Here is a 57,671-nt window from a genome sequence, read left to right as displayed (position 1 = left end):
GCCTGCACTTCATTTTTCTCAACTCATTTATTTTTATTATATTACAATTACTCTACTGCGTTTATAATGAGTGCACAACACATTCACATCCTCTATATCGATGATGAAATACATAACCTGAATGCATTCAAGGCATCTTTCAGGAGGATCTATACGGTGCAAACGGCCGAGTCTGCGGAAGATGCGTACAAATTGCTGGAGGAGCATGCATTTCACATCATCATTTCGGACCAACGGATGCCGAAAATGACAGGGATAGAGTTTTTTGAATCCATCCTGGGTAAATACCCCGAGCCCATCCGGATACTCCTGACCGGGTATGCGGACATAAACGCGGTAATTGACGCCATCAACAAAGGCCAGGTATACAAATATTTTTCCAAGCCCTGGAACGATGAAGAGCTGCGCCATAATATTGAAAAGGCTTACGAAGTATACGCCCTGCGCAAGGAGAACCGGGAGCTGACGGAAAAGCTACTGGACGTGAACGAGAAGCTGGAATTTTTGCTGCGGCAGAAGCTGATCTCGTAACTGGCTGAATGCAAGATATTTGCCGGCTGAAGGTAGCTTCAGCCGGTTTTTTTATGGCTGGGGAGTGCAAAGCATGGCGCAGGCTGCCGCGTTGCCTTTACAGGCGAGGGTGAATTGGCCGGAAAAACGGGCCATACCATGTGCCAGCTTTATGCCGCCGCTGGCGGCCCCCCTTCCGGAACACGCCCATATACACCGCCCCCGTCTTCAGAATGCCTGCCCATAGCCCCCCTGCCGCTGAAGTGAGTGACACAACGGCGGCTGACCATTGTTCTACCGCCCGCCCCCCTCATCAATTTTCTGCCTTAATTCACCGGCAGTCTTCCATTTTCCTTTAAATTGCGTCCATTGTGAACGTTTAATAGCTCAATCATGCAAGTTTGGAAAGATTACCAGGCACAGCATAAAGACCGTTTTCTGAACGAATTGCTGGACCTGTTGAGGATCCCCTCCGTGAGTGCGGACTCCCGGCACAACGATGATACGAAGCGCTGCGCGGAAGCCGTAAAACAAAGGCTGGTGGAAGCAGGTGCCGAAAATGTGGAGGTTTGCCCCACCGCCGGCCACCCCATTGTGTATGGCGACAAAATTATTGATCCCTCCCTGCCTACTGTGCTGGTCTACGGCCACTATGACGTGCAGCCGCCGGACCCGCTTGACCTCTGGACCAGCCCCCCGTTCGAGCCCGTGATCAAAGACGGTAAAATATATGCCCGTGGCTCCGCTGACGACAAAGGGCAGTTCTACATGCATGTGAAGGCCTTCGAGACCATGATCAAAACCAATACCCTGCCCTGCAACATCAAATTCATGATAGAAGGGGAGGAAGAAGTGGGCTCCAACAACCTCGGCATTTTCCTGAACGATAATAAAGAACGCCTGAAAGCAGACGTGGTACTGATCTCGGACACCTCCATGATCAGTATGGACACGCCCTCCATAGACACCGGCCTCCGCGGCCTGGCCTATATGGAAGTAGCCGTAACCGGCCCCAACCGGGACCTCCACTCCGGCGTATACGGCGGCGCCGTGGCCAACCCGGCTACCATTCTGGCTAAAATGATCGCCTCCCTTCACGATGAGAACAACCACATTACCATTCCCGGTTTTTATGACGGCGTGCAGGAACTGAGCGCTGCCGAGCGGGAAAACCTGAACAAGGCCCCGTTTGATGAAGCGGAATACAAAACGGACCTGGGCGTAGACGAGCTGTGGGGCGAAAAAGGGTACACTACCATTGAAAGAACAGGCATACGCCCCACGCTGGAAGTGAACGGCATCTGGGGCGGCTACACCGGGGAAGGCGCCAAAACCGTGCTGCCTGCCAAAGCCTTTGCCAAAATTTCCATGCGGCTGGTGCCCAACCAGGACTGGGTTAAAATATCAGACCTGTTCAAAGCGCACTTTGAGAAAATTGCGCCCAAATCCGTAAAGGTAACAGTAACCGCGCACCACGGCGGCTCACCTTATGTAACGCCTACGGATCATGTGGCGTTCAAAGCCGCCAGCAAAGCCATTTCCGCTACATTCGGCAAAGATCCCATTCCCGTACGCGGGGGCGGCAGCATTCCCATTGTGGCGCTCTTTGAGAAAGTGCTGGGCCTGAAAACCGTGCTGATGGGCTTTGGACTGGACAGCGACAACCTGCACTCTCCCAATGAAAAATATGAGCTGGTGAACTTTTACAAGGGTATTGAGACCATCCCCTACTTTCACCAGTATTTTGCTGAAATGAGCCGCAAATAAGGTTCCTGGTCCTATAAACAAAACGGGTGTACCGGTTATTCCGGCACACCCGTTTTTTATTGGCAGGTATTTTTATTCTTTGATGGCCGCAATGCCGGGCAGCGCTTTGCCTTCAAAATATTCCAGCATGGCGCCGCCGCCGGTAGATACATAGCTCACCTTGTCTGCCAGCCCGAACTGGTTCACCGCCGCCACAGAGTCACCACCGCCTACAAGGGAGAAAGCGCCGCCGGCCGTTGCTTTCACAATGGCTTCGGCCACCGCTTTGGTACCGCCCTGGAAAGCGGGCATTTCAAATACGCCCATAGGCCCGTTCCAGAGAATGGTTTTGGAAGCGGCAATCACCTCGCTGAACTTTGCAATGGATTTTTTGCCAATGTCAAGCCCCATCCAGCCGGCTGGGATATTATCATTGCTCACTTCCTGCGTGTTGGCATCTGCCGCAAATTTATCTGCCGCAATGGAATCTTCGGGAATGAGCAGCTGCACGCCGAGGGATTTGGCCTTGGCCAGCAGCTCCAGCGCCAGTTCAAGCTTGTCGTTCTCCACCAGGGAATTACCCACCTCTTTGCCCTGCGCCTTGAGGAAGGTGTAGGCCATGCCGCCGCCAATGATAATATTGTTGGCTTTGTTCATGAGGTTCTCTATGATGAGGATCTTGTCACTCACCTTGGCCCCGCCCAGGATGGCGGTGAAAGGTTGCTCCGCGCTATGGAGCACTTTTTCCGCGCTGAGGGTTTCTGCTTCCATCAGCAGGCCGAACATTCTTTTATCTGCGGGGAAAAACGCCGCTATTACCGCGGTGGAAGCGTGGGCGCGGTGCGCGGTGCCGAAGGCGTCATTCACATACACATCTCCCAGTTTGGCCAGCTTTTCCGCAAAGGCCTTGTCCCCTTTCTCTTCTTCTTTATGAAAACGCAGGTTCTCCAGCAGCAGCACTTCTCCCATTTGCAGGTTGGCGGCGGCTGTTTCCGCGGGCTCGCCCACACAGTCTTCCGCAAACTTCACGGTAGCGCCGCCCAGCAGGTTAACCAGGTGGTATACCAGGTGTTTGAGGGAATATTTGTTGGTGGGCCCTTCTTTAGGGCGGCCCAGGTGGCTCATGAGAATAACGGCGCCGCCGTCTGCCAGTATTTTTTTGATGGTGGGCACAGCCGCCTGCATGCGGGTATCGTCCGTGATCTCGAACTTGTCGTTAAGAGGAACGTTGAAATCCACACGGATAAGGGCTTTCTGGCCTTTGAAGTTATGGTCTGAGAACTTGCTCATTGATGATTATTTAGGAATTGTAAGAAAAAACCCTCCGGAGCGCGCTGTCTGATCAGCGTTTCACGGAGGGTTGGCAATATCTGTAGATCCGCTTATTTGCTGATCAGACCTGCAAAATGTTTAACGGTACGTACCAGCTGGGATACGTAGCTCATTTCGTTATCGTACCAGGACACGGTTTTCACCATCTGGAGGTCACCCTGGGTCATCACCTTGGTTTGAGTGGCGTCAAACAGGGAGCCGTAGTTGATGCCGATGATGTCTGAGCTTACAATTTCGTCTTCAGTATAACCGAAAGACTCGTTGGAAGCGGCTTTCATGGCTGCGTTCACCTCTTCAACAGTTACTTTCTTGCTGAGGATGGTGGTCAGCTCGGTGAGGGAGCCGGTGATGGTGGGTACGCGTTGGGCGTTACCGTCCAGCTTGCCTTTCAGCTCGGGCAGTACCAGGCCAATGGCTTTGGCGGCGCCGGTGCTGTTGGGCACAATGTTGGCGGCAGCGGCGCGGGCGCGGCGCAGGTCACCTTTGGGATGCGGCGCATCCAGGGTGTTCTGGTCGTTGGTGTAAGCGTGAATGGTGGTCATCAGGCCGGTTACGATGCCGAATTTTTCGTTCAGCACCTGGGCCATGGGAGCCAGGCAGTTGGTGGTGCAGGAAGCGCAGGAAATAACGGTTTCGCTGCCGTCCAGGATGTTGTGGTTTACGTTGTATACCACGGTTTTCAGGTCACCGGTGGCGGGGGCCGAGATCACCACGCGCTTGGCGCCGGCGGTGATGTGGGCTTCTGCCTTGGTTTTGTCAGTAAAGAACCCGGTACATTCAATTACCACGTCAATGTCGTGGTTCTTCCAGGGAATCTGGGTAGGGTCTTTCTGGGCATATATTTTCACCTCCTCACCGTTTACGGAGATGGAGTTGTCACTGTGCGTCACTTCCTGTCCAAATCTACCTTGTGCGGAGTCATATTTCAGCAGATGCGCTAAAACGGCGGGGCTTGTAAGGTCATTGATAGCCACAACGTCAATACCGGGCATATTATAAATCTGGCGGTATACCAGGCGGCCGATACGCCCGAAGCCGTTAATACCAATTTTGAGAGTCGTTCCCATTTTACACTGTAGTTTGTAGATGAAAAAATCGAAAGGCGAAAATACATGCTCTGCCGGTATTAATCAACAGATATTTAGGTTAAGTAAATTTTTTTTGGAAATTGTGAAATGGGTTATACCTTTGCAATCCCAAATGAGGGAATGCCGCGTTGGTCAATCGGCTAAGACGCCTCCCTTTCACGGAGGAATGACGGGTTCGACTCCCGTACGCGGTACGAAGAAAAAAAGCCATTAACATATGTTAGTGGCTTTTTTATGAAATTTTCATTTCTATTGCGAAGAGAGATTCTCAGTATTGAGACCGCATATAGGATTCATATTCGTTCCTTAATTCGTTCTCATACTCTCTTTTCATCTCAAGATAGTAATCAGTTGCTAGATCTTTTAGATGATAAAGCCAATCTGTTAGCCAATCAAAACAATTTATAATTTTCTCCATAGTACTATAGAAATTGCCAAGATCTAAATTACTTATTGAAGAATTTGGATTTTTATCGGAATTCACCGGGTATCTGAACCCATCCGATTTAGGGTCCAAAGCATGAAATTCCAGTATCAATCTTTTCAAATCCTGTAAAGTTATTTTTTCATCCTTTTGAAATGTCTGAACTTCTTTTAATAATACTTCATAAGTCTCCCATAGTTGCTTTAAATTGTGACCACCAGGGAATTCTGGTGATTTATCTTGGATAATTCTAATACAAATGATTAGCTCCTTTAATCTTAATTCAATAAATTGGCGGCATATAAACACCAATGGATAAACCAGCGTATTAGCATTCCACGCAGACCCATCAAGGCATTCAAACAACTTGACTGCGGCCTCTTTGTAACCTTCAGAATAAATAAAAAAATTATCTAGTCCTGATCTTACTATTGCATTATGCTGATAATCTGAATTAAATTCTCTAAAAAGAGTATCTGACGGAATTGGAAACTCCCTATCTTTCATATTGTTCTAATTTATAACTCAATTATTTAAAATGACCTCCAAGGTGACAAGAAGAACACTGCGAGAATAAGCAAGTAGCTTACTAATCTTTTTCTTCGCTCTCCTCTACGGCAAATTCAAGGAAAATAATATTAAAGAACACGTAAACTGTTCTAAAAATTGTAATCATAATAACAAATACTCCTATTGAAATAGTAAGCAAAAAAATATAATATGGAATTAAAAAATAAGGAATCCATACCAAGTACATCAATAGTAATCCTAGAATTAATTCAATAACTGCATACTTGAAAACGCTTACTATTTTTTTATAATTCCGGCTTGTTAATAATAATTCCAAACCATTTTTAGCTTCAGATATATCTCTAATTTTTAAACTAGATTTAACCGTCACGATAACAGTTAAGGCTGTGATTATAAACCCAGCAAAAGACACCATAGTAGAAATAATATTTGAAAAAATATTATCAAAATATCCTGAAGCACAAGTCAATCCTAGAAAATTCCTTTTTAAGAAAAAACCGACAACCAAAAGTATACAGAATATAAAATCGTAAACTAATGGTCTGTCAAAATAATTATCTAGCAATTTTACATAAAATTTCATATCCTATTTCTTGAAATTGAATTTAACATTTTCTCAAAAACATCGTTAGAAATTAAAGTCCTAGATTTAATTCTTCGTTCAACTTCAAGTTCGTCTTTAGCCTTATCAACAAGTAAATCAAAAGCTCGCAGCTTATCCTGTTTCTCTGAATCTTGAGCAATCACTTCTAGTTTATCAAAAATATCGTCCTCTTTTTTATTCTTAATTAAGTAATCAATAAATTTAGATACAATACCCCTAGATTGTTTTGCGCTGTTGATGGTAGGAGATCCCTTAGCCTCATAATAATCGTACTTAAATTCCATTGTAACATACTCTTGCTTAAATTCATCCACTGCTTTCTTAAACATCGAAGCAATGCCAATATCTACAGAATTAATTGCATCAACATTTTCACTTTTTACTTTTATTAAAATTTTGGAGATCTCTCCCATTCTACTTTTAAATTTACTTAGATTATCTCTACAAATATGAGCATAGGTAATTTTAGAGGTAATATTTAAATGCGAACCTAACTGATTTAGATAAAAAACTAAGTCAAGCAACTTTGCTCCAAACTGATTATGTTCAATACATATTCGCACTTTATTACTTTTATTCCTATTGTTTTCCTTAATGATAAAATGAGTCGTTTCCACGATGCCTTCTTCCTCAAGCGCATTAATATCTCTAGTAAGATCAGTAGAAGTATTCATCAATTCAGGAAATAAGTCCTTTCGAACACTTAAAAGTTTACCCTTTACAATTTTTTCACCTCCTGAGGGTAGAAAAACAATTTCATTTATAAAAAGTGCATGTTGATCTAAATGTTGATACCGGAGCTTATCCTTGTTCTTTACAAGCATTACTATCTTACTCAATAATTCTTGAAAAACAGTATCATATTTTGAGGATAAATTGAAGTCTTTCCTAACAGTTGCAAATAACTCATAAAAATAAACTTTGCGGGTCACGGTGGGATTTGCCTTCGCCATATTTAAATTATTTTGGTGAATTAATAAGAATATAAAATCCGTCTTACACTATTGGATATTAGGTGCTGGGGCCTTAAGTGAATCTAAATAAAATCAAAACATGCCGTATAACACGCTTGTGTTATACAGCATGTTAATACATATAAGTAAAAAATGATTCATTAAATGTGATGCAGTCTAGTAAAATTCAGTTAGACAATTTCCCATTTCAGACCGATTTAAGATATTGTCAGGGTATCAAACATAAATAGGCTTAGCAGCCATCAATTTAAGGAATTTTAAAAATCAGCCCGGCAACTCGCAAATAGATATTAAATCTATCAGTATGAGGTTAGATAATTGCCCCGCTTCGGGTACCAAATGTGTAACAAAGAGACAATCATCGATTGTCTCTTTGTTATTTACTACTACTCCTGATTATTCAATCTGCTGATGTACCAACCACTCTGAATAAGCAGGTAACTGCGTACCCAGGTAGTAAGGGAGATTCATAAGTATATAAGGCTTTTTACCAGGAGTTATTGCTTTTTCGACAGAAAAGCTTCCCCCATAGATCCTGATTGCAAAGGGATGGTCAGCAGCTTCAATAAATTGATGAAGAGACCGAAGTGACCCTGTACTTCCCGATTTAATTTCTACAGGAATTAAAAATTCCCTACAAACCAATACTAAATCGACCTCTGCATTGGACTGTAATTTCTGTCTTACCCAGAAATGCGGTTGATTGGGAGATACGTTTTGAAGTGATATAAATTCCTGTGTTATTAAATGCGGGATCACTGCACCTTTATATGTATTGCTTAAGTCATCTATGCCTAACATCTGCGCCTGAATAGATAAGGCATAATTTACAAGCCCCGTATCCAATATTTGAAACCGTGGCGACTTTTTCAGGTCTGCTCTGGGGGGGGGCTGTAAATCCGTTGTAGGATAAATTAAGCGAATAACTTTTGCATCTTCTAATGTTCTGAATGCTTCCCCAACTTCCCGGGATTTATAAGCAGAATTTCCAAAACCCTGAAACTTGACACGCTCATCCAGATATAACGGAGCCGTATCCATGATATGTTTAATGATTTTCCTTTCCGTATCATTAGTGGCATACTTTTCCACATCATTTTTGTAAGTACCCCATATGCTTTCATAAATTCTTGTTAGATCAGCAAGGTTACTTTTTTCAATATCGGTTTTAATAATTTCAGGCATCCCCCCAATTATAGCATACCTGTGGAACAGATCCATAAGAATTTGATGAGCAGCTGGTCTTACTGGAATTGTTTTAAGTTGCTGAAGAATGGATGCTCTTCCTGCAGCTAATAAATATTCTTCAAAATTCATTGGATAGAGGTATAAAAACTCAACCCTTCCAACAGGAAAGCTCTTGACCTTTTGAATAGCAAATTCTAAAAGTGATCCCGCACTAATGATATGTAAAGACGGTATTTCCTCATAAAAAAAACGTAACAATTGAATAGCTTGAGGACTTTCCTGAATTTCATCAATAAACAATAAGGTATTGTCAATCTCTGACAAAGGAATATTATAGGCTAAAAAAAGCGCTTCACTGATTGTCTTTACATCATTATAATCCTCAAAATATCTCCTATCGCCCGCCTTTTCAAGATTTAATATTATAAAATTTTTGTATTCTATTGAGAAATCCTTCACTAGAGTCGTTTTACCCACCTGTCTTGCTCCTCTGATAATCAGCGGCTTACGTGCAGCACTATTTCTCCACGCATGAAGACATGTTTCAATTTTTCTTTTAAAAACCATAGAAATGTCATAAAATCAGTCCAAATTTACGAATAAATTGTAATAAAATAAAATCATTTTGTTGCCATTTATGTAATATAATAAGGGTTGCAATCAACAAACAAGTGTTCCAACAAACTCCCTATCACGGTACCAGGAAAAAGGGCTCTTCATTGAAGGGCCCTTTTCTTTGATCACAGCTTTTTCCCCGTCAAACCTTCTACGCAATTCCGGGCATGCCAGCCCTTCCGTTTCTCCTTCAGGCACAGGCGGTCGATTTGCAGAAAAAACTTATATGATAATAAAAACAGCATTGGCAGCGGACAAAGCCGGCGCCATTGGCGTATGAATTTCTTGTCATTAAAAAAGGGAAAGCTCGTTGTTCTGACGAGCTTTCCCTTTTTTGTATCAACCGGCTGCCGTGCCAGGCTGATTATCGATCAAAAATCGGATAACCATACACCCTGCTATTTATTCCTGATGGCAGCAGCCACTTCTATCGGCAAGTCTGATTCCAGGATATCCGCCCCTTCGGCAAAAATAGCGCGATAGCCGCCGGCACGTTCTTTTTTGTCCGTTAATTTGTCTGTTGTGGGCGCTGCGGAGATCATGCACATAACGCCTTTGCTGTGCAGTAACTTTAAAAGTTCCTTGTTCTCCGGAGTGAATTTCGGACCAATATAGGCGATCATATTTTTCCATGGGATGCCCGCGGCTTCATACGCATCAAAAGCCTTTTTAGAAAGGATATGCACCGAGAATATGATTTCCGGGTCCTGGTCCAGGTAGAACCGCGCCTGCTCCGGACTGTGAATGGTGAGCATCACCAGCGGGTTTCCACTCTCTTTGATGATCTTATAAATGATCTCATAGGCTACGCCCTTGTTGTCCAGGTTGAGCACGGTTTTACCCTTGCTCCATTTGATAGCGTCCATCAGTGTGGGAATCCTGAAATCCGTTACATTTCCTTCCGGGTCTTTTAAACGCAATTGCTGCAATTCGGCAAAGGTGTGATCAGCCACTTTTCCTTTACCGGTGGTTGTCCTGTCCAGGGTTGCATCATGCATCAGCACTACTACGCTATCTTTGGTCATACGGGGATCAACCTCATAGAAAGCATTTGTGTATTTCAGGGTATTCTCAAATGTTTCGATGGAGTTCTCCGGAAAACCCTTTATCATGCCACCTCTGTGACCACTGACGATCCGCGGGTTCTTTCCTTTATAATGAAAAAAAGCCTGCGCCTGTTTTAAGGTTTTCATTTTATATGTCCGTAACGCAGAAGTTTGAGCCGACAGGCTTCCAATTGTCGATATTCCAATAAGACAACCTACAACAAGAAATCGTTTCATTCGTTTAATTTTTCTTTTCTAAATGCTATTGATGTTCAGTTTTTCCGCATCATAATGTTGTTGACATCAGGTCCAGGATAAATGTATACACTTATTCACACAGAACAATGGGCTATTATTCGATACAAGGGGCCCGCGGCAGCTGGAATGCGGATGCGTTTTAGTTGCCCAGATAGTTCCTCAATTCCCCGTTGTACTCCGCATAGTTCCAACGCACCATATCCGCTTTTCCATCACCAGTGATATCGGTGAAAAAAAGATCGGTGTTGGCACTTTGACTTGTACCTCTCAGCGAGTAGATCGGGCCTTTAAACCCTGCATCTGAATAGTATATTTTGGGTTTGCCCAAATAAGCGCTGTGCCTCCAGTATATTTTATCCGCCTTTCCGTCGCCGTTCACATCGGCAAAATGGAATACCGTAGAAGCTACTCCGCTGGAGGCGCCAGCATCACTAAATGTTGGAGAAGCGGTAAAAGTGCCATCTCCGTCTGAAAGGTAGACCATTACCTTCCCGGAGTTAAGCGAGGGGTGCCACAAGGCCTTGTCTGCCTTATTATCACCATTTATATCCGCATACCAGAACTGGGTACCGGCCGTGGTGCTTGAGCCGGTTGATCCGGATACCACCGTGGAACTAAAGCTACCGCCGGATGTAGCCAGGTAAACACGGGTATGGCCAGCATCAAAGGTAGCGTTCCAGTATATCTTGTCAGCTTTTCCATCGCCGTTCACATCGGCAAACCTGAATATCGTTGCGCTGTTCCCACTGGTGCCTTCGGGGTTGTTGATGGCGGTTGAGCTGAAATTTCCGTTGGAAGTAGCCAGGAATACCTTGGTACGGCCAGCGTTCTGGGTGGGGTCCCAGACAATTTCATCATCCTTTCCATCACCATCTACATCGGCGTAATAATATTTGGTACTGGTCAGCGTAGATGCACCGGCAGTATGGGGAACCACCGTTGTAGCAAATGTACCGTTGCCATTGGACAAATATACGCGTGGTTTACCGCCATCGAAGGTTGCGTTCCAGTAGATCTTGTCTTTTTTACCGTCTCCGTTGATATCTCCAAAAGAATACACCGTGTTGGCATTGCCGCTAATGCCCACGTTGTCCGTAACGGCGGCCCCGAAAATTGCAGGCATGTAAGTAGCCATAATGGGCCAGTGATCTGAAGCCCAGTCACCATTAAAACTGGTCTTGATAATGGTGGGGCCGGTAAAGGCCATGTCCCGGGTACTTGTCATCCAGTCTGGTTTCGAAACGCCGATGCTATCCCAACGATGGTACGTTTCACCTTCTTCATTCAATGCATCCACTACGCCCAGGCCGTCCTTCAAGATGCCGATGGGAGCGCTGCCGGCCATGGCATTGAAGTCGCCAAATACGATCTCCGGTAAGTTTTCTGTATTGTACTGCTGAACAGTGGCCACCAGTGCGGTGGCATTAATGATCCTGTCAGGTTCAGAATTGTATCTCCAGTGACTGTTGCTAAGAAAGTACTTTTTGGAGGTCACATTGTCCTGCAGTACTACCCAGGAGGAGGTAGTGAGCGTGGAGCTGGCCCCCAGCTGAACGGTTCCGCTGTCGCGCAGGGTGAAGCGGTCTGTTTTAAAGAAAATAGTTTTTGGCTGGTAGTCAATGGCCCATCTTTCGAAATAATCGTCATACCCCAAAGCCGCCATTTCCGACCTGAACATGGGCTGGAACGCATCGCCCGAAAATTCCTGCACGCCAAAAATATCCGGCGAGTTGGCTGAAATGATCTGGACCATCAGCGGGAGGCGCTGAAAGATGGTCAGCGGGTCTGCCGTACCATTTTGTTTGATGTTGAAAGACATGACCTTAAAAGGATTGTGATCTTCCAGCGTCAATGGCGCGTTAACAGTTGCGAGAGTGCCTGGGGGGCTGTTTTTTTCGCCCCGGTCCGCTAGCGGGTCCTTTACGCATCCTGCAAGGAAAAATACCAGGGCCATGCCCAGGAGTGGCTTTTTAAGCGTTAAGTTTGTTTTGTTCATTTTGATGTAGTTAATGTAATTAAGTGTGTGTTTTTATAATACGAAAACCTAATCCATTACATGAGATACTTCCAGCCAAACCCACTGAAATTCATGTCACATCACATATTCAAAAAGGTGTCAAGACAATTAAAAAACATGTTCTTATAACCATACTCCCGGTATCATTCTTTCATTTTAATAACAGTCACCGCAAAAGGCTTTACGAGGAAGGTGCTGGTCGTAAGTGCAGCATGGGCTATAGGGTTATCTCCGGTATGCACATCTACAGTTTGTAATGTTGCACCTTCCATGGCGGGAAGCTGAAGGCTGATCTCTTTGTTGGTCTTATTAATGAGCAGCAATTTTTTGCCGCTTGCAGTGATAAATCCCTGGGCCGCCACATCAGGGTGATGCGAGCTGGCGGGAACGAGTTTATCGCCAGGCCCGAAGTTATCTTTGAGCAACTTCAGTATCCAATACCTTGCATTGGGTTTTCCTGTTTTCCAGTTGACCATCGTTACATCCGGGAACTGGGTAGGATAACCTACCAGCTGTGATTCGTGAGCGGCATCAATACCAATTTTGCTCAACTCTACAAAAAGATAGGCAAACATGGCGCCTGACAGGTTCCAGTATTCAGCAGGGATCACCCCTTTATAATCCCTGTTCTCCAGGATGGTGCCGATCTCATTGATGTGGGTAAAGGTATTCGGCGCCAGGCGTTTGCGGATATTTTCGATGTAGCGTACACGGTCGAGGAAACCATTGGCCTGGTCAAAAAAAGAGTACTGGTAGCTATCTATCCGCTGGTCTAAAGAAGCCGGCCGCCCATAGAAATGATAGGAAATACCATCCAGGGGAACACCTGGTTGATGGTTGGCCGGGTTGAGGAAATACTCGAACCACTGCGGGTCGGTTTCCAGGGCCACAGAGATGCCGATAAATTTTGTTTCGGGTGATATCTTTTTCAGGGCCAGAACAACCGCATCGTAAATTTTTGTATACAACTGGGGAGACAGCTGGTGTTCCAGGTCAGGCTCGTTCAGCACTTCCCAGTAAGGGAATTTATAGTGGTGCCCGGACTTGTGAAATTTACCCAGCTCATCGGTAAACCCGCCTTTAGTATACCAGCTGAATACCCTTACAAAATAATCCGCTACTTCTTTCCCTGTAGAATCGCGCAGTTCCTTCCCCAGCTTGTAACTCCAGAACGGCAGATCGGGGTCGGCAGGATGTTGCACCGGCTCCGCCGTTTTGAACATCCATACCGGTATGGTGCTGAAATTAATCACAGGAGGGTGCCCTTTGGTGGCCTCCATAAAATCGACAAGGGCAGGATCTGCATACTGAAAATCCCAGAAGGTTTCCGTAGCTGTTGGCGCCTTCAATTCCGCAACGGCCGCTTGGGGATAGGGATACCAGGGTACGTAACGCACATAATCAGCCCCCAGGTTTTTTAAAGCCTCAAAAGAAGCTTTATGTATCGGGGAATTTGCACGCAACATAGGGTTGTATACCACCTGCAGCGTAGGTATGGTTTTGGAAACCGTAAGAACATTGTTCCAGTTAACGGTGACGCTTTTCTGCTGTGCGGCAAGCTTTTTAAAAGGCATAACTACCATGGCAAAACAGCAAGCCATTCCTAGTCTTCTATATATTTTATGCATATCTGGTCAGTGAGAAGGGGGCATAACACGATGCCCCCTTATATTAATAATCTCCGTTTAATTACTATATCCCGGGTTTTGTGTCAGGTCGGGATTTAATCCACGCTCAGACTGCGGGATCGGAAGCAGGAACTTATATGCCTGAATATTGAACGCAGTAGGTGATAACAAAGGATAGGTTGCTTTTGCCTTAATTGCATAGGCCTCCATAATGGCGAGGCCTTTCGGGTCCCGCTGCAGATCATTAAACCGTTTGTTTTCAAAGGCCAGCTCTACCCTTCTTTCATGAAAGATAATATCTCTCAATGCCTCTTTATCGGTTTCTGTAATGTCACCAAGCCCGGCCCTCTTGCGAACGGCATTTAAAGGAGTCAAAGGTGATTTGCCCTGTTCATTCAGCGCTTCTGCCAGTAGCAGCAATGCTTCCGCATACCGATAGATAGGCCAGTTGGAGCTGGAGCTGCCTGCTATGATGAATGGAAGGTCCAGGTATTTTTTAATGTAAGGCTGACCAACTTTCCCGGGGGCAGGCACATAATTCAATACGCTTTTGTTCGCAGACAATGTCATCACGTAACTGTCATCATAAGTACCTTCCGCAACAGCAATAGAAGCATCAAGGCGTTTGTCGCCAGGTTCATAAGCGTCGATCAGGTCCTGTACAGGTTTATTCCAACCGCCGGAACTAACTGTATTGCTCGATGGCGCTCCGGTGATCAGCGTGGTATTGGCTGTTTTGGGAAGAAAAGCCTGCGGGAACGAATTAGGTTGATTGCCGTTGCCTGCTATTGTCTGATATTGTGCCTCAAACAGCGATTCTTCTTTGTTTTTATTGGCCGGTTTGAATGCATCGGCATACTCGGCAGTCAGTTTATATCCCATGGCCGGCAGTGTATTTAACAGTGTTTCTGCCTCCGGATATCTTTTTAAAGTGACATATACATCTGCCAGCAATACCGTTGCAGAGCCTTTGGTGGCCTCTCCCGTTTGCGGGAACTTGGCAGGCGGCTGCAATTTTGCGATAGCATCCTGACAGTCTGCAATGATCTGCGCATACACCTCTTCAACACTTGCACGCGGCAAAAAGGCCTCTTCCGCCTTGGTTACCTCGATGAGGTGCAGCGGCACTCCGCCAAAGAGGCGGACCAGCTTGTAATAATTCAGTGCTCTGATAAACTTGGCTTGTCCCTCAGCCTTTGCCTTACCAGCCTCTGTGGCTTTTTTCGCATCAGGGATCCGCCCGATAAGGATATTTGCCCTGGATATGCAGGTATAGCTGTGAAAATAAATGGAGTTGATATAGTCATTGGTGCTCTCATTGTTCCAGTCTGCTCCGCTTTCCCGGAATACGTTTGCCGATCCGCGGTTATTGGGAGAAGGTTGGTAATGGGTATTATCGGCGTGCATCTCCGATGCAAAAAAATCGTTCCAGAGAACATCGCGCAGGGGAACATAAGCCGCTATGGCAGCCGATTGCAACTGCTCATCAGTCTGATAAAAATTTGCTGGCGGCAAGGAGCCTTCCGGTAATAATGAAATATAATCGTCTTTACAGGCTGTTATTGTCAATGCAAGAACAGCAACTAGCATATATATCTTTTTCATGTTGGTATTATTTAAACGTAGAAGAAAAGCCTATGGAGAATGTTCTTGGAACGGGGTAGGCATTTTCATCCACACCAAGGCCTGTTGCTGCATCTCCGCCGGACAAAGAAATTTCAGGATTGTAGCCAGAATAACCTGTAATGATAAATGCCTGCTGAACCGATGCATATACCCTGAGATTGCTCAGCATCCGGTTATTTTTAAGATTGAACTTGTAGCCCAGTGCAATGTTCTTTGCAGTAAGATAGGTGCCATCCTCTATCCACTGCGAGTTTACGGAGCGGCCAAGTGCGGTGGTGTTGACTAAAGTACGCGGATACACCCCGGAACCGGGATTCTCCGGAGAGCGCCAGCGGTCTGCTACGGCGGCTAACGGCACCCTCGAACCGTCCATATTGGTCAGGTAGGCCCATTTGCTGGCAGCCAGGATATCTCCACCCACCTGTCCGGCCATTGTTATGCTCAGATCAAAATTTTTATAACTGAAGTTATTGGTAAGGCCAAAAGTAAAATCTGGTGTAGGATCACCAATGAATGTCCTGTCGTTTACGTCATCAATCTTGCCATCTCCATTGATATCTTTCATTTTCAGCGTACCTACAGCAGAATAGGTAGAGCCGGACGCATATTTAGCTGACTTGGCCAGGTCTTCCTCATCTTTGTATAAACCCTGGTGTACAAACCCATAAAATTCTCCAAGACGGCGACCTATCTGGTTCCTGTAGTAATCAGATAAGATCCCGGTATTCCTGCGGATATAGCCGGGGTCTACCAGGTTCTTTATCAGGTTCCTTTCGAAGGAGACGTTGACATTTGTTGTCCACTTCAGGCTACCGGTTGTATTCACTGTAGTGGCCGATAATTCATGCCCCCAGAATTCGAACTGACCGATGTTAAACTGAATGTTGGCAAATCCGGAGGCCCTTGGCAAAGCCCTGACCTGTATCAGCCCGTCAGACATTTTACGGTAATAGCCATAGGTGAACGAGATCCTGTTATCCAATAGTTCTACGTCTATTCCCAGATCCAGTTGCTTGTTCCTTTCCCAGGCCAGCTCGGTATTTCCTAGTGTTCCGATGGTTTGCCCCTGTACCAGCGCCCCGTTAAGCAGGTAGTTGTATTTGCTCAGTGATGATATAGCGGTAAAGTTGCCAAAGTCATTATTGCCTGTGATACCATAACTGGCCCGCAGTTTCAGAAAATTAACCGCTTTGAGGCTTTCCATAAATGACTCCTCGCTTACGATCCAGCCTGCCGATACCGCCGGGAACCATCCGTATTTGCGGTCAGAACCAAATCTTGACGAACCGTCTCGCCTAACCGAGCCCTGCAGCAGGTATTTTCTTTTGTAACTATAGTTTAACCGCCCGATCTCAGACAACATGGAGTGTTGCGTCATATTGCTGGTGGCAGAAGTGATCTCTGAAGCAGCGCTTATATAACGGACATCGTCAGAAGGAAAACCTGTTGCACTGATGGAATTATTTTCCTCCTTGAATTTCTGTACGGCATAACCTACCAGCGCCTCCAGGTGGTGATCTTCCATCAGGGTTTTCTGATAGTTCACAAAGGCCTCTCCGGTATAGGAATAATTATCTACCGATGAGCTGATGGCGGTAGACCTGACAGACAGGTTGGGGGATGTATTTAAGGCCACCTGCGGCAGATACTGGTTACGTGTTTCAGCACCCTTGTCAATACCGAGGTTCACTTTCAGCACCAGTCCCGGTACCAACGTATAATTCGCATAGGCATTACCAAGGATGCGGGTGGTCTTATAATCGTCCTGGCTTTCTTTTACCCGGGCCAGCGGGTTTACGTAGGAAGTCATGCCTGGTGAAAAAGCGCCGATCCGGTAGCTTCCGTCTTCATTATAAGGGCCGAGGATCGGGCTGGATTCCAGGATCTTTGCGTAATACCCTTCTATACCGTCTGACGGAAGCCGGTTATTGTGGTCCATACGGTAACTCGGCGCCAGGTTGAAACCTACCTTCAGTTTATTATCGGCCAACGTCATATCGTGGTTCAACCGGAGTGAAATAAGTTTGGAACCAGTATTAATGACCACCCCTTCCTGTTCCTGATACCCTGCTATTACTGCAGACGATGACTTTTCCCTGGCCGAGAGCAGGCTCAGGCTGTAACTTTGGATGGGCGCTGTTTGTGTCAGGAGGTCATGCCAGTCGGTACCTTTCCCGTAACGGGTCACATCACCCTGGTACTCGGCAGGAATCGAGGCAGGATTGAAGTTTTCGTATTTTACTTTATCCTCAAAGCGCTCCTGCATGAACCTGGCCCACTCGGTGCCATTCATGGTCTTCGGTATACGGTTTTGCATCAGCTTCTGCCAGCCATAATTGGCGTTGAAGTCAATTTTACTGGTGCCGGCCTTTGCGTGCTTTGTCGTGATCAGTATTACCCCGTTGGCTGCCCGTGAACCATACAATGAAGTTGCCGAGGCATCTTTCAGGATTGTAAATGATTCGATCTCATCCGGGTTAATGTTGTTAATACTTCCTGTGATCGGCATACCGTCAATCACGAACAAGGGCTGATAACCGGTAGCCAGTGAGGCGGCGCCACGGATACGGAACGAAATCCCCCTGCCTGGCTGGCCGCTGCTCTGCATTATATTCACGCCGGCAACCTTGCCCTGCAGCTGCTGCCCGAACTGCATAACGGGCATATCTTCCAGGGATTTTGCGTCTACAGTTGCCACAGAACCTGTAATGTCCCTGCGCGATTGTTTACCGTAACTGACCACCACTTCATCCATCTGTGTAACCCCGGTCATACTAAAATTGACCGTCAAAGGCTCACCGGCTACCACCGTCACGTTCTTCTCTATACTCTGAAAGCCAACGTAAGATGCTTTCAGTTTGTAAGAACCTGGCGCGATGTTAAAAGAGTAGTTGCCATTTGCATCGGTCTGGGCGCCGATGGTTGTACCAAAAACAACAACGGTAGCTCCTATCAAAGGCCCCGTTTCATCGGTTATTTTCCCTTTGATGACACCGGCCTTTTCTTGCGAAAACGCAAAATTTGTGAGTAAAAGGAGTGCCAAAACCAGACCACATAGTTTATAACTATGCCGTGTTTTGTAAAAGTGTTTTTTCATAATTGTGTGGTTCTTTTGTTTAAAAATACTCTAAGCAACAAAAAAACCATCCTGTGTCATCCTGTTTTGAAACCATTTGAAACTTAATTTAATTGATTTTAAACGTTTTATATGGTAAAAATTGAATAAAAAGCAATAAAATTAAAGATTATTTAATATTGATTTTGCCGGAAATCCCTGAAAATCAGCTTTTGTGATACAGCTGGATGGCGTTTTTTAAAGCTAAACGATTGAAAGAAAATTTACATATCAGATACTGCGGAGATACCGCAGTGCGTGGTGGTAGCAAGAAGGGTAACCCGGACAACACTTTTCTGCAGCCGGTCAACAGCAACCGGTTTCCCGTTGAACTGCGCCCTGTAGTTGTACGCCGGGTTCATCCCCACCAGTATGGCGCATTTATGCGGAAGGGCGGACGGACGATATTCTGGCAGAAATGTTGTGCAGTATCCCACAAAACAACGAGATGGCAAATATCCAACAACCATGGTGGCAAACAGGCATTATTTACCAGGTATACCCCCGCTCTTTCCAGGATAGTAACGGAGATGGCATCGGAGATCTGAAAGGCATGCTGCAACGCCTGGATTACCTGCAATGGCTGGGCATTGACGCCATCTGGTTGTCTCCCGTGTTTCCATCCCCCATGGCCGATTTCGGGTACGACGTCAGCAATTACACAGACATCCATCCTATCTTCGGCAACCTGGCAGACCTGGAGGAATTGCTGCAAGCGGTGCATGAACGCGGCATGAAACTGTTGCTGGACCTGGTGCCCAACCACACATCAGACCAGCATCCCTGGTTCCTGGAGTCCCGCTCCAGCCGGAACAATCCCAAACGCAACTGGTACATCTGGCAAGACGCGCCGCCAGACGGTTCCCTGCCCAACAACTGGCTAAGCGCATTTGGCGGCAGTGCCTGGGAATGGGACGAGCAAACGCAACAATATTATTATCACGCCTTTCTTAAAGAACAACCGGACCTCAACTGGCGAAACCCTGAGGTGCAGGAGGCCATGTTCAATGTAATGCGCTTCTGGCTTGATAAAGGAGTAGACGGCTTCAGGGTGGACGTGCTCTGGTTCATTTTTAAAGATGAACAGCTGCGCAACAACCCGCCCAACCCGGACTATGCGCCGCATATGCCCACGTACGACCAGTTGCTGCCTGTCTATTCTACTGACCGCCCGGAGGTGCAGGAAATAACACGTAAAATGCGCAGCGTGCTGGAAGAGTATGAAGGGCACCGCGTATTGATCGCAGAAGTGTACCTGCCTATCAAGGAATTAATGGTCTATTATGGCGCGGACAACAAGGGTGCGCATCTTCCTTTCAACTTCCACCTGCTCTCATTACCCTGGGATGCCATACAGATAGCCACTACCATCAACCAGTACGAAGGCGCACTGCCTGCACAGAGTTGGCCCAACTGGGTGCTCAGCAACCATGACAGGCCGCGGATTGCCAGCCGTGTTGGCCTTCAGCAGGCCAGGGTGGCGGCCATGCTGCTGCTTACCCTGCGCGGCACGCCTACTATTTATTATGGAGATGAAATAGGTATGCGCGATGTGGCCATCCCGCTATCCGAAATACAAGACCCCCAGGGATTGAACATGCCGGACAAGAACCTTAGCAGAGACCCCGCGCGCACGCCTATGCAGTGGGACACCGGTAAAAATGCAGGCTTCACGGAAGGCCGGCCATGGTTACGGCTGGACAAAACGTTTGCCCGCGTGAACGTTCAATCTCAACTGCACGGCCCTCATTCCATGCTGAACCTCTACCGGCGCCTGATACAACTGAGGCGGCGGGAGCCGGCGCTCGTTTCCGGCAACTATGAACCTGTATATGCAGACAGCCAGGTGCTGGCCTTTGTGAGGCGCAGTGAAAGCCATCCTTCATTTTTAGTAGTGCTTAACCTCACGCATAGGCCCGGGTATTTCCGGCCAGACAATTTTTCTTACAGCGGCACGGTCGAAATAGCTACCGCTCCGGAAATGGAAGGCAGCCCCGTCAGCAACAATATCAGCGTAGATGGTGACGAAGGTTTGCTGATCAGGCTGAACGCGCCCGCGTAACATGTTATCCGCCCCTGGCCTGGGCAATCATGGCGGTAAAGAACTGGTTGATGCCTTCCGCGGCATACCCCAGCAGCCGGGAGTTATCTCCCAGGTCTGAAGACACGATTTGTGTTTTTTCCCTGATCTGTGTCATACAATAAGTGTTGATGGCCTGCTGCATGGGCAGCGTGATGTATTGCCTGGCCTCCGCAATTTTGCCGCTCAGGATGACCAGTTCAGGATTGAATAGCTGTATGAGGATGGAAATGCCTTTCCCCAGGTTGGTGCCGATGTTAGACAAGAGCTGGATAGAATATTGGTCTCCCTTGTTGGCCGCTTTGATGATCATTTCCGTTTCAATACGGTATACTTCTTTGTTGGAGAGCTCGTTGATAATAGAGTTCTGCCCGGATAGAATACCCTGGCGCGCCATCTTTGAAAGGGTCATGCCGGAAGCCACCGTTTCCAGGCACCCGTGTTTACCGCAATAACATAATTCCCCGTTCTCTGCAAAAGGGATGTGGCCCATTTCTCCCGAAAAGCCCGAGTTGCCCTGCTGTACCTTCCCATCCATAATAATACCGAGGCCTATCCCCCAATCCATCAGGATCACCAGCACATTCTTTTTTCCCACTCCGTGGCCAAAACGTAATTCCGCCAGTGCGGAGCCTTTCACATCGTTCTGGATCACCACCGGCATGCCCAGCTTTTCTTCAAAAGCAGCCTGCAGGCTCATGCCTTCACTTTCATCCAGCAGGTAACTGTAATTTTCACCAAGCGAGGGATCAATCAGGCCCGGCATGCCAATGCTGCAACCGATCAGATGATCACGATTGATGTTGGCGGAGGCGATCAGTTGTTCAACATGCACAAGCAAGGCATCGAAAAAAGCGCTGCGGTTGCGGGACAGCGTTACATGCACGGTTTTCATCGGCGTCATGAAATTATTGTTATTGTCCACGATCACCATGTTCGTTTTGAACAACTCAATGTCAATGCAAAGCATGAACACTACGTGCTTGCGCAAACGAAAAAGATCAGGCCGCCTGCCGCCAATAGATTCTCCAACTCCTTTTTTCTCAACAATGCGCAGGCGCGTCATTTCCGCCAGCAACTTTACTGCCGTGGGCGTACTGATATCCAGCGTTTCACAAAGCATGGCCACGGAAGCAGGGCCGCAGGTATACAGGTGTTGCAGCAGCCGGTACTTCAGCTGCAACTGCTTTTTGCTGGCATTTTTGTGAAAAGAAAACAGCTCCCGATTTAGCAGATTTATGTTCACTTCGTCATAAATTTTACTATTTGCACCTAGACTTTATATAAAAAATCACAGAAGTTTTTCCGATTGTGCAAAAAGTGGAAAAACTTTACGGTTTAGAGAAAATAGTCCGCATATTTGAAACGCATACAAGAAATTATGGAAGAATTCGCGGTGGAAAGTTAAATAGAATTACGCAATTTTTCGCTTTTATCAAATTAATAATCAAAACAATATATATTATTGTTTCAATTATGTATCATATGCGTTTTCAGTAAGTACCAACAACATCAGCCAGGCATTATGTAGAGAAAAAAATCGGGACTCCCTCACTCCAGTTACATTTTGTTTTCATGAATAAACCTGCGCCGGCCTGCCGGAAAAGCAGGCATGGTGTACTATGCCTTTTATTCAAAATCTGAGGCCGGAAGACTAGAACCTTCAATCAACCTAAATATGAAGTACTTTATCCTGTTATCGTCGCTATTGCTATGCCTGTTGCAGGCATCAGCCCAGCAAAAAACAATTACCGGAAGGGTGGCCGACAGCACTGGCGCCCCTATTCCCGGCGCCACCGTACTGGTGAAGGGCACCAACATAGGCACGGCCTCCGGGCCTGATGGCGCCTATGAGATCAAGGTGCCGAACGACAATGCCATCCTCATCGTTACTTCCATCGGTTTTCAAGACCGGGAAGTGAGCGTGAAGGGCCAGTCCGTTATTAATGTGAGGCTTCTCCAGGGGTCCAGGGACCTCAGCGGAGTGGTGGTAATGGGTTTCTCCACGGTAGAACGCCGCCACGTGGCATCTTCCGTTGCACAAATGGACATGAAGCAGGCCAAAACCCGCCCCATTGCCAAGCTGCAGGAAGCCTTCTCCGGCACTATTCCCGGCGTAACGATGCAACAGGGCTCCAACCTGCCTGGTAGCGTGCCCGGTACTATTTCCATCCGCGGCATCAGCACGCTGCAAAACGCTGACCCGCTGGTGATCGTAGACGGTATGGAAATGTCGCTCACAGACGTAGACCCTAACCAGATCAAAAGCATTACCGTTCTGAAAGACGCCGCCTCCGCCGCCATGTACGGCTCCCGCGGCGCCAACGGTGTAATCATCCTGGAAACGGAAAGGGGCGTTACCGGCAAATTCAAGGTAGACCTGAACAGCTGGTACGGCGTTTCCAAACCCATTGACCTGCCCAAGTTTGTAAATGGCGCGGATTACATGCGCCTGAACAACGAAGCAAGGATCATGCAGGGCCAAACACCCACCTTTACGGAAGATTCCATTGCCAAAATGCAGTCTGGCCGGCTGCCCAGCGTAAACTGGCTGGATGAAGTGATCCAGAAGAACGCCACATCCAGCAACACCACGCTGAGCGTATCCGGCGGCGGTGGTGTGGGTACCTTCAACCTGATGCTTGGCTATCTCAATGAGAATGGCCTCAACAGCATTGAAGGCTCACAGAAATTCTCCGCGCGTTTCAACACAAACATCAACATCGCTGATAAATTTGTGCTGCTGGCCGATTTCTACGCACACCGCCTACAGGTGGACCGCCTGTATGCGAATGACGATGGTCACGGTCTCTATTCACTCGCCTGGAGGATGAACGCCTCCCAGCAGGTGTATTATCCCAACACCGGCCTGAACATTGATGAGCACTACCAGTTGCACAACAACCTTAACCCCGTGGCTTCCATCAACCGCGGCGGTACCAAAAATTACCTGCACGACTGGAGCACCATCAACCTCCGGCCCAAATACCACATTACTAAGAACCTCAACATTGAGGGCAACGTATCTTACCTCATCACCAAATCCGCCGAGAAATGGGAGCGTAAAACCTTCAAGTTCTACGACGGTAACGGCAAGCCCGTTACCACCTGGGGCAATGCGGTAGATGCTTCGCAGGGCGTGTCAAGAAGCCAGCTGACCTCCCGTCTGCTGTTGAACTACACCGGCAACCTGCGCGGAGGTAAAGACAAGATCTACTTTACAGCCGGCGCGGAAGCAATGAACTGGACATACTCCAACTTCACCGAGATCAGCAAGGCCTCCTTCTTCGGCAAACTCAACTACTCTTTCGACAACCGCTACATCCTTGAAGTGACCGCCCGCGGAGACGGCAGCAGCAAGTTTGCGCCTAACAACCGGTGGGGCTTCTTCCCCTCTGCGGCGCTTGCGTGGAATGCCAGCAACGAAAACTTCCTGCAACCGCTCGTAAAAAGCGGCGCTATCAACAACCTGAAGTTCCGCGCGTCTTACGGTCTTATCGGTAACGAAAACGTAGACCCTTACCTCTGGGAAGAGATCGTGAACACCTGGGGCTGGACCATGCGTATGCCCAACCCGAACTTCTCCTGGGAAAAGCAGAAACAATGGAACGTGGGCATGGAATTGAGCACGCTCAACAACCGGTTAAGCCTTGGCGTGGAAGTGTACAAAAAACATTCTTTCGACCTGATCTACGACAAGTTTGCCGTACCCCCGCTCACCGGCTCTTACTACCTGGAATCAGCAGTTAACATTGGCGAGGTAAATAACAAAGGCTTCGAGATCAGTGCTAACTGGGGTGACAAGATCGGTGACTTCACCTACAGCATCGGCGGTATGCTGTTCGACAACAAGAACGAAGTGCTGAGAGCAGGCTACAAATCTACGGACACCCTTATCTTCAAGGACAATACCGACAAGATCTGGTACCCCGGCGTAGCCATAGACAACTACTACGGTTATCAGTCTAACGGCTACTTCCGCGACCAGGAAGACATAGATAAAACTGCGGCCAAACTCCCGAACACGCTCCCCGGAGACATCAAGTACATAGACCAGAACGGTGACGGTGTGATCAACAACCTTGACCGTGTGAACCTCGGTGATCCGTTCCCGCACATGAACTATGCTGTTAACCTGAACCTGGGTTACAAACGTTGGGACTTTGCGGTGATAGGCCAGGGTGTGGGCAAACGTGCAGGCCGCCTGGGCGGTATGGAAGGCTACCCTGTACTGGTAGACGGCGCTACCAACGCACTGGGCGCACCCCGCCAGTACTATGCAGACAACCGCTGGACACCTGAGAACCAGAACAGCCGCTTCCCCCGTGTGTGGAACGGTGCCAGCACCAACACCTACCTCAGCGATGTATGGCTGAGCAATGCCTCTTTCTTCCGTTTCAAGATGATCCAGCTGGGTTATACTTTCCCGAAAGTTGGCACGGCCATCCGCAACCTGCGGGTGTACGTGAACGCCCAGGACGCGATCACCTTTACCAAATGGGAAGGCCTGGAGCCCGAGAGAGACGGCGGTAACGGCAGATACCCGCGTATGGCCGTATTCAGCCTTGGATTGAAAGCCACATTTTTCTAATTGAACTTATTCGCTGTATATGAAGAAACTAGTTTATGCATCTCTGATATGTGCCACCACTGTGCTGGCCGGATGCGAAAAATTTCTGGATAAAACCGACCCTACCGCTACCCGGTTCTCCGAATTTTTTAATACGGAAGAAGACCTCCGCCGTGTGGTATACTCCAGCATGCTGGACGTATTCTCCGGTCCGGGCCTTACGGCAAAGCTGCCGTACATGGAAGACGGAAAAACAGACAATGCCTACAGCCGTAGTGAAGGCCATCATCACCAGCTTATCGCCAACGGTAACTTCAACTCCAATACAACCGCGTTCCTGTACTACTACGAACTGCACATGAAGCACCTTGGCCGCCTGAACGTGTTCATTGCCAATGCGGACATTCCGTATGTGGAAGATGAGGCCGTACGCGCCAAATACAAGGGTGTGCTCGAAGGCATCCGCTGCTGGCACTATTTCTGGCTGGTTTCCCGCTGGGGCAGCGTGCCCTACTACCTGGAGCCGGCAGACATCACTTCAGCCACGCAAACCCCGAAATCACAGGAAGAGATCCTCGCAGACCTTTTCCCAATGGCTGAAAACGTAGCCAACAGCCTGTCTCCGGATGAATATACTTCCGACGCCTACATGTTCAACCGCTATTCTCTCAAATCGATCATCATGCGGTATTACCTGTACTTTGGGCGTTATGAGGACGCGGCAAGGCTTGCGAAAGAGATCATGGACAGCCAGAAGTATTCCCTGCACCCGGTTTATGCAGACCTGTTCAGCTACAAGGCAGACAAAACCAACCGGGAGTTCATCTTTACCATGGACATGGCCAGCCACGGCAACTCGGCCACCAACTCTTTCCAGCACCTGGCTCCGCAGTACAGGACCGGCAACGGCCAGTCTTTTGTAGTGCCACTGAAATCACTCATTGACACCTACTGGACGCTGCAGGGAGACCCTATAGACCAGAGCCCGCAGCATACAAAGGAAGAGTACGAGCTGGACCCGAAGCTGAACCGCGACCCCCGTCTGGCCGCGAGCATCTATATGCCTGGAGACATGTTCGCTACTGAACCTATCGAGATCTACGATCCCAATAACCCCATGTATTTCGAACGGCCGCGTGCCAGCCGCTCCGGCTACTGGTTCCGCAAGTTCGTAGATCCGGCAGACGCGTTCCGTTCAGGCGGCAACATGCATTTCCCTTACCTCCGGTACGCGGAAGTGCTGCTGACCTATGCTGAAGCCAAGATCATGCAAAACCAGGTAGACGCCCTTGCCAAACAATGCATCAATGACGTACGCCGCCGCGCGGGCCTCGATATGACGCAAGCAGACGTGACCCTGCCCAAATACGCAGGGTACACCCAGCAGCAATGGATAGACCTGATCCGCAACGAGCGCCGCATTGAGCTGGCCGGCGAAGGCCGCCGCTACGACGATATCATCCGCTGGCGCATTGCCGAGCAAGTGCTGAACGAGCCCGCTCTCGGCCACACCCGGATGATGAACGGAGAAAAGGTGACCCTCAAGATCGAAGACCGCGCCTTCCGCTCCAACAACTACCTCTGGCCGTTCCATGAGAACAGTCTGAAAGTGGAGCCGGGGCTGAAGCAAAATGAAGGATATTAAAACAAAACACTGGAGGTTGTTCCCGCGTTTGCGAAAACCGGGGGCAATCCCTAAAAAAAGGCTTCCAAATTGGAAGCCTTTTTTTTACGTTATACCGTCAGGGCTGCCACTTTCCGGTGATGCGGGTAATTCCGGAGGCCGCATGCCCCGATGCGAAACTAGTTGGCTGGGCAAAAAATACATGTCCGGTTTCCGGTTGTCTACTTCCGCTGGCAGGCCTACCTTTGATAAAAAGAATACAGATGCTCACCAGGGAAAGAATGTACCAGGCTATTGTAGAAAAAGACCCTTCTTTTGAAGGCAGCTTCATCACCGCGGTAAAAACAACGGGCATTTTCTGCCGCCCTACCTGCACAGCCCGGAAGCCGAAGCTGGAAAACGTGGAGTTTTTCAATACAACGGCAGAAGCGTTGAAAAAGGGGTACCGGCCCTGCAAGGTATGCTGCCCGCTTGAAAGGAATGGTGAAACACCGGCCTTTGTCAAAGATGTGTTGCAGACATTGCAGGCAGACCCTTCGAGGAAGTTCAAAGACGGAGACCTGCTGGAGCGGGGCATAGAACCGAGCAAGATCAGGCGGTGGTTCCTGAAAAACCACGGCATCACTTTTCATGCGTACCAGCGCATGTTCCGCATCAATACCGCTTTTAAGAAAATACAGGAGGGAGAACCGGTCACTGCTGCCGCTTTTGATACGGGCTACGAATCACTGAGCGGGTTTGGAGACTCCTTTAAATCCGTTTTCGGCATGTCTCCCGCCAACAGCCGGCAACAGCAAGTGATCAATATAACCCGGCTGGAAACGCCACTGGGCACCATGTTTGCCTGCGCCGTGGAGCAAGGCGTTTGCCTGCTGGAATTTACTGACCGGAAAATACTGGGTACAGAACTGAAAGCGCTGTCAAAATCGCTGAACGCTCACATCATTCCCGGCCACAACCGCCACTTCCCGCAGTTGCAACAGGAGCTGGACGAATATTTTGCCGGTACCCGGCAACAATTCACCGTACCGCTGTTTACACCGGGAACAGCGTTCCAGCAATCTGTATGGAACCTGTTGCAAACTATTCCTTATGGTGCCACGCGCTCCTATAAAGGCCAGGCGGTGGCGCTGAGCAGACCGGAAGCTGTACGCGCCGTGGCGGCGGCTAACGGTATGAACCGCATTTCCATCATCATCCCCTGCCACCGGGTAATTGGGGAAGACGGCAACCTCACCGGTTATGGAGGCGGCATATTCCGCAAAAAGTGGCTGCTGGATTTTGAGCGGGAGCACGCGGAACGGTCATGAAAAACTGCGGGGGCATTGCCGGTTGCGCCTGTAACTTTCCCTATTATGACCGGCCCTTCTCCTTGCCCAGCCCAACCTTGTACTTGTCAGGTGTGCCGGTTACCTTGATGCTCATGAACCGGGTTTTCTTATCCTTGTCACGATACTCTATTTCGTCTACCTGGTCCATGTCCACCTCACTCTGCTTCTTCCCGAACAAGGCCTGAAAACCCACCTGTGTCACCATTTTCATGGGTACGCGCATGTAGTATTCCATGTTCATGTCCAGGGACTGTTTACCGGATATTTCCATAAAGCCCAGGGAAGAGTTGATGTTCATGGCAGGAATATTGAGTACACCATTGGTGAAGGTGAGCACGTTACGCAGGGTATCAAAACGTACCAGCCGGAGGTTCTTGTCCTTGAAATACCCGGCCATGGCCTGCATGGGCGCAAAGTCTACAAGGCTGCCATTTCGTATTTCCACATCCAGCTCTGCTTTGGAATCATTCATGAGCGGCACCAGGTTGGGGTGTACCTGTACGTGGCTGCGGATGTGGCCGCTCAGGCGTCCTTTGATATTTTTGTTGATCACAAGGTCTTGCCCGAAATGGCCCAGCCTGATCATCATTTTTTCCAGGTCAACATCATCTACATTAATGCGGCTGCGGAAATATATCTTGTCAGGGTTGTTACCGTTCAGATAGCCTTTGATGCCAATGGCGCCGCCGGCCACTTTTACGCCCAGGGTATCTACATAAATGTAATGATCCTCCTGCATACGCAGGTGCGCGGTAAGCCCCTGCAGCCAAAGGCGGTTGTATTTGAAACGGCCGATGTCTGTTTTTACTTCGAAGTCAGTAAAAGGAATGGTGAAGATGTTGAAAGACTTTGCATGGGCCGAAGAATCAGGCGCCGCTTTCGCCGTTTTTGCCACAGGCGGCGCGGCTGGCGAAGGCTCCGGGGCAAAGCTGTACCCGCCTAGCTGGTCTATGTCCAGGAAACGGGAGCGGAAATAGAAATAGTTGGTCCGCTTCTTCATCTGCTTATCACGGCCATTAAAAAGGCGCATGCTGATGTTGAAGTCGCTGCGGCCAATGGAGCCTTTCAGTGTATCTACCTTCAATATTTTATTGGCCCCGTAAAGCAGGCTGCCGCTGATATTCTCCAGTTGTACCCCGTGTTTTTTCAGCGATCCGGAAATATTGGCAATATGTACTTTGGCAAATTTGAACGTGGTATCGTACCGGAGGTCTGCCCTGGCGCGCAGCCACACATTGGCCGCCTCCTCCTGCTGGTAGCCCGGCGGCACGTACGTACGGCTTACAGGGCCCAGCAAGTCATCCATGGCAAAACGGGTTGATTTAAAATCAAAAGCCAGTTGCGTTTTCCCCTTTTTGAAAGGCTGGAACCAAAGCTGGTAATTCAGTACCCGGCCGCTGAGGCGAAGGTCAGAACCGTCTATCATGCCGGCAAAATTGCGCAGCAGCAGGGAAGTATCTGTAATCAGCAGTTTGGCACCAAGGTCATGAAAGGCGTGGGGATATTTTTTAAAGGAGGCGCGCAGCTGTTTCAGTTCAAATGCTCCTTTTGGCAAAGGCGCGGGACTCCGCAACTGCTGCACCGTGGTAGCCAGTGACATGCCGATGTGGAAATTCTTTATTTCCTCTTCCATTTTTGATGCCAGCGCGGTGTCATACGCAAACAGTTCTTTCAGCACCAGCTTGTTGCTGCTGATATTGAGAGAAAGCGACACCGGTTTGTTGTGCGCATGCAGCAGGGCGGCCAGGTCACTGATGGAACCGTTCATGCGCAGGTCTGAATTGCCTGCGCGCAGGCGCAGCGTGTCCAGCGTAACGCGGCCGTTCTTCATTTCCGCGTGCAGGTTCATGTCTTGCACCGGGTGAGGGTAGCCGGGAATGCGGAAAGACAGGTCTTCTACCGTCAGTTCGCTCTGTATGCCTTCTTTCAGTTTGCTGACAAACTGCTCCGGCATGTCCAGGTCTGCCAGTTCCTTAAAATCCATGTTGAGCTTTACGGTGCCCGTGATGTGGCGCAGATCAGGGATGCCCAGGAACTCGCCAATGAACTGCAGCTCCAGCTCTGACCTGAGTTGCATCAGTACATGCGGGTCTGTAAAATCCCGCACTACAAAGTTCCCTTCAAAAACACCTTTTCCCGGGCGCGCCTTTACGTTGGTCATATGCAGCTCGGAGGTGCGCAGGGAGTGTTCGCTGCCATTAGTGTAAAATCCCCGGAAGCCCAACTGGTCTACCTTCCTGTCTGCCCCGGTATTCAGGAACCATGCATCTTCACAGCCAAAAGACACTTCAATGAGCGGCAACTGGCCTTTCCCGACGGGCCCTTTCACCGTGCCATTAAAATAAATCCGGCCATCGTACCGGAAGGGTTCAAGCACTGTTGCCACATCTCCGGGAATAAAGGCGGCCAGCAGGTCTACATCGGGCTTGTCTCCACTCACCTTGAGATCTACATGGTGCTGCCCGGCAAAGCTGGCCGTACCTTCTACGTTAAAAGCCGCATCCTGCAATTTGAAACCGCCGGCGGTAAGGCGCAGGAAACGGTCTTTTTTTTGATAGGTGGCCCCCAGGTCAAGCTCCACGTGCTTGTGGCGGAAAAGCACCGTATCCGCGGGACTGGTAATATCCAGCTCCATATCACTGTCTAGCGTTATTGCCAGCAGGCTGCTGTCTGTTTTGAAAGAGGAGGTCAGTTTAGCGATGCTGGTACTGATTTTTTGCCCGGTGATCTTATCCGAAAAAGACAGGGCCAGATCCCTCACCACCACTTTGCGCAGATCTATTTCAAAACCGCTACCGCTAGTGTCTGCCGGGGCGGCGGCCTTATCCTGCCGGATGTTTTTGGCCTGCGCCAGGTTCAGCTCTCCGTTCTTTTCCCGTACCAGCTCCAGGTAGCCGCCTTTCAGGAAGAGGCGGCGAACGTTGTATTTCTGCCGGAGAACATCTGGCAGGCTGAAACCCACGTACAGGTGATCTACCTTGTAAAGCGGGCGGCCGGTTTGGGTTTTGTTGGGGAAAAAGCGTACCCCGTGCAGGGCAATAGATACATTCGGGAAATTTTTGAAGAGGGCGATATTGCTTTTTTCGATGGCCAGTTCTCCCTTGAACTGTTTGTTCAGTTCTGCCACAGCCATATTGGTCAGGCGCTGTTGCTGGGTAAAAAGCACTGTTACCGCCGCGGCAACTATCACTATAAAAACAATGCCTGCTATCAACAGGCTCCTGAATATCCACTTCTTTGTTTTAGCAGGCAGGCGCATGGTATATTTCTCGTTTAACACCCGTTCAAACGGGCCGGCGGTCAACTGTAGTATGTAATGTGGTGGCCGGTGTTGGCATTACGGGCTCAAATATATGGCATGCCGGGAAATAAACATGTTAATAAAATGCCAAATGTATGATATTGAAGAGGATGCGATGTCAAATAAAAAACCGGGCCCGCTGAATTAGCCGGCCCGGTTATACAAAGTTTATCTGATATTATAGTCCCAATACGCTCATGGCCTTTTTCACCGAGCCATGCTGTACCAGCAACGCCTTGGCCGCTTCATAGTCTGCAATACCGGCTTTCTCCATCAGCATTTTCACACCCCTGTCTACCAGCTTTTCGTTGGTAAGCTGCATGTTCACCATTTTGTTGTCTTCCACCCGGCCAAGCTGTATCATGAGCGTGGTGGAGATCATGTTCAGCACCAGTTTTTGCGCGGTACCGCTTTTCATGCGGGTACTGCCGGTCACAAACTCCGGCCCCACTACTACTTCTATGGGAAATTCCGCTACCTGGCTTACCGGACTGCCGGGGTTGCAGGAAAGGCTGCCTGTAAGGATACCTTGTTCACGGCAGGTTTGCAACGCGCCAATAACGTAAGGCGTGGTGCCGCTGGCCGCAATGCCCAGCACTACGTCTTTATCAGTAATGCTCCACTGGCGCAGATCGTCCCAGGCCTGCGCCCTGTCGTCTTCCGCATTTTCTACCGCCCTGCGGATGGCATTATCTCCCCCGGCAATGAGCCCTACTACCAGGCCATGCGGCACACCGTATGTAGGCGGGCATTCAGAAGCGTCCAAGATGCCGAGGCGGCCGCTGGTGCCTGCGCCTATATAAAAGAGGCGGCCACCGGCCAGCATTTTATCAGCGGCAGCCAGTACAAAGGCCTCTATGGCCGGTATGGCTTGCTGTACGGCTGCGGGCACGCCAGCGTCTTCTTCGTTAATATGTACCAGCACATCACGCACGCTCATTTTTTCGAGGTGGCGGTGGCGTGAGGGCTGTTCTGTTACTTTTATAAATTCCTGTTCGCTCATATACAACGCCGTTTTATGCCTGTTCCGTTTTTCCTTTAATGAGCCACAAGCCCAGGAAAGTGATCAGGCCGTTAATAAACAGCAGCTCAAGCCCTATTTCGAAGCCGCTGAACAATTGCTGCTGGTAGTGATCAATAATGAAGCAGATGATGGGCGAGATCACCACCACCCAGGGCACCAGCCTGTCATTCACCACTCGCTTGGTCAGGATGCCAAAGGCAAAAAGCCCCAGCAGCGGCCCGTAGGTATAGCCTGCAATTTTGAGGATGAGACCTATCATGCTGGGATTGTTCATCCATTTAAATACCATCACAAACAGCAGGAAAACGCCGGCAAAGGCCAGGTGTACAATCTGCCGGATGCGTTTTCTTCTGGCATCGCTCAGGGCGGCGTTGCGCTGAATGCCGAGTATGTCAATACAGAAGGAAGCGGTAAGGGCGGTTATGGCCCCGTCCGCACTGGGGAACAGCGCGGAAATGAGCGCTATGATGAAAATGATGGACACTGCGCCCGGCATATATTCCAGCGCTACCGTGGGGAACAGCGCGTCACCGCTGGCGGCAATACCCTTGCTTTCGGCAAAGAGATATAACAGGCCGCCCAGGAAGAGGAAAAGCAGCACTACCAGCATGAAGATCACGGCAAAGGTCATCATGTTCTTCTGCGAGTCTTTCAACGTACGCACGCTGATGTTCTTCTGCATCATTTCCTGGTCCATACCGGTCATGGTAATGGAAATGAACGCACCGGCCACGATCTGTTTCACGAAGAAAAACCGGCTGTCAGGGTCCATGACGAAGATATTGGAATACCCCTTGTCAGACAGCGCCTGTACGCCTTGCGGCAGGCTCAGGCCCAGGTCGTTGAGGATGTACCATACGCATACCAGCAGGCCTATGAGCATGCAGGCGGTTTGCAGCGTGTCTGTCCACACTATCGTTTTCACCCCGCCTTCAAACGTATACAGCAAGATCATCAGCAGTATTACAAAGGCCCCTACCCAGAAGGGGAGGCCAAAATCTTTCAGAATAGTAAGGTGCAGGATGTTGACCACCAGGTACAGCCGGGCGGTGGCGCCCAGTACGCGGGACAGTATAAAAAAGGATGCGCCTGTTTTATAGGAACGGAAGCCCAGCCTGCCCTGCAGGTAGTTGTAAATAGAGGTGAGCTGCATGCGGTAATAGACCGGCAGCAATACAAAGGCCACCACGCCGTACCCGATGAGATTGCCGATCACGATCTGGAAATACGTAAATGCATCTGTGCCCACAGTGCCGGGCACGCTTACGAAGGTAACGCCGCTGAGCGAGGTGCCTATCATGCCGAAAGCCACCAGCATCCAGTTGGAGCCACGGTTGCCGATAAAGAACGATTCGTTGTTCGCATTCCTGGAAGTTAGCCAGGCTACGCCCAGCAGCAACAGGAAATAAGCTATAACCAATGAAAACAAGATAACAGGAGACATGCTTTTATGTTGTTTGTGAGTATTTCTTTTCTTACTACAATATTTCGATACCGGCGTTGCGGTAGGGTTCCAGCGCGGCATCATCCGGCGGCAGCTCTGTGATGAGCGTGTTGATGCCGCCAATGTCACATACCTTGAAGCGCTGCGCGGTATTCAGCTTTTCGCTGATGGCCAGCGGCACCACTCTGTCTGAAGATTCCACGATGGCTTTTTTCACTTCCACCACATCCCAGTCGTTATCCGTAACGCCGTGCTGCAGGTCAATAGCGTTCAGGCCCAGGAAACAGAGGTCTGCCCGCACGCCCTTGATGCGGGATACCACGCTGCCGCCTACTGCTATCTGCGCGTTCTTCGAAATTTTATCCCCCAGGAAAATCACTTCTATGTTGGGATGGTGAATATACTCGTACGCGGCCGGAAGGCTCACCGTAATAAAGGTGGCCGAAAGTTCCGGCGGCAGCGCCTTGGCCAGTTCAATGATGGTGGTGCCCCCTGTGGTGAGCACGTACATGCCGTCTTTGATGAGGCGGCAGGCCTTCATGGCAATATGTTTCTTGCTGTTCAGGGCATATACATGGTCAGAAGCAATGGAGAGGTGGAAAGATTTTGACAGCGCCCCGCCATGTACCTTGATCAGTTTACCCTGGTCCGCCATCTCATTGAGATCACGGCGGATGGTATCTTCCGATACGTCCATTTGCTGGCTCAGGTCTACCGACAAGATCTTGTTATGCAGGTTCACCTGGCGGAGAATAAAGGATTGCCGTTCCTTTTTTAGCATGGCTGAACTGATTTTGGTCTCGCACAATATAAAACAATAATTTCCATAAAACGGCAAAAAAATGCAACCAAAATCATAAAATCAGGAATAAACCGGCAAAATATCACGCAAATCGACATTTTACCACCATAACTATTCCACCTCAATATCATATTTTCCCAACAGGCCGGGCAGCCCGTCTAACGAGAACTTTGCTTTTTTGAGGGGGTTCAGTTCCGGGTCTACCAGGTAATTACGGGCCGTGCGAAAGTCTGCCTTCTGCAGCGTGGTATGCGCAAAAATGGCCCCTGCCAGGTCACAGTGGCTAAACACTGCGGCGGTGAGGTCTGCTTCGGTAAAATCGGTTTCGTGCAGTGTACATTGGTGAAAGCGGGTATTTTTCAGCTTGCGGCCGAAGAAGGAGGCGAGGTTCAGCACGCAGTTCTCAAAATGCACCTCAAAAAGGAAATCGTTACAATGTTCAAAGTGCAGGCCCAACAGCTTGCAATCCCTGAACCGCACATCTTTCAGGGAAGTTTTATTGAGATTGGCAAGGCCCAGGTTGCAGGCCGTGAACGTACATTCCGAAAAGCTGAAGTCCGAGAGGTCTGCACCGGCAAAGTTGCAGTTCTCAAAGCTGCAATTGTCATATTCCCCTTTTGCCGGCGGGTTTTCAGAATAGTCGACCCGGTCAAACTTTTCGTCTTCAAAACTAATACGTTCCATGCCTGTTTCTTTTCAGCAACTTACAAAAAGAATCTTTGGTTGCAGCCGTTCAGTCATCCCTTTCGGATACTTTCTGCATAAAGTTCCCGGCGGTCTCCCCTATCCGCCATTCTTCCAGTTGCTGTGCCCGTTGCAGCCGGCCGCGGTCTTTCTCCCTGGTTACCAGCGCTGTGGCCACTGCCACATCGTGCCAGTTCCCGATCTGCTCCTGCAGCGCCTGCAGGTAATCTGTGTTCAGCGGCAACCGGCCGGGCGCCAGCCCGTGTACGTACAACAACATCTTGATCTTTTTACGGGCGTTGTGCAATTTATCGGGGAAAGGCGCCGCCAGCAGCGCCGCAGTTTTACGTAACTGAGGTTTGAACCAGCTTTTGATGCGGCGGTTGGGAAGTGGTTTCAGTTTTCGGGTCAGCATGGCAACCGCTTTCTCTGCCTGCCCGCTATAATAAGCAGTATATGCGCGGAAGCTGCGTGACTTTTCCCGCATCAGGCTGGTTTGCCGGGTTTCCAGAGCGGCGTTGGCGAGCGCATACTTTTTCATCAGCAGGAGGTTGAGGCCCGCTTCCCTGATCTGACCGGCCTTGCGGAACATTTTGCGAAGCGCTTCTACCGCCTCTCCTGCCCCGGGTGTGGCAAAGCGGGCAAAAGCCCTGAGTTTTTTTATCTCCACCCGCAATTGATGCAACGCCTCCGGATCGGAGGAAGCAGCAAAGTCCGCCAGGTAGCTGCGGATGGCATGGCGTCTTTTTTCCAGGAACTTGCGCTGTTTTTTCTTCTTCAGCATATATAAAGTTACCAATAATTGCGCAGGGCGCCGGCCGGGCCGTTCTGGCATTTAACGCAGCGTTCATATATAGCCGATGAAATATTCTGAAAAGAATCAGATATTTATACACTACAAAAAACTGACGGCATGAAATTCCTTATTACCTGTCTCTTCAGCATATGCACGTTTTCCCTGTATGCGCAGTCTACCCGCGTTGACAGCATTCTGCAGGATTTCCGGCAACACCCGGAGCGGGTGATGGTGGCTGCTCACCGCGGGCCTCACATCAACCACCCTGAAAACTCCCTGGCCGCCATCAGGGAAGCCATCCGCCTGGGCGTAGACATTGTGGAGCTGGACGTGCGGGAAACGAAAGACGGCGTGCTGGTGCTGATGCACGACAAAACCATTACCCGCACCACCGGCCAGCCCGGCGGCACGCAAGACTATACCTATGCGCAGCTCAGGCAGTTCCCTCTGTTGCATAACGGTCAGCCTACCACAGAAAGGATACCCACACTGGAAGCCGCGCTGCAACTGGTGAAAGACCACATACTGATCGATATAGACTTCAAGGCAGACGGGGCGGAAGCGGCCCGCAAAACCTGCGCCCTGCTAAGAACCACCGGTACTACAACACAGGCATTGTTTTTCCTGTACGATTACAAGGAAGCCACACAACTACGTAGCTGGGACGCACAGGTGCCTATAATGCCCCGCGCCTATAACCCTGTTGAAACGGCCGCCATCCTGCAAATGGGCAAATTTCCCGCCATCCATATAGATGAATCTTTCTACTCGGCGGCAGTGGCCGGCAGCATCCGGAACGCGGGAGCACGTGTATGGCTGAATGCGCTGGGCAAATATGACAAGGCGGAGCAGGAAACACCCGGCGCAGGGTTTACGCAACTGCTGGAAAAATACCCCGCGGTAAATATCATCCAGACAGATCTCCCCGGAGAGCTGATCGCCTTTTTGCGCGCAAAAGGGTTGCACCGGTAGAAAAAAGGCACCCGGTTCAACAACCAGGTGCCCTCCAGTAAAAGTTATTGCTGAACAAATGGCGGCGGTTTCCCCCTCAGCCACGTATCATCATTTATTAGGCAGTTTCAGTATTTCTTCCTTGAAGTACTGCAGTCCGTCAAAATCTGTAATGCCCCACACGGCGCTTTGCACTGTGCCTACCGCTTCGCTGTAAGCTTCATCATCTGCCGGATAGTCTTCTACATTGATCTTTTTGTTCTTTAACAGGTCCAGCAGCTCCCTGATCAGCACACTGCCGGTAATGGGCCCAATAGCGTAAGTAGTGCTCGAACTGGAACTGGACTTACTGGCGTTGATACAGTAAGCGCCCAGGGTACAGCGGGTGATCTGTCCGGCTTTCAGCAAAATGCGGGTTTCCTGCACCACCATCCCGTGCTGGTATTCTTCCTCGTCAGCCAGAATGACCAGCCCAGCAGGAATGACCAGCGTAATGTCTGTACCGCCGCTGTTAAACAGGGCTATGCATACATCAACATATGCGCCGCTGCCACGTTCATACACCGTATCGCATTGGCTGCCCCTGATCTTGCCCGCCAGGCTTATATTGGCCGGTAGTTCAAAGGGAGTGCCTTCCGGCGTGCCAGCTTGATCTCCCATGCCTTTTATCTGGCCGGGCTTTTCTGTGGGGGTTGCATCTTTCTTGTTTTTTTTACAGGCCGGCAGCACAAAAGCCAGCATACATGTTGCGGTCAACAAAACGAGCGCTTGTCGAAGTTTCATCATGGTTTCTTGATTAGAATGAAGATTAACAAAAATTTTGACTGGCGGGCTACAAACAAAAAGTGTGCCTCAAACTTTGAGGCTGGATTCCCGGACAATCAGTTTGCCGGGCAAAACTACTTCTTTTGGGTCAAAACGCTTCTTTTTTATATGATTCAGGAGCAACTGGCAACTGATCTTTCCAATTTCAAAAGCCGGTTCGGCAATAGTGGTCAGCGAAGGCGAGATGATGGAAGCAACAGGATCATTGGTGAATCCCACCACGCCCACGGTCTTTCCTACCTCAACCCCCAGTTTCTTCAGGGCCAGCATGGCGCCCACCGCCTTGCGGTCGTTCACCGCAAAAATAGCGTCAGGCCGGCTGCGGCATTTCCACAGGTTGAGCGCATCCTGCTCTCCATGCGCCTGCGAGAACCCGGAGTAAATGATCCATTCCTGCTTCAGGGGCAGGCCATGTTTTTTCAGGGCATCTTTATACCCCTTCAGGCGGGCGCGTGTAAAGGCCAGTCCTTCGGGGCCGGCTATGTGCGCTATTTTCCGGTAACCGTTCTGCACAAGATGTTCCGTGGCCTCAAAAGCACCATTGTAGTCATCCTGCACCACCCTGGAGGTATTGACCTGTTCCGCCACCCGGTCAAAAAACACCACGGGAATACCTTCATCTATCATTGCCTGAAAACCGCTGCCATCGTCAGAATCAGAAGAAACGCACACCAGCAGGCCATCCAGGCTGCTCAGCGCCAGGTTGCGGATCATGTCCCGTTCCCGTTCCGCGCTGTCATTAGTAACATACAGGATAAGATTATAGCCGCTGTTATAGGCTACTTCCTGGATGCCGGTAATAACGGTGGAAAAGTAATAATTGGTAATGCCGGGCAACACCACGCCCAGGTTGTAACTGCGGTGCTGCGCCAGGCCCTTGGCATTGACGTTGGGCCGGTAGTTCAGCTCTGCGGCCTTGGCCAGCACCAGTTCCCGGGTTTCGGCCTTTACATCATAGGCATCCCGCAGGGCCCTTGAAACGGTGGCAAAAGAAATATTCAGAGCGTTGGCAATGTCCTTTATGGTGGCGTAGTGTTTGCGCATTCATCTCCCTCCTTGGTATACTGTCTGTTCAAATAAATATACGCTGATTTACCGATAACGTTGCCGCTGTTTTTTTTGCACAGCCGGACAGGTGATTGTACATTCGGATACAATCTCAATTACAGCCAGAATCAATTAATCAATAATCCTTATTGTTATGAATAGATGCATGTTCCATGCAAGGCATTTCTATTGCCTGTTAGTGCTCGCTTTCATACTGCCGGTATCTCTCCCGGCACAAAACCAGCCCATAAAAGGCACTGTCAAAGATGCTGTTTCGCAGGCGCCCATACCCGGCGTGAGCGTAAGTGTGAAGGGCGCTTCGCAGGGTACCGCCACCGGTATAGACGGCGGCTTCAGCATACAGGCTGCGGCAGATGCGGTGCTGGTATTTTCTTTTATCGGGTACGAAAAAAAGGAAGTGCCGGTAGGCGCGCAAACGGTGCTCAACATCACCCTGCAGCAGTCTGCTTCACAATTAGGTGAAGTGGTGGTGACTGCGCTCGGCATTGAACGGAAAACCCGCTCACTGGGTTATGCCACCCAGCAGCTCAACAATACAGACCTTACCACGGTAAGGCAGCCGGGCGCCAATATTATGAACAGCCTGAGCGGCAAGGTGGCCGGTGCTGTTATTACGCCCGCGGCCACCGGCCCGGGCGGGGCCGTGCGGGTGGTACTGCGCGGCAACCGCTCCATCAGCGGCAATAACAACGCCCTGATAGTGGTAGACGGTGTGCCCATTGACAACACCATGACCACAGAGCCCGGCGGCAGCGGTTCTGCCAATACGGTGGCCACCCAGCAGAAAAGCATTGCCAGCGGTTACTCCGGCAGCGACGGGGCGGCCAGCATCAACCCGGACGATGTGGAATCCATCACCGTGCTGAAAGGCCCGGCCGCAGCCGCCCTGTATGGCAGCCGCGCTGCCAACGGCGCATTGGTCATCACCACTAAAAAAGGGAAAAGCGGGAAAGTGACCATGAACTATAACGGCGGGGTGGCCATAGACAGGCCTTACCTGCTGATGGACCTGCAAAATACCTACGGCCGCGGCAATGGCGGCGTATATGGCGCACAGGCCGGCGAAAGCTGGGGAGCGCCCACCACCACCTACAAAAACAACGTACGGGATTTTTACAACACCGGCGTTACGCTGAATAGTTCCGTGAACATATCCGGCGGAACGGACAAGCTGAGGGGATACGCTTCCTACACACACAACGCCAATAACGGTATTGTACCCAAAAACCGGCTGGAAAGGAACACGCTGAACCTCCGCCTCACCGGGGAGCTGCTGCCGCGCCTGACCACGGATGTAAAGGTGACCTACATGAACCAGATCATCAAAAACAAACCGCGCCTGGGAGATAACGGTGTTACCAATGAAGCACTGATCATGCCGCGGGATATGCACCCAGACTCGCTCCGCAATTTTGAACGGCTGGACAAAACGGGCCAGCCGGTACCCGTGTACTGGACTACCAGCTCTGCTTTTCAGAATCCTTACTGGGACGTACACCGCACCGCGCTCAATGAAGAGCGTAACCGTATTACCCTGATGGGCCTGGCCAAATACCAGCTTACAGACTGGTTGAGCGTACAGGGCCGGTACAGCCTTGACAGGTATGACGACAAGATCACCGGCAGTTATTACTTTGGCACCATTCCCGTGCCTACGCTCACCGGCGGCCGCTACCAGGAAGCATACATCAACCGCTGGGAGCGCAATATGGACGTGCTCATTTCGGGTAATAACAAACTCGGTAACGATTTTGGCATCAACTACAATGCAGGGGCCGCCGTACTCCGCAACCGCGGCTACAATTCCCAATCCTTCGCCAACGGCCTCAGCATTCCCAACCAGTTCAACCTGAACTTTGCCGCTACCCCGGCGTTTTCCAATCTTACGGTAGAGAAAGAGATACAATCCGTGTACGGGAACGCTCAGCTCGATTTCAGGCAGCAGCTGTTCCTGGACGTAAGCGCCCGTAACGACTGGTCTTCCACCCTGCCCGCGCCGCACAGCTATTTCTACCCTTCCGTAGGCCTTAGCGCCATTCTCTCGGACATGCTGAACCTGCCGGACTGGATCAGTTTCAGCAAGGTGCGCGCTGCTTACACGCAGGTAGGTAACGATGCAGATCCTTACCTGCTGATACAGACCTATACCTATTCCCTTGGCGCAGGCAACGGTTTTGTGGCCAGAGACCAGATCAAGTACATCAGCGATCTCAAGCCGGAAAAAACAGAATCGTGGGAAGCCGGTACGGAATGGCGCTTCCTGGATGGGCGGCTGGGGCTTGACGCCACCGTTTACAAAAGCAATACTTACAACCAGCTGATATTTATAGGGTTGCCGCAGCCCAGCGGCTACAACCAGCAGTACATCAATGCCGGCAACATCCAGAACCAGGGCGTGGAAGTAATGCTGACCGGTACGCCGGTACGCCGCCAAAACTTTACCTGGAACAGTTCACTCAATTTTGCGCTCAACCGCAACAAGGCCATATCCCTCAGCCCCGGCGTTACCCAGGCCGCGCTCACTACCGCTACCGGCTTTGGCAGCCTGCTGGTGAAACCCGGCGGCATGTACGGTGATATTTATGACTACGTATGGTCCCAAGACAGCAAAACCGGCCAGTACCTCGTTACCACGGCCGGCCTCCCGGCGGTAACGGCCCTGCAGAAGATCGGTAATTACAACCCGGACTACACCCTTGGCTGGAGCAACCAGTTGCAGTACAAAAGATTCAATTTGTCCATGCTGATAGACGGGCGTGTAGGCGGCATGGTGATATCCGGTACAGACGCTATGACGGCTTACTTCGGCATTGCGGACTATACAACAAAATATAGAGACGGCGGGCTGGTGCTGCCGGGCCTGAAACCAGACGGTACGACCAACACTACCGCCATCACCGCAGAACAGTTATGGACACAGGTTTCCCAGGGAGGCAGGAACGGCTACGGCCAGTTCTTTGCCTACAGCGCCACCAATTTCCGCCTCCGCGAGCTTTCCTTGGGATATGATTTTGACTGGCAAAACAAACTGGTGAAAAGCGCAAGGCTTTCCCTCACCGGCCGCAACCTTTTCTTTTTCTACCGCGGCAAATCCCTGCTGGACATACCGGGCATCGGCAAACGAACTATTCCTGTAGATCCGGAAGTGGCCATAGGCTCCAGTAACTACCAGGGCATAGAGTCCGGCATACTGCCCATCACCCGCAGTATTGGCCTGAACCTGAGCTTGTCATTCTAAAACCTGAAAGCAATGATCATGAAAAAAAATATGCTTTATTTCCTGCTGGCAACCGCTCTGCTCACCAGTTGCACCGGAAAGTTCGACGACATGAACAAAAATCCCGCTAAACTTTCAGACGCGGGCGCAAGGGAGCTGCCGTTCATGTTTACCCGTGCACAGTCTGCCGCCACCATACACCGGCCTTACTACCAGACCATTTCCATCCTGATGCCGGACCTGTACGCGCAGTATTTTGCACTGACCACCACCAGCTTCCAGACAGATCGCTACGTGATGAATGACGGCTGGCTTTCCCGTCCCGGCATCATCACTTACGTGCTGACCCTCCCGCAGTTGCAGACCATCTTCGATAACACGGAACGCAGTTCCGGAGAATATGCGCTCGCCAATATCATGATGACCTACACTTTTCACCGCCTCACGGATTACTACGGGCCTGTGCCCTACTTTGAGGCCGGCCAGGCCAGCAGCAGCATTGCATATGACCCGCAAGACAAGATATACGACGATCTTTTCAAACGCCTGGATTCTGCCGTTACCAACCTGAAAGCGGGCACCGCCGCCAATGTATTCGGTAATTACGATATTATTTACGAAGGCAATGTGCAGCAGTGGATACGGTTTGCCAACACACTGCGCCTTCGGCTGGCCCTGCGCATCTCGAAGGTAGACCCGGCCCGTGCCAAAACGGAAGCGGAGGCCGCGGTAGCCGGCGGCGTGATGACGGCAGCTTCTCACAGCGCCTACATCAAGCGGTCTGCCAAAGGGGACGATGCCAACGGGCTGGCTACCAACGCGGTGAACAACGAGTTTTCGATGAGCTCCACCATGGCCTCTTACCTCAAAGGTTACAACGATCCCCGCCTGCCCATATACTTTCAGCCAGCGGTGGCCAGCGGCCAGTTCAAAGGCCTGCGTAACGGTTCTTCCGCCACAGACATCAACAAACCCGGCAACCGCCCCGCACAGACCTCCAATGTAGGGCCGCGCTGGGTAAACTGGAACGGCGCCACGTGGATCGGTCAACTGGAAGCTACCCAACCCGTCATGCACGCGGCAGAGGCCTGGTTCCTGCGCGCGGAAGGAGCGCTGAACGGCTGGAACATGGACGGCACAGCGCAAGAGCTGTATGAAAAAGGCATTGCCGCCAGCATGCAGGAATGGGGCATTAATGACCTTACCGTGATTAATAGTTATATTACATCAGCCGCCGTGCCGGCAGCCCCCGGAGATGAGGCCGGCTCCCCCGCCGTGGCGGCCACACCGGTGAAATGGGCCGCCACCGGGAGTATGCAGCGTTTACAGATAGGCACACAGAAATGGCTGGCCCTCTACCCTGACGGGCAGGAGGCATGGGCGGAATTTCGCCGCAGCGGCTACCCGGTGATGTACCCCGTATTACAAAGCGATAATAGTGACCTGCCCGCCGGTACATTCATCAACCGCCTGCCCTACTCTTCCGTAGAAGCCTCCACTAACGGAGCGGCCCTTGAAAAGGCCCGGCAGATGCTTGGCGGGCCGGATAACGCGGCCACCAGGGTTTGGTGGGACGTAGATTGACCTTGTATGAAACTATCCTTTATCATATTATTCCTTTTAACCGGCATGCACCTTTCCGCACAACAAAGCGATCCCATCCGGCATGGGCTGGAACAGCAGGCGGCACAGGCCTTTCATGCCCATACCCTTCCCCGTACAGCCGCTGCCTGGAAACAGCAGCGCGCAGCACTGTACCAGAAAATAATGCGGCATAGCGGCGCCGTGACCAATCATACGCTGCCGCCAGACATGCGGGAAACACAACGCCTCACCATGCAGGGCTACACCATCCGCAGCATCTATTTCCAGACAAGGCCCGGCGTGTATGCCACGGCCAGCCTGTACGTACCGGATGGTGACGGGCCCTTCCCCGCGGTGGTGCTTACGCACGGCCACTGGCAGGGCGGGCGCAACAGTGACCTGTTCCAGTCCGTAGCACAGCAACTGGCCATGCACGGCTATGTATGCCTCAGCATGGACGCCTGGGGCGCCGGTGAAAGGACCACCATACATGGAGAACATGAATATCACGGCGCCTGCCTGGGCGCTTCGCTGATGAACATAGGCACATCGCTGATGGGCATGCAGATATCGGATAATATCCGCGCCGTAGACCTGCTTTGCTCATTGCCTTATGTAGATGCCAAACGCATTGGCGCTACCGGCGCCAGCGGCGGCGGCAACCAGGCCATGTGGCTGGCCGCCATGGACGAGCGCATCAGGGCTGCTCTACCGGTGGTAAGCGTAGGAACATTTGAATCCTACATCATGAACAGCAACTGCATTTGCGAACTGCTGCCCGGCGGCCTCACCTTTACGGAAGAAGCAGGCGTACTGGCCATGGTAGCGCCCCGCGGCCTGAAGCTCTTTAACGCCCTGAAAGACAACAACAGGGCCTTTGCCCCTGCGCAGATGCAACGCAGCTACGCTGGCGCGCAACAAATCTTCACCTTGCTGAAAGCGCCGGACCAATTGCAGTACCAGTTGTTCGACACCACACATGGCTACTGGCCGGAAATGCAGGCCGCCATGCTGGGCTGGTTTGACCTCCAGCTGAAAGGCCAGGGTACCGGCGCGCCGGTGGTCACAAAGCCTCTTGCCCTGCAGCCCGCGGAAAAACTGATGACCTTCCCCGCCGGCAAACGGGACACACTCGTAGCCACCACGGCCGCATATTGCCGCCAACAGGGCTTGCTGCTGAAAAGAACGTTCCGGCCCAACGGCCATGAAAAGCAAGCGCTGCGCAAAGTGCTGCTGCTGCCGCCCGCCGGTGGTATCAAAAACGCGGTACGCACCGGCAGCGCCGGTGGGTGGGACAGCATCAGCATCACCGCCGGCAATAATGAAATAACATACCTGCTGCACCGCGCACCGCGCAATGGGTCGCACCAATACATAGTTGTGGCGGGCGGCGCCGTTCCGGAAAACACAACAGCGGGCATCGTGATGGTGGACCTCTGGGGCACCGGCCGCGGCCGCTCCGCGGCGGCCACCGCCATAGACGGCAAGCTGCCTGCCTTTCACACCACTTCCCGTTCCCTGTTGTGGTTGGGCAATACCGTGATGGGCAAGTGGGTAGACCAGTTGCAACTGGTGCATGCCTGGCTGCGCCGGCAGGGCGCCACGCACATTACCACCAGCGGCGCGGGAGAAGCCGGGCTTGCTGCTCTGTTTCATGCCGCCGTGTATGACAACGTGCAGGCCGTTACCGTACAAAGCGGCCCGGTAAGCTACCTGTTTGACAACCCAGCAGGTGTAGATCATTTTAACATGGCCGCATACCTGCCCGGCATATTGCAGTGGGGAGACGTGTCTATGGCCGCGGCGCTGAGCAGCGCAGACATTACGTTTGAAGCGCCGGTGTCTATGTCAGGCAGGGCAATTGCCGGCGCAGAGCTGGAACAATACAGGCAAGAATTTGAAAAACTGAAAAAAAAGGGAACGGTGAAGTTCCTTGAAAAAATGTAACATGAAGAATAACCGCAGAGACTTTTTAAAACTGACCGGCCTTGCCGCCGGTACTGCCTTGTTGCCCGCCTGCAGCACCAGCAGCACGGCTACAGGGCAATTGGGGCACATCCGCAAGGCCGCCGAAAGCAAGTACACGCAACGGTTCAACATGTGCGGGTACGCCGCGCCGAAAATTGACACGGTACGCATCGGGTTTGTAGGCGTGGGCAACCGCGGGTCTGCCGCCGTAGAACGGGTAAGTTATATTGAAGGCGTACAGATCAACGCCATTTGCGACGTACGCCCTAAAATGGCCGAAGCGGCCAAAGCCCGCATCAAAACACCCGGCCATCCCGCGCAGTTGTATACCGCAGGGCCGGAAGACTGGAAAAAGATCTGTGAGCGGGACGATATAGACCTGCTGTATGTGGCCACCCACTGGGCATTGCACACCCCCATTGCCCTCTACGCCATGGAACATGGCAAGCATGTGGCGGTAGAAATACCGGCTGCCACCACTGTGGAAGACTGCTGGCGCCTGGTGGAAACTTCTGAGAAAACCCGGCGGCATTGTGTGATGCTCGAAAACTGTTGTTATGATTTTTTTGAGCTGCTCACGCTCAACATGGCGCGGCAGGGCTTCTTCGGGGAGATCGTACACACAGAAGGCGCTTATATTCACGACATACTGGAAAGCATGTTTGACCGCGGCAAGCGGTATGATGTATGGCGGCTGCGCGAAAACGCAAAGCGAAACGGCAACCTGTACCCCACCCACGGGCTGGGGCCTGTTTGCCAGGTCATGAACATCAACCGCGGGGATAGTATGGACTATCTTACCTCCATGTCCGGCAACGACTTTATGATGGGCGCCATGGCCAAACAACTGGCTGCCGGGGATGCTTTCTATCAGCCATTTGCCGGTATGCATTTCCGTGGCAACATGAACACCACCGCCATCCGCACCAAACAAGGCCGCACCATTATGCTGCAGCACGATGTTACCTCTCCGCGCCCCTATTCCCGCCTGCACCTTGTAAGCGGCACAAAGGCCACCGCGCAGAAGTACCCCTTGCCGGGCAGAATAGCCACCAGCCATGAGGGATGGCTGCCGGAAGCAGACATGAAAAAACTGGAAGAACAATATGCTCCCCCGATTGTCCGGAAAATCGGGGAGCTGGCCAAACAGATAGGCGGCCACGGGGGCATGGACTTTATGATGGACTGGCGCCTCATAGATTGCCTGCGCAATGGCCTGCCGCTTGACATGGACGTGTATGACGCCGCGCTCTGGAGCGCTATTGGCCCGCTCAGCGAATGGTCTGTGGCCAACCGTTCCAATTCCATCAATGTGCCTGATTTTACAGCGGGCGCCTGGCAACAAAACCGGCCGGTAGACCTTTCCCTCCAGCAGGGCGGCTCCACCGGCGTAAAAGTATCATCATCCAATCAATAATTAATTTCATCAAATGCAAGTCGTTACATCAAACACCCACCGCGAGCTTGGCGCGGCGGCCGGAAAGGCCGCGGCAACACTGATACGGAATACCATCCGCGAAAAAGGCAGCGCAAACATTATTCTGGCAACAGGCACCAGCCAGTTCGAAACCCTGAAGCAACTGATTGTGGAAGAAGGAATAGACTGGAGCAAGGTAACCATGTTCCACCTGGACGAATATATTGGCCTGCCCCTTACCCATCCTGCCAGCTTCCGTAAATACCTGCAGGAGCGCTTTCTTGACAAGGTGCCTCCCCTGAAGGCCGCCGTGCTGATCAACGGGGAAACAGACCCGGCAGAAGAATGCCGGCGCGTAGGCAACCTCATTACCACCCACCCCATAGACGTGGCGCTGGTAGGCATCGGCGAAAACGGCCACCTGGCTTTCAATGACCCCCCGGCAGATTTTGATACCAGGGCGCCTTACCTCATTGTAAACCTGGATACCGCCTGCCGCCAGCAGCAAATGAACGAAGGCTGGTTCCCCAGTGTGCAGGATGTACCCTCGCAGGCCATCAGCATGTCTGTACACCAGATCATGCAGTCTGTCCATATTATCTGTTCCGTACCCGGTGCCAGAAAAGCGCAGGCCGTAAAAGACAGCCTCCGGCAACCGGTCAGCAATATTCACCCGGCCAGCATACTGCAACAGCACCCGCACTGCACGTTCTATCTGGATGCGGAATCTGCCGCGTTGCTGCAGCAGCCGCAACGGGCGCAATAAGTACGTTTATAATACCAAAAATTCAATACAGAGCTGGCCCCTTCCCGGAGGCCGGCTCTTCTTTTCTCCCCATACCGTTGTTTCGCCCACTTACTGCATTTTATTTCATTTCTTATTATTTTTGCCTGCTCTGCATGGCCGGCGGCAGTGCACTTGCATAAACCACACAAGCCTCTGTTTACGGCGTAGTATCTGACGAGAACAAACAGCTCATTCCTGGAGCATCGGTTCAGGTACGCAATGAATCTACCGGCTTCACCACCCGTACCGTTACCAGCACAAAAGGAGAATACACCATCCGGGAGCTGCCGCTGGGCGGCCCCTATTGCCGCCAGCCTTCAAAAAAAATACAGGATAAATTTTACAAACGCTTAACTTGCACGATATGAAGGTATTGGTTATTGAAGATGAGCCTATTTATCAGTTATACCTACGGAAATACCTGGAAAGACTGGGGCTGAACGTATTTACCTGCGAAACCGGTATGGCCGGTGTGCAAACAGCCCGGCGAGAGCTGCCGGACTTTATTATCCTGGACATGGGCCTGCCCGATATGCTCGGTACGGATTGCCTTGACTTGCTGAAGAGGGACCCGGACACGGCTGCCATCCCTGTTATTGCTACTACCGCAGACGCTACGGACGAATTTAAGACCGAAACCCTGTACCTGGGGGCGCATATCTATCACAGAAAACCTATCACGCCAGACCAGCTTACATTTTACGTACAGAAGATCAGGGACGTATTAGAAGAAGTAAGCGATCATTAAGGCGCCCAGCATAGACTGGAGCAATGCTTTATATTTCTGTATGCTTTTACGCGCAATGCGCAGGTGTGTTTTTACAGAATTAATGCTGATGTTCATAATACGGGCAATATCATGATAACGGCAGCCCTCAATGTACAGCAGCCGCATGGCGGTTTGTTGCTGCACGGTTAATGAAGCCAGCACCTGGTGCACTATTTCCGTTTCGTAAGATTTCATTTCCGGCTGCATGGCCACCGGCTCGCCGGTGTTGGGGAACGCGGATGCTACTTCAGTAAAAAACTGCTGGTTCTTTTCCCTTATTCTTTTCTCCCGGGACATGGCAATCAGGCAATTGTTGTAAATGCCGCGCAGCAGGTAGGCTTTGAGGTCTCCCACCCGGTCCCACTTGCGGAAGGGCAGCAACTGGTGTACAAAAAAACTCTGTACCACCTCTTCGGCCTCCTGGGGATTTTTCAATATGGTATATGCCCGTGCAAACAGCAGTTTGGCATACCTGGCGTGCAACGCTTCAAACGCGCCCGGCTTTCTACTGATCAGCCCTTGTAAGATTTCCGCATCTTCCATATAGATTCAATTATATGCATTAGTAAAAAAAGACCTTTCTACCGGAAGGATTTTGCCTAATGCCGCGAAGGAGAGAAAAGACAGAACATTCACTGGTTGGTTACTGTAAAGAAAGATAATTAAAAAAAGTGCTCATGTTAACCTAAAGTTAAGAAGAAAACTGTAAATAATGAAAAGGGGCCGGTGGAAAGGAAGTACCGCCGCAGGAAGAAAACAGGGGCCGCCTACCGGCAATGCAGCGTGCCGTTCTCCCAATAAAAACTGATGCGGCCGGTGGTGGTTAACTGGTTCATAAAAGCCTGCAGGCCCTGGCTGCGGTACAGCTTGCCTCGAAAGGTCTGTTCCCTGGCCCGGCGGCTGTCTATCACTATTTTTACATTAAAGCAACGCTGAACAACCGCCGCAATTTCAGGCACAGAAGCATGCTCAAAATAATAAATGCCCTCCCGCCAGCCCAGCAGCTCGGGGTTCATTTCCCTCACCGTAATGGGGCTGCCGGTACGGGTAACAGCTTCCCTGCCCGGTTCCAGCACGGTCTGTTCCCCCTCCGCATGTACGGTAACTTTTCCCTTCACCAGGGATGTGACTATTTTCCCCGGCAGGTAGGCATTGATATTAAATTCCGTTCCCAGCACCTTTACTACGGTAACGCCGCTATGCACAATAAAGGGCCGGTTTACATCCGGCGCCACCTTGAAGTAGGCTTCTCCCTCTACATATACCCGGCGCACGCCTGCTTCAAAACTGAAAGGGAAGCGGATCTTTGAGGCGCTGTTAAGCCAAACGCTGGTACCGTCTGTCAATTCAATTTCGTAATTCTTGCCGGCTGGTACAGACAGGGTATTCCAGCCCGCGCCTTCTTTCCCTCCCCCGCCGGTGAAACTGAGCTGGCGGTTGTGATTGCTGAGTACTGTGCCCTTCAGGCTTATTTGCTGAAGGCCGCTATCTCCCAGGGTGAGCGTGCGGCCGCCGGCCAGCTTCAGCACCACAGCGTCAGGAGCTGGTACAGCAGTATAGGACTGCGGCTCCATGGAACGGTTCAGCATAAAAAAAAGAAGACCAACGGAAACTGCCACTATGGCCGTTGCAGACCGCAGGAACCACTTTCTCCTTTGCCCGGCCAGCCAGGCGGCCCGGGCCAGCAGTATATTCTCGTAACCCTGCTCCAGGTTAAACAAACGCATGGCGCCCAGGGCCTCGTCTGCCGGAACTTCCCGGCGTATTTCGCCACGCATTTCCCTTACTTCCTCATAATATTCCAGCAACATATCCAGCTCTTCCCGCTCTTCAGCGGTAAGCAAACCATAATGTTCTTTCAGGATGAGTTCCTGTACGTGTTGTTTGTTCATGGGAAAACAAAAGGGGTTACTGGTAAGAAGATGCGAAAGCGATATGGCACGGGTGAACTGCTGTTTGTTAATGAATGCCCGCAAACACGCATGTGTGGCGGCTTCCTTCGTTAACAAACAGTATACAACAAGGGCTGCCTCCTGATGAGACAGCCCCCCTTTTCATAAGCATAATTCTACTCATATTAACGCTGCTGCCCTCAAAATGTTCGGTTTTGAGACAAAGTGTCCGGTTTTGAAAATCGGTGTTCCGGCCACGCCAGTGGTCATCATACGTAACCGTTTACCGTTTCTCCCCCTTTAGCACACCTTTGCCCTGAAACCCGCAGTACATGCGGGTGTCCGCCAACTGTCCGATTTGGGACAGCGCCCTTTTAACCGCTCCATTCCTAACTATTCGCTTGCCCTGCCCTGTATGCGGGGCTAATTTTACATCATCATTCAACGCGAAAAATTTTAAAGAACTTATAAAACACATTATCATGAAAAAGATCATCGCCCTTCTCGCCATCGTTTTTGCTGCCCATGCAGGTTTTGCAAAAGATAATACCAACAGTAAAGTGCTGGACGCTTTCCGCCAGGAATTTGGCAACATTGAAAAAGTAGAGTGGTATAAAACAGACCACAGCTTTGTTGCCAAATTTTCACTGAACGCCTCAAGGGTAACTGCCCATTTTGATGAAGAGGGCAACCTGCTGGCCACTTCCCGCAACATTTCCGACACACAGTTGCCCACCCGCGTTATTACCCGGCTTATTAAAAAATACCCGGGCCAGATCATTCACAACATTGTAGAATATGTTTGTGAAGACAGCACCCGCTATGTAATTACCCTGGAAAACAACAACGCCTGGACAGTACTGCGGGCGGAAAACACCGGCAGCTTGTCTGTACTCGACAAGCTCATCAAACAATAGTTTCTCCTTCCGCCACAAACGGCAAGCGGGTGCTCCCCTGTACAGGGGGCACCCGCTTGTTTGTTTATAGCTTGCTTTTTATTTCACCAGCTTGCCCAGGGACTCCTGTGCCAGGGGGTGATAATTGCGTTTGTACTGGTTGAATATCCTCCTGGCCATTTCCTGCCCTTTGGGCGTTTTCATCATTTCTGTATACAGGGGCGTGAGGAATTTGCGGCGGCCTACTTCGCTGAGGAATTTTTCCATATTGGCGTAGGCAGGCGTATAATCCGCTGCTACCGCCATAATGAACCACTGGTCCGCCACCTCGCTGTTGCCGGTAGCCGTGAAGCGGAATGTTTTGTCCAGCTGTTCCATTTGCGCCGGCGTCAAAGGCCTGGGCATTTTACGGAGAAAATGCAGCCACTCGTGCGAGGTCCAGTCTTGCGTGCTCAACGTAGCCGGGGTGGTACCATCAAGGAAACGGGCGCGCTCGGCGTCTACCTTTTCAAAACGTTTCTGCGGTACGCGCGGACAGTTGGCGGGTATGCCAGGGCCATACACCCAGGCCTGCACGTTCACGGCAGTATCTCCCTTCAGCAGGTGCTTATCCAGGTATTGCAGGAACTGCGCGGTGTGCATGGTTTTGAAGGCATGGCCGTCAAAGTAGCCGCGCAGAAAGGTGTCCATACGGGCACGGCCCATTTTTTCTTCTATAAGGCGCAGAAAATGCGCGCCTTTTTCATAGGCAATATCAGTAAGGCCATCGTCAGGATGGCGGTTGGCGAGGTCTAGCTTCAGCCAGGTATCTTTGCTGTCGGCGCCAAGGCTTTGCACGGTCTCTTCCATATCCTGGTACCCCAGCTCCCATAGCATGTCCGCATAATCCGCACCCATCATGGCCTCCATAATGCGGCGCTCGAAATATACCGTGAAGCCTTCATTCAGCCAGAAATCTTCCCAGGTGGCATTGGTTACCAGGTTGCCGCTCCAGCTATGCGCCAGCTCATGTGCTATCAGCGATACGAGGGAACGGTCCCCGGCTATAATGGTAGGCGTACAGAAGGTAAGGCGCGGGTTTTCCATACCGCCCAGGGGGAAGCCCGGCGGCAATACCAGCACATCATAACGCCCCCAGCGGTAAGGCCCGTACAAAGACTCCGCGGTAGTGACCATTTTTCCTACTTCTTCAAATTCATGGCGGGCTTTCTGCAACATGGACGGCTCCGCATATACGCCGGTTCGCTGGTCAATAGCGGCAAAGGCAATATCTCCTGCCGCCAGCGCCATCAGGTAGGCCGGCACCGGCTGCTCCATTTTGAAATGGTAAACACCGCTATCGTTACGCTGCTGCGGGTTCTCGGCACTCATCAGCGCCACCAGGTCTTTGGGAACGGTAACACGCGCATCGTACGTAAAACGGATGCCGGGACCGTCCGCGCAGGGAATCCAGGTGCGGGCGTAGATGGACTCGGACTGGGTGTACAGGAAAGGATGCTTTTTGCCAAGCGTTTGCGAAGGTTCCAGCCATTGCAGCGCCGTGGCCTTGTCTCCTGTTTTATACCAGATGGCCACTTCCTTTGCGTCTGCATCTACGGGAATGTTGAGGCGGCTGCCCAGTTGTGCGGTGGCGCTGTCAAGACTGAAATCCCTTTTGTTGCCGTTAACTGTTACGCTGTCTATGGTCAGCTCATAGGTGTCCAGGTGGAGCGTAGACGCGCCGGTTGCAGGCTGAATTGTCCAGGTAGCGCGGCCGCTGATCTGGCGCTTTTCAAAATCTACCGTCACGTCCAGTGAAAGGTGCTGTGGCGTAACACTGTCCGCATTAGACAGGGTATGCCAGTCTTTCACTTCCTCCACGGTCCCGGCTTTCTTTTCCGCCGGCTGGTTACAGGCCGCAGCCGCCATCACGGCTACGGCAAACAATGCATATTTCATGTAGCAGGTTTTGATGTATGACGAAGATATTACCGTATGGGCTCCGGCGTTTTGGCAGGAGTGTCCATATAATAAATGCCTTGTTGTTTCAGTAAAGGAAGCGCATCCTTCAGTCTTGCCTTGAACTGTTCAAAGTCTTTCTTGTCCGGCTGCGTCCACGCGGCTTCCGCAAGCGCTATCAGGCGCGGGAAGGTCATGTAATACATACGGTCCACAGACTGCACTGTTTCCGTCCACAAGTTGGCCTGTATCCCTTCTATGAGCGGGCTTTTGCCGTTGATACCAGCGGGCAGGGAGGCGGCGCTAAAGTTGTACACGGCTTCCAGGGGTGCAAAAGCGCCGGCCCAGCGGCGGCCAACAAGGTTGCTGCTGTCTTGTACAAAATCGAAATAAAAAGGTATGCGCGGGCACAATACTACCTTGTAACCTTTATCTATGGCGCTTTTCAGCTGCTGCGGCCTATCGTGCCGCCACCAGAACACAATGGTTTCCTTCGCCGGCAGGGAAGCGGCCGTTACCTCATCCCAGCCCAGCACTTTCGAATTGAGCCGGATGAGCGTGTCCGCCATGCGTTTGATGAAATAATGCTCTACCTGCTCCAGCGTGCCGAGTTTTTCCTTTTGCATCAGTTGCTGCACAGCGGGGTCTGTTTTCCATTTCTCGCTGCCAAAGCTCACTTCATCACCGCCAATATGGATCATCCCGGAGGGGAATAGCACGTTCACTTCCTTGAGAATATTGGTGAGGTACTGGTACGTTTCTTCCTTGCCGGGGTTGAAGGTAAACTCCGGGTATTTGGCGGAGCCGCCCCCGCTGAACTCGGGATAGGCCCTGTTGGCCGCGGTAGCATGCCCGGGCATATCTATTTCCGGGACCACGGTGATGTGGCGCTCGCGGGCATAGGCCACAATTTCTTCGATCTCGTCCTGCGTATAATAAGCGGCCGGCGTATTGCGGTGATGATGGTTGCCGATGCCGCCAACGTAGGCGAGGCGGGGATATTGTTTGATCTCGATCCTCCAGCCAGGCTCATCTGTGAGGTGCCAGTGAAAACGGTTCAGCTTGTAGAAGGCCATTTCGTCCAATATCTTTTTCACTTCGGCCTTGCCGAAGAACTGGCGTGATTCGTCCAGCATAAACCCGCGCCACCGGTAGAGGGGCGCATCCTGGATGTTCCAGCAGGGCACGCGGATGCCGGTTTCTTTACCTTGCGCCTTCCGGGCCAGTTGTAAGAAGGATGCCAGTCCGTAAAACAACCCTTCACCTGACGCGGCGCTGACAGTAACCCCTTTAGGGCTCATGTTCAGCGTATAGGCGGCGGGGTCGCCGCCTTTTTCCAGCTTCAGCGTAATGGCCGGGCGGCTGCTTTGCGGTTGTACGGCCACCCTGATGCCGGTGAATTTCAGCAATTGTTTTTGCAGCACCTGCGCTTCGGGCAGGGCGGCGGGAGAGGCCACAATGAGCGGTGTGTTGTCATCCAGGAAAAATTGTCCGGCGGCCTGGGAGGCCTTTACCGGCAGGGGAATTACGGGACAAAGGGACTGCGCGGTAGCCAACTGGTCCAGCACCAGGAACGCCAGCAGGAGCGGCAACGATCTTAGCATATTATTACAACTGTTTATTTAAGGGACTAAAGATAATAATCTTCTCCGAAGGGGTATATTTACTATCTTGCCGGCATGTTGAACCTCCGGCTGAACTACCCTTCCATACCCCGGGAGGGCGACGTATTCCAGGCCTATTGCCAGGCGCTGACGGACGCCCGGAAATCGGATTTACTCCACCCGCCCTACCAGGCATTGAGCGATGCGGGCGCCCGTACGGTACTGCAATGGCTGCATGCCAGGGAAGGCGTTTCCAGGATCGTACCGTTGCCGAGCGCCAATAGCGGGTTGTATTGCATTCTTGACTGGTTCCGGGGAAAAACGCCCCGCATAGCCTGTGAGCCATTTACTTTCCCCGGTTTCAAGATGGCGGCCAGCCACCATGGATATGAGCTGGCTCCTATTGCAAGCGATGACGAGGGCATATTGCCCGACGCGCTGGAGCGTTGCCTGCAGGAGAGAGACTGCAAGCTGGTGTACCTGCAGCCCACGGTACATAATCCCACCTGCAGCGTGATGCCGCTGACCCGCAGGGAAGCTGTTGCCAACGTTATACGCCGTTTCAGCGGCGTTTACATACTGGAAGATGATGCCTACCGGTTCCTGCACCCGGAGCCGCCTCCTTCCTTCCTACAATTGCTGCCGGAACAAACGCTGCATGTATACAGCCTTTCCAAGGCCTTCAACCCGCTGCTGAAAAGCGCCTACCTGCTGCACCCCGAAGGCGTGCTGCAGGGCGTGGATAATATTGTGCGGCTCACCACCAGCGGTGTTTCCCTCCTTTTTACCGCGTTTGGCCTGGAACTGATGAACGGGCAACTGCTGCAAGACATTATCCGGGAAAAACAGGCGGTTGGCCAGGCCTGGCACCGGCGGTGCGAAAAAATTTTTGACGGCTTAACCTATAGCATGTTTCCCGGCAGTTTCCACCTTTGGTTGCAGGTACCTGACCCTGCTGCGCTTACCCGGCAATTATACACCCAGCAGATCGATGTGCCGGATGGGGCGGAGTTTGCAGTAGGCGGCAATGCCCGCTACGTCAGGATAGCGCTGGGAACCGTGTGGGAGCGGCCCGCTCTGCCGGCCGCACTGGAAAACATTGCGGAGCTGGTAAGGCGGCAATAAGCGGCTGGCTGGCTTTAAAAGCGTTCCATCTATGCCATGCCGCATCGTAAAATACCCGGAGGCCTTTCCTGCATGCCCATTCGCCCTCTTTCCCCTATTTTTTAGGCTCCTCCTCCATTTCCTCAATACGCCTGAGCAAACTGTCTTTCAGGCGCGTCAGAAAAGTGGCCATCTCTTTTTTGCGCATGCGGATGTCCCTGAAATGGCTGTATGCATTATTGAAGTCAATATCCAGCGAGTTTTCCAGCCACTCAAAGATCTGCTTCAGGTCTGCCACGCCGTTATTGAAGCTGCCGGTACAATACAGCGCATATACCAGTTCTACCAGGTCCGTTTTGGAATCTGTCCATTTCAGTTTGGGCTTGTAGGCCATGTTGCGCGGCAGGCCATATAGCTGGTCCAGCCTGAGAGACAGGTAGCTGCTCACTTCCTCCAGCGCGATCAGCTCGGCCAGCTTGAAAGAGGTAACGGTGCAGAAACGCGTGTCCAGCATGCCATCCAGGTCAACCGGGTACTCGTTGTTATAGTGGCTGTTCCGGAGAAAATACTGTTCATCCTTATCTGCGGACCCGCCCCGGAAATAGAGGTATAATGCATTGTGTACTTCAAAGAACATCGTGATGCGCTGCAGCTCCTGGTCCAGGAACTTCTTATAATCTTCCCGGATATTTTTGGGCCGGTCCGCTTCAATCCGGAACAACTGGCTGTAATAGATCTTTTTGCTCAGGATGCTGGGCTGGATGTATTTAAAAAAATGTATCTCGTCTTCCTTTGACTCGAAAGCCGCCCCCAGCACCAGTTGCTTCAGCTCTTCCTCCGCCCTGTCCGCAATTTGCGCGCCTGTTTTAAACCGCTCCAGTACATTCGGTATCTTTGCCTCCACTTCGGCCAGCTCTCTCTCCAGCGTTGCCTGCAGTGCTATTAAATTTTCTTTCATCAATGGTAGTGTTAGTGTTTATGTAAAATGCCGGAGCGCATTAATCAACATAAGCCCGCATCTTTTTCTCGTGATCATTCAACCGTTCCATCAGCCGGCCTACCCAAAGTTTACAGGCGGTGATGGTAGACAGGCTCGGGTTGTCATATTTTGCCTCAAAGCTCTCTTCCACCATGGCATCCGGCTTCCTGACCTTCACAAAGCCGGATACAAAAAACAGCACCTGCCGCAGGGAAGCGCGTATGATGATGCCTTCTTCAATATAGATCCGCAGCATCAGCGCCAGTTGTGACACGGTAAGGCTGGTCTGCAGCTTCTCCCCCGCCTCCCGGCCG

Annotated in this window: 41 protein-coding genes, 1 tRNA gene and 1 pseudogene (1 of these 43 only partly in view); 17 read left to right on the top strand and 26 right to left on the bottom strand. The window is 50.9% G+C overall.

What is annotated here, in order from left to right:
• Positions 1 to 66: 66 nt before the first annotated feature.
• Positions 67 to 531 (top strand): response regulator, encoded by a 465-nt coding sequence (locus tag D3A97_RS10740; RefSeq protein WP_119078338.1) that lies wholly within the window; start codon positions 67 to 69, stop codon positions 529 to 531.
• 372 nt (positions 532 to 903) lie between these two features.
• Positions 904 to 2,277 (top strand): dipeptidase, encoded by a 1,374-nt coding sequence (locus D3A97_RS10735; RefSeq protein WP_119078337.1) that lies wholly within the window; start codon positions 904 to 906, stop codon positions 2,275 to 2,277.
• 72 nt (positions 2,278 to 2,349) lie between these two features.
• Here the strand turns inward: D3A97_RS10735 and D3A97_RS10730 are convergent, their stop codons facing one another.
• Positions 2,350 to 3,546, bottom strand: a complete 1,197-nt coding sequence (locus D3A97_RS10730) for a phosphoglycerate kinase (protein ID WP_119078336.1) — start codon at positions 3,544 to 3,546, stop codon at positions 2,350 to 2,352.
• Positions 3,547 to 3,638: 92 nt separating this feature from the next.
• Positions 3,639 to 4,655, bottom strand: coding sequence for a type I glyceraldehyde-3-phosphate dehydrogenase (gene gap / locus D3A97_RS10725; protein WP_119078335.1), 1,017 nt, complete (start codon positions 4,653 to 4,655; stop codon positions 3,639 to 3,641).
• A 143-nt stretch (positions 4,656 to 4,798) separates the two neighbouring features.
• On the opposite strand from gap, the gene D3A97_RS10720 reads away from it, so the two are divergent.
• Positions 4,799 to 4,870, top strand: a tRNA-Glu gene (locus D3A97_RS10720).
• Positions 4,871 to 4,944: 74 nt separating this feature from the next.
• Here D3A97_RS10720 and D3A97_RS10715 read toward each other — a convergent pair.
• The 9 genes from D3A97_RS10715 to D3A97_RS10675 form a co-directional block, all read right to left on the bottom strand.
• Positions 4,945 to 5,607 carry a hypothetical protein gene (locus D3A97_RS10715; RefSeq protein ID WP_119078334.1) on the bottom strand — a complete coding sequence of 221 codons (663 nt, stop codon included), beginning with the start codon at positions 5,605 to 5,607 and terminating at the stop codon, positions 4,945 to 4,947.
• 82 nt (positions 5,608 to 5,689) lie between these two features.
• Positions 5,690 to 6,214 (bottom strand): hypothetical protein, encoded by a 525-nt coding sequence (locus D3A97_RS10710; RefSeq protein ID WP_119078333.1) that lies wholly within the window; start codon positions 6,212 to 6,214, stop codon positions 5,690 to 5,692.
• Positions 6,211 to 7,188 carry a hypothetical protein gene (locus D3A97_RS10705; protein WP_119078332.1) on the bottom strand — a complete coding sequence of 326 codons (978 nt, stop codon included), beginning with the start codon at positions 7,186 to 7,188 and terminating at the stop codon, positions 6,211 to 6,213. Before D3A97_RS10705 ends, D3A97_RS10710 begins: the two co-directional genes overlap by 4 nt.
• A 417-nt stretch (positions 7,189 to 7,605) precedes the next feature.
• The gene (locus D3A97_RS10700; RefSeq protein ID WP_119078331.1) at positions 7,606 to 8,964 is read right to left on the bottom strand and encodes an ATP-binding protein; all 1,359 of its coding nucleotides are present in this window, start codon (positions 8,962 to 8,964) and stop codon (positions 7,606 to 7,608) included.
• A 446-nt stretch (positions 8,965 to 9,410) separates the two neighbouring features.
• Entirely contained in the window at positions 9,411 to 10,295 is an 885-nt protein-coding gene (locus D3A97_RS10695) for a glycerophosphodiester phosphodiesterase family protein (protein WP_119078330.1), read from the bottom strand.
• 160 nt (positions 10,296 to 10,455) lie between these two features.
• Positions 10,456 to 12,135: an FG-GAP-like repeat-containing protein gene (locus tag D3A97_RS10690; protein WP_198673925.1), complete on the bottom strand. Its 1,680-nt coding sequence runs from the start codon at positions 12,133 to 12,135 to the stop codon at positions 10,456 to 10,458.
• A gap of 341 nt (positions 12,136 to 12,476) precedes the next feature.
• Positions 12,477 to 13,730, bottom strand: coding sequence for a glycosyl hydrolase family 39 (locus D3A97_RS10685; protein ID WP_232825921.1), 1,254 nt, complete (start codon positions 13,728 to 13,730; stop codon positions 12,477 to 12,479).
• Between the two features lie 288 nt (positions 13,731 to 14,018).
• Positions 14,019 to 15,566 carry a RagB/SusD family nutrient uptake outer membrane protein gene (locus D3A97_RS10680; protein WP_119078328.1) on the bottom strand — a complete coding sequence of 516 codons (1,548 nt, stop codon included), beginning with the start codon at positions 15,564 to 15,566 and terminating at the stop codon, positions 14,019 to 14,021.
• Between the two features lie 7 nt (positions 15,567 to 15,573).
• The gene (locus tag D3A97_RS10675; RefSeq protein ID WP_232825920.1) at positions 15,574 to 18,630 is read right to left on the bottom strand and encodes a SusC/RagA family TonB-linked outer membrane protein; all 3,057 of its coding nucleotides are present in this window, start codon (positions 18,628 to 18,630) and stop codon (positions 15,574 to 15,576) included.
• A gap of 520 nt (positions 18,631 to 19,150) precedes the next feature.
• On the opposite strand from D3A97_RS10675, the gene D3A97_RS10670 reads away from it, so the two are divergent.
• Positions 19,151 to 20,764 (top strand): alpha-amylase family glycosyl hydrolase, encoded by a 1,614-nt coding sequence (locus tag D3A97_RS10670; protein ID WP_119078326.1) that lies wholly within the window; start codon positions 19,151 to 19,153, stop codon positions 20,762 to 20,764.
• 4 nt (positions 20,765 to 20,768) lie between these two features.
• On the opposite strand, the gene D3A97_RS10665 is transcribed toward D3A97_RS10670, so the two are convergent.
• The gene (locus D3A97_RS10665) at positions 20,769 to 22,028 is read right to left on the bottom strand and encodes an ROK family transcriptional regulator (protein ID WP_232825919.1); all 1,260 of its coding nucleotides are present in this window, start codon (positions 22,026 to 22,028) and stop codon (positions 20,769 to 20,771) included.
• A 432-nt stretch (positions 22,029 to 22,460) separates the two neighbouring features.
• Here D3A97_RS10665 and D3A97_RS10660 point away from each other — a divergent pair, with 432 nt between their 5' ends.
• The 3 genes from D3A97_RS10660 (at position 22,461) to D3A97_RS10650 (ending at position 28,286) form a co-directional block, all read left to right on the top strand.
• Positions 22,461 to 25,373 (top strand): SusC/RagA family TonB-linked outer membrane protein, encoded by a 2,913-nt coding sequence (locus D3A97_RS10660; protein ID WP_198673924.1) that lies wholly within the window; start codon positions 22,461 to 22,463, stop codon positions 25,371 to 25,373.
• 19 nt (positions 25,374 to 25,392) lie between these two features.
• Complete coding sequence (locus D3A97_RS10655; protein ID WP_119078324.1) at positions 25,393 to 26,997, top strand: RagB/SusD family nutrient uptake outer membrane protein; 1,605 nt, start codon at positions 25,393 to 25,395, stop codon at positions 26,995 to 26,997.
• 242 nt (positions 26,998 to 27,239) lie between these two features.
• Positions 27,240 to 28,286 (top strand): bifunctional transcriptional activator/DNA repair enzyme AdaA, encoded by a 1,047-nt coding sequence (locus tag D3A97_RS10650; RefSeq protein ID WP_119078323.1) that lies wholly within the window; start codon positions 27,240 to 27,242, stop codon positions 28,284 to 28,286.
• Positions 28,287 to 28,329: 43 nt separating this feature from the next.
• On the opposite strand, the gene D3A97_RS10645 is transcribed toward D3A97_RS10650, so the two are convergent.
• From D3A97_RS10645 to D3A97_RS10620, 6 genes are all read right to left on the bottom strand, one after another.
• Positions 28,330 to 31,566, bottom strand: a complete 3,237-nt coding sequence (locus D3A97_RS10645) for an AsmA-like C-terminal region-containing protein (protein ID WP_232825918.1) — start codon at positions 31,564 to 31,566, stop codon at positions 28,330 to 28,332.
• A gap of 220 nt (positions 31,567 to 31,786) precedes the next feature.
• A complete protein-coding gene (gene murQ / locus D3A97_RS10640) occupies positions 31,787 to 32,611 on the bottom strand; it encodes an N-acetylmuramic acid 6-phosphate etherase (RefSeq protein WP_119078322.1) in 825 nt (274 codons plus the stop codon).
• Positions 32,612 to 32,624: 13 nt separating this feature from the next.
• The gene (locus D3A97_RS10635) at positions 32,625 to 34,076 is read right to left on the bottom strand and encodes a sodium:solute symporter (protein WP_119078321.1); all 1,452 of its coding nucleotides are present in this window, start codon (positions 34,074 to 34,076) and stop codon (positions 32,625 to 32,627) included.
• Positions 34,077 to 34,110: 34 nt separating this feature from the next.
• Positions 34,111 to 34,857, bottom strand: a complete 747-nt coding sequence (locus D3A97_RS10630) for a DeoR/GlpR family DNA-binding transcription regulator (RefSeq protein ID WP_119078320.1) — start codon at positions 34,855 to 34,857, stop codon at positions 34,111 to 34,113.
• A 132-nt stretch (positions 34,858 to 34,989) separates the two neighbouring features.
• Positions 34,990 to 35,562, bottom strand: a complete 573-nt coding sequence (locus tag D3A97_RS10625; RefSeq protein WP_119078319.1) for a pentapeptide repeat-containing protein — start codon at positions 35,560 to 35,562, stop codon at positions 34,990 to 34,992.
• Positions 35,563 to 35,611: 49 nt separating this feature from the next.
• On the bottom strand, positions 35,612 to 36,346 hold the full coding sequence (locus D3A97_RS10620; protein ID WP_157986472.1) for a CHAD domain-containing protein: 735 nt from the start codon (positions 36,344 to 36,346) through the stop codon (positions 35,612 to 35,614).
• 129 nt (positions 36,347 to 36,475) lie between these two features.
• Between D3A97_RS10620 and D3A97_RS10615 the strand changes: the two genes are divergently transcribed.
• Positions 36,476 to 37,330 (top strand): glycerophosphodiester phosphodiesterase family protein, encoded by an 855-nt coding sequence (locus D3A97_RS10615; RefSeq protein WP_119078317.1) that lies wholly within the window; start codon positions 36,476 to 36,478, stop codon positions 37,328 to 37,330.
• Positions 37,331 to 37,420: 90 nt separating this feature from the next.
• On the opposite strand, the gene D3A97_RS10610 is transcribed toward D3A97_RS10615, so the two are convergent.
• Entirely contained in the window at positions 37,421 to 38,095 is a 675-nt protein-coding gene (locus tag D3A97_RS10610) for a hypothetical protein (protein ID WP_157986471.1), read from the bottom strand.
• Positions 38,096 to 38,161: 66 nt separating this feature from the next.
• Positions 38,162 to 39,178 carry a LacI family DNA-binding transcriptional regulator gene (locus D3A97_RS10605; protein ID WP_119078315.1) on the bottom strand — a complete coding sequence of 339 codons (1,017 nt, stop codon included), beginning with the start codon at positions 39,176 to 39,178 and terminating at the stop codon, positions 38,162 to 38,164.
• Positions 39,179 to 39,335: 157 nt separating this feature from the next.
• Between D3A97_RS10605 and D3A97_RS10600 the strand changes: the two genes are divergently transcribed.
• The 7 genes and pseudogenes from D3A97_RS10600 to D3A97_RS10570 all read left to right on the top strand — a co-directional run bounded on the left by D3A97_RS10600 (position 39,336) and on the right by D3A97_RS10570 (position 48,923).
• Positions 39,336 to 42,440 (top strand): SusC/RagA family TonB-linked outer membrane protein, encoded by a 3,105-nt coding sequence (locus D3A97_RS10600; RefSeq protein WP_119078314.1) that lies wholly within the window; start codon positions 39,336 to 39,338, stop codon positions 42,438 to 42,440.
• A gap of 18 nt (positions 42,441 to 42,458) precedes the next feature.
• A complete protein-coding gene (locus D3A97_RS10595; RefSeq protein ID WP_232825917.1) occupies positions 42,459 to 44,003 on the top strand; it encodes a SusD/RagB family nutrient-binding outer membrane lipoprotein in 1,545 nt (514 codons plus the stop codon).
• 6 nt (positions 44,004 to 44,009) lie between these two features.
• A complete protein-coding gene (locus tag D3A97_RS10590; protein WP_119078313.1) occupies positions 44,010 to 45,950 on the top strand; it encodes an alpha/beta hydrolase family protein in 1,941 nt (646 codons plus the stop codon).
• Between the two features lies 1 nt (position 45,951).
• Positions 45,952 to 47,388: a Gfo/Idh/MocA family oxidoreductase gene (locus D3A97_RS10585; RefSeq protein ID WP_119078312.1), complete on the top strand. Its 1,437-nt coding sequence runs from the start codon at positions 45,952 to 45,954 to the stop codon at positions 47,386 to 47,388.
• A gap of 13 nt (positions 47,389 to 47,401) precedes the next feature.
• The gene (locus D3A97_RS10580; protein WP_119078311.1) at positions 47,402 to 48,154 is read left to right on the top strand and encodes a glucosamine-6-phosphate deaminase; all 753 of its coding nucleotides are present in this window, start codon (positions 47,402 to 47,404) and stop codon (positions 48,152 to 48,154) included.
• Between the two features lie 185 nt (positions 48,155 to 48,339).
• Positions 48,340 to 48,543, top strand: a pseudogene (locus tag D3A97_RS10575) (carboxypeptidase-like regulatory domain-containing protein); the annotation flags it as partial.
• Positions 48,540 to 48,923 carry a response regulator gene (locus D3A97_RS10570; RefSeq protein WP_119078310.1) on the top strand — a complete coding sequence of 128 codons (384 nt, stop codon included), beginning with the start codon at positions 48,540 to 48,542 and terminating at the stop codon, positions 48,921 to 48,923. The pseudogene D3A97_RS10575 and the gene D3A97_RS10570, both read left to right, overlap by 4 nt.
• Here the strand turns inward: D3A97_RS10570 and D3A97_RS10565 are convergent.
• Both D3A97_RS10565 and D3A97_RS10560 read right to left on the bottom strand, forming a co-directional pair.
• A complete protein-coding gene (locus D3A97_RS10565) occupies positions 48,900 to 49,487 on the bottom strand; it encodes an RNA polymerase sigma factor (RefSeq protein ID WP_119078309.1) in 588 nt (195 codons plus the stop codon). The two genes, D3A97_RS10570 and D3A97_RS10565, sit on opposite strands and share 24 nt — an antisense overlap.
• Before the next feature lie 224 nt (positions 49,488 to 49,711).
• Complete coding sequence (locus D3A97_RS10560) at positions 49,712 to 50,836, bottom strand: FecR domain-containing protein (protein WP_119078308.1); 1,125 nt, start codon at positions 50,834 to 50,836, stop codon at positions 49,712 to 49,714.
• Positions 50,837 to 51,318: 482 nt separating this feature from the next.
• On the opposite strand from D3A97_RS10560, the gene D3A97_RS10550 reads away from it, so the two are divergent.
• Positions 51,319 to 51,753 carry a hypothetical protein gene (locus tag D3A97_RS10550; protein WP_119078306.1) on the top strand — a complete coding sequence of 145 codons (435 nt, stop codon included), beginning with the start codon at positions 51,319 to 51,321 and terminating at the stop codon, positions 51,751 to 51,753.
• 78 nt (positions 51,754 to 51,831) lie between these two features.
• On the opposite strand, the gene D3A97_RS10545 is transcribed toward D3A97_RS10550, so the two are convergent.
• Both D3A97_RS10545 and D3A97_RS10540 read right to left on the bottom strand, forming a co-directional pair.
• Positions 51,832 to 53,670: a M1 family metallopeptidase gene (locus tag D3A97_RS10545; protein WP_119078305.1), complete on the bottom strand. Its 1,839-nt coding sequence runs from the start codon at positions 53,668 to 53,670 to the stop codon at positions 51,832 to 51,834.
• Between the two features lie 29 nt (positions 53,671 to 53,699).
• Positions 53,700 to 55,274: a beta-N-acetylhexosaminidase gene (locus D3A97_RS10540; protein ID WP_119078304.1), complete on the bottom strand. Its 1,575-nt coding sequence runs from the start codon at positions 55,272 to 55,274 to the stop codon at positions 53,700 to 53,702.
• A 75-nt stretch (positions 55,275 to 55,349) separates the two neighbouring features.
• Between D3A97_RS10540 and D3A97_RS10535 the strand changes: the two genes are divergently transcribed.
• Complete coding sequence (locus D3A97_RS10535) at positions 55,350 to 56,399, top strand: aminotransferase class I/II-fold pyridoxal phosphate-dependent enzyme (protein ID WP_119078303.1); 1,050 nt, start codon at positions 55,350 to 55,352, stop codon at positions 56,397 to 56,399.
• 94 nt (positions 56,400 to 56,493) lie between these two features.
• Here the strand turns inward: D3A97_RS10535 and D3A97_RS10530 are convergent, their stop codons facing one another.
• Positions 56,494 to 57,336, bottom strand: a complete 843-nt coding sequence (locus D3A97_RS10530; RefSeq protein WP_119078302.1) for an RteC domain-containing protein — start codon at positions 57,334 to 57,336, stop codon at positions 56,494 to 56,496.
• Positions 57,337 to 57,376: 40 nt separating this feature from the next.
• On the bottom strand, positions 57,377 to 57,671 hold the final stretch of the coding sequence (locus tag D3A97_RS10525; protein WP_119078301.1) for a hypothetical protein. The gene runs 896 nt beyond the window's last position; only the last 295 of its 1,191 coding nucleotides appear in the window; its start codon lies beyond the right edge, outside the window — the gene reads right to left on this strand; it ends in the stop codon at positions 57,377 to 57,379.

The sequence above is a fragment of the Chitinophaga alhagiae genome, from assembly GCF_003568665.1.
Classification (GTDB): Bacteria; Bacteroidota; Bacteroidia; order Chitinophagales; family Chitinophagaceae; genus Chitinophaga; species Chitinophaga alhagiae.
This window is presented reverse-complemented; position numbering and strand designations above follow the sequence as displayed.

Excerpts from the sequence above, each read along its gene's own strand:
- D3A97_RS10740 (WP_119078338.1), top strand. The coding sequence starts at position 67 with ATGAGTGCACAACACATTCACATCCTCTATATCGATGATGAAATACAT.
- D3A97_RS10735 (WP_119078337.1), top strand. The coding sequence starts at position 904 with ATGCAAGTTTGGAAAGATTACCAGGCACAGCATAAAGACCGTTTTCTG.
- D3A97_RS10730 (WP_119078336.1), bottom strand. The coding sequence starts at position 3,546 with ATGAGCAAGTTCTCAGACCATAACTTCAAAGGCCAGAAAGCCCTTATC.
- gap (WP_119078335.1), bottom strand. The coding sequence starts at position 4,655 with ATGGGAACGACTCTCAAAATTGGTATTAACGGCTTCGGGCGTATCGGC.
- D3A97_RS10715 (WP_119078334.1), bottom strand. The coding sequence starts at position 5,607 with ATGAAAGATAGGGAGTTTCCAATTCCGTCAGATACTCTTTTTAGAGAA.
- D3A97_RS10710 (WP_119078333.1), bottom strand. The coding sequence starts at position 6,214 with ATGAAATTTTATGTAAAATTGCTAGATAATTATTTTGACAGACCATTA.
- D3A97_RS10705 (WP_119078332.1), bottom strand. The coding sequence starts at position 7,188 with ATGGCGAAGGCAAATCCCACCGTGACCCGCAAAGTTTATTTTTATGAG.
- D3A97_RS10700 (WP_119078331.1), bottom strand. The coding sequence starts at position 8,964 with ATGGTTTTTAAAAGAAAAATTGAAACATGTCTTCATGCGTGGAGAAAT.
- D3A97_RS10695 (WP_119078330.1), bottom strand. The coding sequence starts at position 10,295 with ATGAAACGATTTCTTGTTGTAGGTTGTCTTATTGGAATATCGACAATT.
- D3A97_RS10690 (WP_198673925.1), bottom strand. The coding sequence starts at position 12,135 with ATGTCTTTCAACATCAAACAAAATGGTACGGCAGACCCGCTGACCATC.
- D3A97_RS10680 (WP_119078328.1), bottom strand. The coding sequence starts at position 15,566 with ATGAAAAAGATATATATGCTAGTTGCTGTTCTTGCATTGACAATAACA.
- D3A97_RS10670 (WP_119078326.1), top strand. The coding sequence starts at position 19,151 with ATGGCAAATATCCAACAACCATGGTGGCAAACAGGCATTATTTACCAG.
- D3A97_RS10660 (WP_198673924.1), top strand. The coding sequence starts at position 22,461 with ATGAAGTACTTTATCCTGTTATCGTCGCTATTGCTATGCCTGTTGCAG.
- D3A97_RS10655 (WP_119078324.1), top strand. The coding sequence starts at position 25,393 with ATGAAGAAACTAGTTTATGCATCTCTGATATGTGCCACCACTGTGCTG.
- D3A97_RS10650 (WP_119078323.1), top strand. The coding sequence starts at position 27,240 with ATGCTCACCAGGGAAAGAATGTACCAGGCTATTGTAGAAAAAGACCCT.
- D3A97_RS10645 (WP_232825918.1), bottom strand. The coding sequence starts at position 31,566 with ATGCGCCTGCCTGCTAAAACAAAGAAGTGGATATTCAGGAGCCTGTTG.
- murQ (WP_119078322.1), bottom strand. The coding sequence starts at position 32,611 with ATGAGCGAACAGGAATTTATAAAAGTAACAGAACAGCCCTCACGCCAC.
- D3A97_RS10635 (WP_119078321.1), bottom strand. The coding sequence starts at position 34,076 with ATGTCTCCTGTTATCTTGTTTTCATTGGTTATAGCTTATTTCCTGTTG.
- D3A97_RS10630 (WP_119078320.1), bottom strand. The coding sequence starts at position 34,857 with ATGCTAAAAAAGGAACGGCAATCCTTTATTCTCCGCCAGGTGAACCTG.
- D3A97_RS10625 (WP_119078319.1), bottom strand. The coding sequence starts at position 35,562 with ATGGAACGTATTAGTTTTGAAGACGAAAAGTTTGACCGGGTCGACTAT.
- D3A97_RS10620 (WP_157986472.1), bottom strand. The coding sequence starts at position 36,346 with ATGCTGAAGAAGAAAAAACAGCGCAAGTTCCTGGAAAAAAGACGCCAT.
- D3A97_RS10615 (WP_119078317.1), top strand. The coding sequence starts at position 36,476 with ATGAAATTCCTTATTACCTGTCTCTTCAGCATATGCACGTTTTCCCTG.
- D3A97_RS10610 (WP_157986471.1), bottom strand. The coding sequence starts at position 38,095 with ATGATGAAACTTCGACAAGCGCTCGTTTTGTTGACCGCAACATGTATG.
- D3A97_RS10605 (WP_119078315.1), bottom strand. The coding sequence starts at position 39,178 with ATGCGCAAACACTACGCCACCATAAAGGACATTGCCAACGCTCTGAAT.
- D3A97_RS10600 (WP_119078314.1), top strand. The coding sequence starts at position 39,336 with ATGAATAGATGCATGTTCCATGCAAGGCATTTCTATTGCCTGTTAGTG.
- D3A97_RS10595 (WP_232825917.1), top strand. The coding sequence starts at position 42,459 with ATGAAAAAAAATATGCTTTATTTCCTGCTGGCAACCGCTCTGCTCACC.
- D3A97_RS10590 (WP_119078313.1), top strand. The coding sequence starts at position 44,010 with ATGAAACTATCCTTTATCATATTATTCCTTTTAACCGGCATGCACCTT.
- D3A97_RS10585 (WP_119078312.1), top strand. The coding sequence starts at position 45,952 with ATGAAGAATAACCGCAGAGACTTTTTAAAACTGACCGGCCTTGCCGCC.
- D3A97_RS10580 (WP_119078311.1), top strand. The coding sequence starts at position 47,402 with ATGCAAGTCGTTACATCAAACACCCACCGCGAGCTTGGCGCGGCGGCC.
- D3A97_RS10570 (WP_119078310.1), top strand. The coding sequence starts at position 48,540 with ATGAAGGTATTGGTTATTGAAGATGAGCCTATTTATCAGTTATACCTA.
- D3A97_RS10565 (WP_119078309.1), bottom strand. The coding sequence starts at position 49,487 with ATGGAAGATGCGGAAATCTTACAAGGGCTGATCAGTAGAAAGCCGGGC.
- D3A97_RS10560 (WP_119078308.1), bottom strand. The coding sequence starts at position 50,836 with ATGAACAAACAACACGTACAGGAACTCATCCTGAAAGAACATTATGGT.
- D3A97_RS10550 (WP_119078306.1), top strand. The coding sequence starts at position 51,319 with ATGAAAAAGATCATCGCCCTTCTCGCCATCGTTTTTGCTGCCCATGCA.
- D3A97_RS10545 (WP_119078305.1), bottom strand. The coding sequence starts at position 53,670 with ATGAAATATGCATTGTTTGCCGTAGCCGTGATGGCGGCTGCGGCCTGT.
- D3A97_RS10540 (WP_119078304.1), bottom strand. The coding sequence starts at position 55,274 with ATGCTAAGATCGTTGCCGCTCCTGCTGGCGTTCCTGGTGCTGGACCAG.
- D3A97_RS10535 (WP_119078303.1), top strand. The coding sequence starts at position 55,350 with ATGTTGAACCTCCGGCTGAACTACCCTTCCATACCCCGGGAGGGCGAC.
- D3A97_RS10530 (WP_119078302.1), bottom strand. The coding sequence starts at position 57,336 with ATGAAAGAAAATTTAATAGCACTGCAGGCAACGCTGGAGAGAGAGCTG.